This window comes from Zhengella sp., assembly GCF_041397485.1.
Classification (GTDB): Bacteria; Pseudomonadota; Alphaproteobacteria; order Rhizobiales; family Rhizobiaceae; genus Zhengella.
The window spans coordinates 900599-945000 of record NZ_JAWKWO010000001.1 but is presented as its reverse complement, the minus strand read 5'-3'; the positions used below and the strand labels follow the sequence as shown (position 1 = coordinate 945000).

General features: G+C 64.4%; 43 protein-coding genes, 1 tRNA gene and 2 rRNA genes (2 of these 46 running past the window's edge). 32 read left to right on the top strand and 14 right to left on the bottom strand.

From position 1 onward, the window contains the following. The 14 genes from R3D65_RS04490 to R3D65_RS04425 all read left to right on the top strand — a co-directional run. Window positions 1-1806: ribosomal RNA gene (locus tag R3D65_RS04490) — 23S ribosomal RNA — on the top strand; it begins 1111 nt to the left of the window's first position. A 276-nt stretch (window positions 1807-2082) separates the two neighbouring features. Next, window positions 2083-2198: ribosomal RNA gene (gene rrf / locus R3D65_RS04485) — 5S ribosomal RNA — on the top strand. A gap of 43 nt (window positions 2199-2241) precedes the next feature. After that, window positions 2242-2318: transfer RNA gene (locus tag R3D65_RS04480), tRNA-Met, on the top strand. A 304-nt stretch (window positions 2319-2622) separates the two neighbouring features. Beyond that, window positions 2623-3807 (top strand): acyl-CoA dehydrogenase family protein, encoded by a 1185-nt coding sequence (locus R3D65_RS04475; protein ID WP_371274036.1) that lies wholly within the window; start codon window positions 2623-2625, stop codon window positions 3805-3807. 12 nt (window positions 3808-3819) lie between these two features. Then, window positions 3820-4884 (top strand): acyl-CoA dehydrogenase family protein, encoded by a 1065-nt coding sequence (locus tag R3D65_RS04470; RefSeq protein ID WP_371274035.1) that lies wholly within the window; start codon window positions 3820-3822, stop codon window positions 4882-4884. 26 nt (window positions 4885-4910) lie between these two features. Beyond that, window positions 4911-5708, top strand: a complete 798-nt coding sequence (locus R3D65_RS04465; RefSeq protein ID WP_371274034.1) for an enoyl-CoA hydratase/isomerase family protein — start codon at window positions 4911-4913, stop codon at window positions 5706-5708. Window positions 5709-5814: 106 nt separating this feature from the next. Continuing rightward, complete coding sequence (locus tag R3D65_RS04460; protein WP_371274033.1) at window positions 5815-7020, top strand: ABC transporter substrate-binding protein; 1206 nt, start codon at window positions 5815-5817, stop codon at window positions 7018-7020. 64 nt (window positions 7021-7084) lie between these two features. Beyond that, window positions 7085-7969 carry a branched-chain amino acid ABC transporter permease gene (locus R3D65_RS04455; protein WP_371274032.1) on the top strand — a complete coding sequence of 295 codons (885 nt, stop codon included), beginning with the start codon at window positions 7085-7087 and terminating at the stop codon, window positions 7967-7969. Then, window positions 7966-9477: an ATP-binding cassette domain-containing protein gene (locus R3D65_RS04450; RefSeq protein ID WP_371274031.1), complete on the top strand. Its 1512-nt coding sequence runs from the start codon at window positions 7966-7968 to the stop codon at window positions 9475-9477. The genes R3D65_RS04455 and R3D65_RS04450 overlap by 4 nt, the downstream gene beginning before the upstream one ends. Continuing rightward, window positions 9405-9746, top strand: coding sequence for an ATP-binding cassette domain-containing protein (locus R3D65_RS04445; protein WP_371274359.1), 342 nt, complete (start codon window positions 9405-9407; stop codon window positions 9744-9746). The genes R3D65_RS04450 and R3D65_RS04445 overlap by 73 nt, the downstream gene beginning before the upstream one ends. Next, the gene (locus R3D65_RS04440; protein ID WP_371274030.1) at window positions 9733-10452 is read left to right on the top strand and encodes an ABC transporter ATP-binding protein; all 720 of its coding nucleotides are present in this window, start codon (window positions 9733-9735) and stop codon (window positions 10450-10452) included. Before R3D65_RS04445 ends, R3D65_RS04440 begins: the two co-directional genes overlap by 14 nt. After that, window positions 10442-12094, top strand: coding sequence for an AMP-binding protein (locus R3D65_RS04435; RefSeq protein ID WP_371274029.1), 1653 nt, complete (start codon window positions 10442-10444; stop codon window positions 12092-12094). Before R3D65_RS04440 ends, R3D65_RS04435 begins: the two co-directional genes overlap by 11 nt. A 78-nt stretch (window positions 12095-12172) precedes the next feature. After that, window positions 12173-12814 carry a TetR/AcrR family transcriptional regulator gene (locus R3D65_RS04430; protein WP_371274028.1) on the top strand — a complete coding sequence of 214 codons (642 nt, stop codon included), beginning with the start codon at window positions 12173-12175 and terminating at the stop codon, window positions 12812-12814. Between the two features lie 11 nt (window positions 12815-12825). Beyond that, entirely contained in the window at window positions 12826-14412 is a 1587-nt protein-coding gene (locus R3D65_RS04425; protein ID WP_371274026.1) for a class I adenylate-forming enzyme family protein, read from the top strand. Between the two features lie 15 nt (window positions 14413-14427). Here the strand turns inward: R3D65_RS04425 and R3D65_RS04420 are convergent, their stop codons facing one another. The 7 genes from R3D65_RS04420 to R3D65_RS04390 all read right to left on the bottom strand — a co-directional run bounded on the left by R3D65_RS04420 (window position 14428) and on the right by R3D65_RS04390 (window position 21637). Next, window positions 14428-16008, bottom strand: a complete 1581-nt coding sequence (locus tag R3D65_RS04420) for an acyl-CoA synthetase (protein WP_371274025.1) — start codon at window positions 16006-16008, stop codon at window positions 14428-14430. A 55-nt stretch (window positions 16009-16063) separates the two neighbouring features. After that, entirely contained in the window at window positions 16064-17371 is a 1308-nt protein-coding gene (locus R3D65_RS04415) for a TRAP transporter large permease (RefSeq protein WP_371274024.1), read from the bottom strand. Continuing rightward, window positions 17364-17900, bottom strand: a complete 537-nt coding sequence (locus R3D65_RS04410; protein ID WP_371274023.1) for a TRAP transporter small permease — start codon at window positions 17898-17900, stop codon at window positions 17364-17366. Before R3D65_RS04410 ends, R3D65_RS04415 begins: the two co-directional genes overlap by 8 nt. 77 nt (window positions 17901-17977) lie before the next feature. Continuing rightward, window positions 17978-19114 (bottom strand): C4-dicarboxylate TRAP transporter substrate-binding protein, encoded by a 1137-nt coding sequence (locus tag R3D65_RS04405; protein WP_371274022.1) that lies wholly within the window; start codon window positions 19112-19114, stop codon window positions 17978-17980. A gap of 96 nt (window positions 19115-19210) precedes the next feature. Then, window positions 19211-19990: an enoyl-CoA hydratase-related protein gene (locus R3D65_RS04400; protein ID WP_371274021.1), complete on the bottom strand. Its 780-nt coding sequence runs from the start codon at window positions 19988-19990 to the stop codon at window positions 19211-19213. Beyond that, the gene (locus tag R3D65_RS04395; RefSeq protein ID WP_371274020.1) at window positions 19987-20877 is read right to left on the bottom strand and encodes a crotonase/enoyl-CoA hydratase family protein; all 891 of its coding nucleotides are present in this window, start codon (window positions 20875-20877) and stop codon (window positions 19987-19989) included. Before R3D65_RS04395 ends, R3D65_RS04400 begins: the two co-directional genes overlap by 4 nt. Window positions 20878-20896: 19 nt before the next feature. After that, the gene (locus R3D65_RS04390; protein ID WP_371274019.1) at window positions 20897-21637 is read right to left on the bottom strand and encodes a FadR/GntR family transcriptional regulator; all 741 of its coding nucleotides are present in this window, start codon (window positions 21635-21637) and stop codon (window positions 20897-20899) included. Between the two features lie 430 nt (window positions 21638-22067). Between R3D65_RS04390 and R3D65_RS04385 the strand changes: the two genes are divergently transcribed. From R3D65_RS04385 to R3D65_RS04375, 3 genes are read left to right on the top strand one after another with little or no spacing between them, the layout of a single operon-like run. Continuing rightward, window positions 22068-22931, top strand: a complete 864-nt coding sequence (locus tag R3D65_RS04385; RefSeq protein ID WP_371274018.1) for an acyl-CoA dehydrogenase family protein — start codon at window positions 22068-22070, stop codon at window positions 22929-22931. Beyond that, window positions 22892-23353 (top strand): acyl-CoA dehydrogenase family protein, encoded by a 462-nt coding sequence (locus tag R3D65_RS04380; protein ID WP_371274017.1) that lies wholly within the window; start codon window positions 22892-22894, stop codon window positions 23351-23353. The genes R3D65_RS04385 and R3D65_RS04380 overlap by 40 nt, the downstream gene beginning before the upstream one ends. A gap of 57 nt (window positions 23354-23410) precedes the next feature. Next, window positions 23411-25015 (top strand): class I adenylate-forming enzyme family protein, encoded by a 1605-nt coding sequence (locus R3D65_RS04375; protein ID WP_371274016.1) that lies wholly within the window; start codon window positions 23411-23413, stop codon window positions 25013-25015. A 71-nt stretch (window positions 25016-25086) separates the two neighbouring features. On the opposite strand, the gene R3D65_RS04370 is transcribed toward R3D65_RS04375, so the two are convergent. The 3 genes from R3D65_RS04370 to R3D65_RS04360 form a co-directional block, all read right to left on the bottom strand. Then, window positions 25087-26016, bottom strand: a complete 930-nt coding sequence (locus tag R3D65_RS04370) for a calcium/sodium antiporter (protein ID WP_371274015.1) — start codon at window positions 26014-26016, stop codon at window positions 25087-25089. After that, complete coding sequence (locus tag R3D65_RS04365; RefSeq protein WP_371274014.1) at window positions 26006-26368, bottom strand: hypothetical protein; 363 nt, start codon at window positions 26366-26368, stop codon at window positions 26006-26008. The genes R3D65_RS04370 and R3D65_RS04365 overlap by 11 nt, the downstream gene beginning before the upstream one ends. A 148-nt stretch (window positions 26369-26516) precedes the next feature. Continuing rightward, window positions 26517-27476: a LysR family transcriptional regulator gene (locus R3D65_RS04360; RefSeq protein WP_371274013.1), complete on the bottom strand. Its 960-nt coding sequence runs from the start codon at window positions 27474-27476 to the stop codon at window positions 26517-26519. A 148-nt stretch (window positions 27477-27624) separates the two neighbouring features. Between R3D65_RS04360 and R3D65_RS04355 the strand changes: the two genes are divergently transcribed. The 14 genes from R3D65_RS04355 to R3D65_RS04290 all read left to right on the top strand — a co-directional run bounded on the left by R3D65_RS04355 (window position 27625) and on the right by R3D65_RS04290 (window position 41147). Continuing rightward, window positions 27625-28410: a transporter substrate-binding domain-containing protein gene (locus tag R3D65_RS04355; protein WP_371274012.1), complete on the top strand. Its 786-nt coding sequence runs from the start codon at window positions 27625-27627 to the stop codon at window positions 28408-28410. A 64-nt stretch (window positions 28411-28474) separates the two neighbouring features. Further along, a complete protein-coding gene (locus R3D65_RS04350; RefSeq protein WP_371274011.1) occupies window positions 28475-29266 on the top strand; it encodes a creatininase family protein in 792 nt (263 codons plus the stop codon). A 36-nt stretch (window positions 29267-29302) separates the two neighbouring features. After that, window positions 29303-29950 (top strand): amino acid ABC transporter permease, encoded by a 648-nt coding sequence (locus R3D65_RS04345; RefSeq protein ID WP_371274010.1) that lies wholly within the window; start codon window positions 29303-29305, stop codon window positions 29948-29950. A gap of 30 nt (window positions 29951-29980) precedes the next feature. Then, the gene (locus R3D65_RS04340; RefSeq protein WP_371274009.1) at window positions 29981-30637 is read left to right on the top strand and encodes an amino acid ABC transporter permease; all 657 of its coding nucleotides are present in this window, start codon (window positions 29981-29983) and stop codon (window positions 30635-30637) included. Window positions 30638-30649: 12 nt separating this feature from the next. Beyond that, complete coding sequence (locus R3D65_RS04335) at window positions 30650-31423, top strand: amino acid ABC transporter ATP-binding protein (protein WP_371274008.1); 774 nt, start codon at window positions 30650-30652, stop codon at window positions 31421-31423. A 6-nt stretch (window positions 31424-31429) separates the two neighbouring features. After that, window positions 31430-32770, top strand: coding sequence for an aspartate aminotransferase family protein (locus R3D65_RS04330; protein ID WP_371274007.1), 1341 nt, complete (start codon window positions 31430-31432; stop codon window positions 32768-32770). Continuing rightward, on the top strand, window positions 32767-33258 hold the full coding sequence (locus R3D65_RS04325; protein WP_371274006.1) for an N-acetyltransferase family protein: 492 nt from the start codon (window positions 32767-32769) through the stop codon (window positions 33256-33258). Before R3D65_RS04330 ends, R3D65_RS04325 begins: the two co-directional genes overlap by 4 nt. Next, on the top strand, window positions 33255-33953 hold the full coding sequence (locus R3D65_RS04320) for a CoA transferase subunit A (protein ID WP_371274005.1): 699 nt from the start codon (window positions 33255-33257) through the stop codon (window positions 33951-33953). The genes R3D65_RS04325 and R3D65_RS04320 overlap by 4 nt, the downstream gene beginning before the upstream one ends. Continuing rightward, window positions 33928-34587 (top strand): 3-oxoacid CoA-transferase subunit B, encoded by a 660-nt coding sequence (locus tag R3D65_RS04315; RefSeq protein WP_371274004.1) that lies wholly within the window; start codon window positions 33928-33930, stop codon window positions 34585-34587. Before R3D65_RS04320 ends, R3D65_RS04315 begins: the two co-directional genes overlap by 26 nt. Window positions 34588-34601: 14 nt before the next feature. Then, window positions 34602-35894, top strand: a complete 1293-nt coding sequence (locus R3D65_RS04310) for an ArgE/DapE family deacylase (RefSeq protein ID WP_371274003.1) — start codon at window positions 34602-34604, stop codon at window positions 35892-35894. A 493-nt stretch (window positions 35895-36387) separates the two neighbouring features. After that, window positions 36388-37986, top strand: a complete 1599-nt coding sequence (locus R3D65_RS04305) for a glucan biosynthesis protein (RefSeq protein ID WP_371274002.1) — start codon at window positions 36388-36390, stop codon at window positions 37984-37986. Further along, window positions 37970-38140: a hypothetical protein gene (locus tag R3D65_RS04300; protein WP_371274001.1), complete on the top strand. Its 171-nt coding sequence runs from the start codon at window positions 37970-37972 to the stop codon at window positions 38138-38140. Before R3D65_RS04305 ends, R3D65_RS04300 begins: the two co-directional genes overlap by 17 nt. A gap of 2 nt (window positions 38141-38142) precedes the next feature. Beyond that, complete coding sequence (gene mdoH / locus R3D65_RS04295) at window positions 38143-40038, top strand: glucans biosynthesis glucosyltransferase MdoH (RefSeq protein WP_371274000.1); 1896 nt, start codon at window positions 38143-38145, stop codon at window positions 40036-40038. After that, complete coding sequence (locus R3D65_RS04290) at window positions 40038-41147, top strand: OpgC family protein (protein WP_371273999.1); 1110 nt, start codon at window positions 40038-40040, stop codon at window positions 41145-41147. Before mdoH ends, R3D65_RS04290 begins: the two co-directional genes overlap by 1 nt. Before the next feature lie 979 nt (window positions 41148-42126). On the opposite strand, the gene R3D65_RS04285 is transcribed toward R3D65_RS04290, so the two are convergent. The 4 genes from R3D65_RS04285 to R3D65_RS04270 form a co-directional block, all read right to left on the bottom strand. Then, window positions 42127-42483 (bottom strand): hypothetical protein, encoded by a 357-nt coding sequence (locus R3D65_RS04285; RefSeq protein WP_371273998.1) that lies wholly within the window; start codon window positions 42481-42483, stop codon window positions 42127-42129. Window positions 42484-42578: 95 nt separating this feature from the next. Then, entirely contained in the window at window positions 42579-43313 is a 735-nt protein-coding gene (locus R3D65_RS04280) for a Crp/Fnr family transcriptional regulator (RefSeq protein WP_371273997.1), read from the bottom strand. 174 nt (window positions 43314-43487) lie between these two features. Then, window positions 43488-43745 carry a winged helix-turn-helix domain-containing protein gene (locus R3D65_RS04275; RefSeq protein WP_371274358.1) on the bottom strand — a complete coding sequence of 86 codons (258 nt, stop codon included), beginning with the start codon at window positions 43743-43745 and terminating at the stop codon, window positions 43488-43490. 38 nt (window positions 43746-43783) lie between these two features. Beyond that, window positions 43784-44269, bottom strand: a complete 486-nt coding sequence (locus tag R3D65_RS04270; protein WP_371273996.1) for a response regulator transcription factor — start codon at window positions 44267-44269, stop codon at window positions 43784-43786. A 126-nt stretch (window positions 44270-44395) separates the two neighbouring features. Between R3D65_RS04270 and R3D65_RS04265 the strand changes: the two genes are divergently transcribed. Next, window positions 44396-44402 carry the 5' end (the start) of a dienelactone hydrolase family protein gene (locus R3D65_RS04265; RefSeq protein WP_371273995.1) on the top strand. It continues 746 nt past the right edge of the window, so only the first 7 of its 753 coding nucleotides appear in the window; its start codon is at window positions 44396-44398; the stop codon falls past the right edge of the window.

Below are 44402 nucleotides of genomic sequence, written 5' to 3'. Positions count from 1 at the left end.
GGTGCTAACGTCCGTCGTGGAGAGGGAAACAACCCTGACCAACAGCTAAGGTCCCCAAGTCATGGCTAAGTGGGAAAGGATGTGAGGATCCCAAAACAACCAGGATGTTGGCTTAGAAGCAGCCATCATTTAAAGAAAGCGTAACAGCTCACTGGTCTAAACAAGGGTCCTTGCGCCGAAAATGTACCGGGGCTCAAGCCATGCACCGAAGCTTTGGGCTTGCTTTGCAAGCGGTAGCGGAGCGTTGTGTAAGCTGATGAAGCGGGATCCGTGAGGACCCGTGGAGGTATCACAAGTGCGAATGCTGACATGAGTAACGATAAAGGGAGTGAGAGACTCCCTCGCCGAAAGTCCAAGGGTTCCTGCTTAAAGTTAATCTGAGCAGGGTTAGCCGGCCCCTAAGGCGAGGCCGAAAGGCGTAGTCGATGGGAACCACGTGAATATTCGTGGGCCTGGAGGATTGTGACGGATCGCGTGTATCGTATGCCCTTACTGGATTGGGTGTGCGGTGAAGCGGTCCCGGGAAACAGCACCTCCGTACAGACCGTACCCGAAACCGACACAGGTGGACTGGTAGAGCATACCAAGGCGCTTGAGAGAACTGCGTTGAAGGAACTCGGCAAATTGCACGCGTAACTTCGGAATAAGCGTGACCCTTTTGCGGGCAACCGCAGGAGGGTGGCACAGACCAGGGGGTAGCGACTGTTTATCAAAAACACAGGGCTCTGCGAAGTCGCAAGACGACGTATAGGGTCTGACGCCTGCCCGGTGCCGGAAGGTTAAGAGGAGGGGTGCAAGCTCTGAATCGAAGCCCCGGTAAACGGCGGCCGTAACTATAACGGTCCTAAGGTAGCGAAATTCCTTGTCGGGTAAGTTCCGACCTGCACGAATGGCGTAACGACTTCCCCGCTGTCTCCAACGCAGACTCAGTGAAATTGAATTCCCCGTGAAGATGCGGGGTTCCTGCGGTTAGACGGAAAGACCCCGTGCACCTTTACTATAGCTTTACACTGGCATTCGTGTCGGCATGTGTAGGATAGGTGGTAGGCTTTGAAGCGCCGGCGCCAGCTGGCGTGGAGCCATCCTTGAAATACCACCCTTATCGTCATGAATGTCTAACCGCGGCCCGTCATCCGGGTCCGGGACAGTGTATGGTGGGTAGTTTGACTGGGGCGGTCGCCTCCTAAAGCGTAACGGAGGCGCGCGATGGTGGGCTCAGACCGGTCGGAAATCGGTCGTCGAGTGCAATGGCATAAGCCTGCCTGACTGCGAGACTGACAAGTCGAGCAGAGACGAAAGTCGGTCATAGTGATCCGGTGGTCCCGCGTGGAAGGGCCATCGCTCAACGGATAAAAGGTACGCCGGGGATAACAGGCTGATGACCCCCAAGAGTCCATATCGACGGGGTTGTTTGGCACCTCGATGTCGACTCATCGCATCCTGGGGCTGGAGCAGGTCCCAAGGGTATGGCTGTTCGCCATTTAAAGCGGTACGTGAGTTGGGTTCAGAACGTCGTGAGACAGTTCGGTCCCTATCTGCCGTGGGTGTAGGAATATTGACAGGATCTGTCCCTAGTACGAGAGGACCGGGATGGACGTATCTCTGGTGGACCTGTTGTCGCGCCAGCGGCATAGCAGGGTAGCTATATACGGAAGGGATAACCGCTGAAGGCATCTAAGCGGGAAACCGACCTGAAAACGAGTATTCCCTGAGAGTCGTGGAAGACGACCACGTTGATAGGCCGGGTGTGGAAGCGCAGCAATGTGTGAAGCTTACCGGTACTAATAGCTCGATCGGCTTGATCATTCTCATTTGCCAATGACCATCGCTTCTCTTCTGTCCTCACGGACGTACCGCAGGCCCTCGGGCCTGCTGTCCTCCGGACGGGGCGCGCCAAACGTGGCGCGGCGCCCCTCGGGCTTGCGAAAGCTGCTGCTTTCGAACCCGTCATGGCAGAAGGAATAAATGGAGAAAAACCAGGCGCCGCCGCACGCACCTTGCTTCGCAAGGATGCTTACGCGTCCCGTCATTGTCGCCTTCGGCGAAATGACGCACCAGCTTCTCATTCATGCGCTTCGCCGACCTGGTGGTCATGGCGGGGTGGAAAGCACCCGATCCCATTCCGAACTCGGCCGTGAAACGCCCCAGCGCCGATGGTACTTCGTCTCAAGACGCGGGAGAGTAGGTCGCCGCCAGGTCTGCTAAACGCATGGAAATCAGAATCTTCTCGACACGTAATGGCGCGGGGTGGAGCAGCCCGGTAGCTCGTCAGGCTCATAACCTGAAGGTCGCAGGTTCAAATCCTGCCCCCGCAACCAACACAAACGCCGCCGAAAGGCGGCTTTTTTGTTGGTAACGGGTCCAGAATGAAAGCCTCTTCAAGGGACCCGCAAGCCGGCAACGGCCGGCGCTGCGGGACAGACAAGGCAAATCCTGCCCCCGCAACCAAATTACCAAACCCAGCCAAAGCATCGTCGCTGGCGCGAAAGCCATCGCAAATCCGGCTCGTTGCGGTTCCCTTGGGTTATCGCGCAGGCCGGTTTTTCGCCGTAAACGGCATTGACATCGTCCGGGAGATGAATAATGAATCAGTAGTCATTATTTTGCTTTGGGAGGAGCGGTATGGACGCCGGCTGGTCGCCATCCGATATCGCGTTTCGGGAAGAGGTGCGGACGTTCACGCAGGAGAACCTGCCCGCCGACATCCGGGACAAGGTGATGAGCGGCCGTCCGCTGGCGCGTTCCGATCACATGCGCTGGCAGGATATCCTGGCTGCAAGAGGATGGATCGCCGGCTTCTGGCCGCGACGCCATGGCGGCTGCGAATGGACGCCGGCGCAAAGCTACATCTTCCAGGAAGAGACCACCCGTGCCGGCGCGCCCTGGCTGCTGCCCTTTGGCGTCAACTATGTCGGCCCGGTCATTTACACCTACGGCAGCGAGAAGCAGAAGGCGCGCCATCTGCCGGGTATCGTCTCCAACGAGGTCTTCTGGTGCCAGGGCTATTCGGAGCCGAATGCAGGGTCCGATCTCGCCCGCCTGTCCACGCGTGCCGAACGCGACGGTGAGCATTACATCGTCAACGGATCAAAGATCTGGACGTCCATGGCCCATTGGGCCGACTGGATCTTCGCCCTGGTGCGCACCGATCCCCAGGTCAGGCCGCAGGCCGGCATTTCCTTCCTGCTGATTGATCTGCGCTCGCCCGGTGTCTCGGTCCGGCCGATTCGCTCCATCGAGGGCGCGCACCATCTCAACCAGGTCTTTTTCGACAATGTGCGCGTGCCCGTTGAAAACCGGGTTGGCGAGGAGAACAAGGGCTGGACCTACGCCAAGTTCCTGCTCGGCCACGAACGTGTGCTCTCCGCCGAGATAGGCAAGGCCAAGCGCATGCTCGGCCGATTGCGGCGGCTGGCCGAAGAGCGCGGCGCGTCCGGCAGCTACCGCTATCTCGACCGGTTGAACCAGCTCGAGACCGACCTGATCGCCCTGGAATGGACCACGTTGCGCATGCTGGAGGCCGTCATGGACGGCTCCGCGCCCGGCTATGAGGCATCGATCCTGAAATTGCGCGGCTCGACTGTCGTGCAAGCCATTGCGGAGGCGACCGCTGATCTGCTGGGGCCGGAGGCGGTGCCCTACGATCCGGCCTTCCTCGAAGAAGGAAGCAACGATCCGGGCGATGAATTGGCCCGCCACATGGGCATCGTTTCGGAATTCCTGTTCCAGCGCGCGCCAACGATCTGGGGCGGCAGCAATGAAATCCAGCGCAACATCATTTCCAAGCATGCACTTGGTCTCGGGTAATGTGAGGCAGCCGTGAAGATCACGCCAACCGAAGAGCAGGCACTTCTGGCGCAAAGCGTCACACGTTTCCTGGCCGACCGCTACGACAACGAGGCACGGCGCGCCTGCGAGGCGACCCCGCAGGGCTTCGATCGCGCGCTCTGGCAGGACATTGCCGGCCTGGGCTGGCTTGGCGCCGCCGTGGGCGAGGCAGCCGGCGGCTTTGGCGGCCCGCGGGAAGTGGCGATCGTGATGGAGGGCGCCGGGCGTGCCATGTTCGCCGGTCCCTTGTCGGCATCCTGCGTGGCCCTCGCCATTCTCGAAGCTGCCGATCCGGGCAACGGTCAACTGGAACCGCTCATGGCAGGCGAGAAGATCGCCTGCGGGCTGACCGCTGCCATGGGTGAAGGCGTGACCGTGCAGGACGGGAACGGCATTCGCCGCCTGTCAGGCCGCTTCTCGACGGCGCCGGCCGGTGCATCGGCCGATCTCTTCGTGCTGGCCTTGCCCGATCTCGTCTGTGTTCTGGATGCGGCGGGCGAGGGGATGAATGTACGCGGGTTTCGCGGCATGGATGGCCGGCGCTATGCGGAATTGCGCCTTGAAAATGTTCGTATCGACGAGGGCGCCACGCTCTGCGAGGGGGATGGCGCACGCAGCGTTTGCGCGCGTGCCGATGCCATTCTTGCGCTCGCCATCACCGCTGAAGCCGCCGGCCTTGCCGCGCGCCTGTTCGAGGATACGCTCGCCTATGCCGGGCAGCGCCAGCAATTCGGCCAGGAGATCGGCAGGTTCCAGGCCTTGCAGCACCGGCTTGCGGACATGTTCGTGGCGGTCGAGGAGACCCGCTCGCTGGCGCTTGCGGTGACGCGGGCGGCAGAAGATGGCGCCGTGCCCGGCCGCGCGGTTTCGCAAGCCGTCGTCGGCGCCGTGGACCGCGCCCTGCACGTGGCCAAGGAAGCCATTCAACTGCATGGCGGCGTCGGCATGACCGAGGATCTGCCGCTGGGCGCAGGACTGCGCCGCGTCAAGGTTCTGCAACTCATGCCCGGCGGCGCGGAAGACCATCGCAAGCGGCTGACGACGCCCAGCAGATGACGAAAGACAACCGGGAGGAGAATGGAATGGATCGGTTCGCCAATTACAAGACAATGACGTTCAAGCGGGACGGCCGGGTACTGACGGTGACGCTGAACCTGCCCGACACGCTGAACGCGGTGAACGCGGACCTGCATTCGGAACTCTCGCGCGTCTTCATCGACCTGAACGACGACCCCGATTCCGATGTGATCGTGCTGACCGGCGCGGGCAGGGCCTTCTGCGCCGGTGGCGATGTCGACTGGATGCAGGATGCCATCGACGACCCGTCCCGCTTCGAGGTCACCGGTTTCGAGGCCAAGCGGATCATCTTCAGCCAGCTCGATCTGGAAAAGCCGCTGATCTGCCGCATGAACGGCCATGCCATCGGCCTCGGTGCCACGATCGCGCTGACCTGCGACATCGTCATCGCCGCTGAAAATGCAAAGATCGGCGATCCGCATGTTTCCATTGGTCTGGTGGCTGGCGATGGCGGGGCCATCCTCTGGCCGCAGATGATCGGTTACCTGCGCGCCAAGGAATACCTGCTGACGGGCGATCCGATCCCGGCGCCGGAGGCCGCGCGCATGGGGCTCATCAATCGTGCGGTCCCGGCTGACAAGCTGGACGAGGATGTCTATGCGCTGGCCCACCGGATCGCGTCCGGCGCGCGCAAGGCCATCCGCTGGACCAAGATCACGGCCAATATCGGTCTCAAGCAACTGGCCCATTCGATCATGGATACGGGCGTTGCCTATGAATCCATGTCCAACGTTTCCAGGGATCATCGCGAGGCGGTCGCCGCCTTTCGCGAGAAGCGCAAGCCCGTGTTCACGGGTGAGTAGGTCTGGCCGGGAGGCCGGGTGATTTTCAACCGGGAGGAGAATGAAATGGCATACAGGATTAGCAGACGAAACCTTGTGAAGGGGGCGCCGCGGCGCGGGCCTTGCAATGCCCTTCATCAACCTGCGAACCGCGCTGGCGCAGGACGGGCCGATCACCATCGGCGTCGTCACGCCACTGAGCGGCCCGGCGCAGCTCATCGGCAATTTCGTTCGCCATGGCGCCGAGATCGGGGTCAAGCATGTCAATGCGCGCGGCGGGGTCAACGGGCGCGAGCTGGCCGTGGAGTTCCGCGATTCCAAGGCGAACCCGAACGACGCGTCGGTTGCCGCGCGCGAACTGATCGGTGCGGGCGTCAATCTTCAGCTTGGCACGATTTCCAGTGCCGTGGCGCTGGCCATGGGGCCGCTGCTGCAAAGCGAGGGCGGCGTGGTGCTGACCTCCGGTGCGGGCACGGAAAAGCTGAACCATGAGAACTACAACCCGCATGTCTTCCGCGTCGGCGACAGCCCGGTCAGCCGCAATGCCGGCCTTGTCCGCCACATCGTGAAGTCCCGGCCCGAGATCCGCAAATGGGGCGGTATCATTCCCGACCATGAATATGGCCGCACGACCTGGAAGATTTTCGAGGCGACCATGCGCAAGGCCATGCCGGAACTGACCGGCGAGGAAGCCGTGATCGCCGAGCCGATCCTGGTTCCCTACGGTTCGGGCGACTATCGCAACTACATCACGCAGGCCATGCGCCTGGATGTCGAGGGCATCTACACCTCCGTCTATGGCGGCGATGCGGTGACCCTCTACCAGCAGGCCAAGCCGTTCGGCCTGTTCGACAAGATCGACGTGCTGCTCGATTCGGCAAACGAGTTCCTCGTCGCCACGGCGATGAAGGGCGAAATGCCGGCGCTGTGGAGCGGCTTCCACTGGTACTATGAGGCCAACAAGGGCAACCCGCTCTCCGACCAGCTCTATGCCGACTATGTCGAGCGCACCGGCGACAATTACCCGATGGGATGGGCAGCCGAAGCCCATGCCGGAATCATGGCCTATGCCGGCGCCATCGAGAAGGCGGGCAGCACCGAAACCACCGATGTGATCGCCGGGCTGAAGGGGCTGGAATTCGACAGTGCGACCGGCATGCGGCGCATCCGCGCCGAGGACAACCAGGCGGTCAAGAATGCCGAACTGGCTTACATCGAGCCCTCGGATTCCGCACCGGACGGCTTCGCTGTCACCGACTATGTCTCGCTTCCCGGCGAGGAGGTGATCGAGCCGGCCAATCCGGGCAAGCCGCTGGATACCTCGATCCTCTGACGATCCTCCCGAGGCGCCGGGCGGGAAATGGGTCCCGCCCGGCATTCAACCGGAGCACGCACCAATGGTCGATATCGGCTTGACCGTCTTCAACGGGCTTGCCTGGGGCATGGCGACGTTTCTCGTCGCGGCCGGGCTGACGCTCATCTTCGGGATCCTTCACATCCTGAACTTCGCCCATGGCGGCTTCTTCATGATCGGCGCCTACGTCGCCTATTCGGTCATGCTGGCCTTCGGCGGTTCGTTGCCGCTCTGGCTCTACCTGGTGGCGGCAATCGCGGCCGGGCTGGCTGTCGGCCTGATGGGCTGGGGCGTCGACAAGCTGATCCTGCGGCGCCTGCGCGATGTCGAGGACGCCTATTCCCTGATCGCCACCTACGCACTTCTTCTCGTCTGTGTCGGCGCCGTGCAATTGATCTGGGGGCTGAACTACCTCTCCGTCATGCCGCCGCCCGCGCTCAATTCCGTGGTTTTCCTGGGCGACATGTTCATGCCCACCTACACGATCTTCATCATCGTGTGCGGCATTCTCGCCTTCATCGCGCTCGAAATCTTCATTTCGCATACCCAGATGGGCCGCCTGATCCGTGTCGTTGCCGCCGATCCCTGGATGGCGAAACTGCTCGGCCTCAATGTCCGGCGCATCTATCTCATCACCGTCGTGTTCAGTTTCGCGCTGGCCGGGCTTGCCGGCGGCCTGCTGATGGCCAACCAGAGCCTTTCGCCGGAGCTGGGCGGCATCTTCCTGTTACAGGCTTTCGGTGTGGTCATCGTCGGCGGCATGGGCTCGATCCGCGGCGCCTTCATCGCCGCCATCCTCCTCGGCATGATCGAGAGCTTCGGAACCTTCTTCTTCCCGCAATATCCGGGCATCTACTTCCTGATCGCGCTGGCCGTCATCCTGCTGGTCAAGCCGGAAGGCATCATGGGCAAGGAGCAGACGGCATGATCGACTATCGCAGGCGCATGCGGGTCAACCTCGCCATTGCCGCCACGGGCCTGGCCCTGTTCGCCGTCTTTCCGCTTTTCGCCAACAGCGGGCTTGTCTTCCTGGCGGGGCTGGTCGCCATCAACATCGTCTTCGGCCTGTCCTGGAACCTGCTGTTTTCCGGCGTCGGCCTGTTGAGCTTCGGCCATGCCATGTTCTTTGCCGGCGGCGCCTATGCCATGGCGGTGCTGTCGCTGCGCGTGCCCGAATTGCCTTTCGTGCTGGGCCTTTTCCTCGGTGCGCTGACCGGCGGTCTGATCGCGCTGGTTTTCGGCTTCATCGCGCTGCGCCGGGCCAGCGGCGTCTATTTCGCCGTTCTGACGCTGGCCTTTTCCGAACTCATCCACATCTTCATCACCAAGACCACGTTTCTCGGCCGGAACGACGGGCTTGTCGGCATTCCAAGACCGGTGATCGACCTCGGCATTGCCAGCATCGACCTCACCAGCGCGGGCGCATATTACTATTTCATCATTCTCGCCATGGCAGCCGTGGCCTTCGCACTCTGGGCATTCCAGAATTCGCCGGCCGGGCGGCTGATCCGGGCGATCAAGCAGGATCCGGTCGCACGCAGCACAGCCTTTCTGCGGCACCGATATACGCTCATGGCAGCTCACCGCCTTCGTGCTGTCCGGCTCGATCGCGGCATTTTGCGGTTGCCGTCATGGTGCCTTTCGCCCAGATCGCTTCGCCTGAAATCGCCTACTGGACAATCTCGACCGAACCCATCCTGTTCACGCTGCTGGGCGGCGCCGGGCATTTCTGGGGCCCGGCCGTCGAGCCATCCTGTTTGGCGCCATCGATTACGGCACGCGGGCCATGTACGGCCTGTCCGAGATCACTGTCGGTGTGCTGCTGCTGGGCGTGGTCCTGCTGATGCCGGGCGGATTGCTGGGCTTCCTGCACGCCCGCCGCGCCGCTGCCCGCCGGTCGGGCCTTGCTGCAAGCGATGTCTCCATGGACAAGGCGGAGAAAGCGACATGACCCGGTTGATGGTGGCCAAGGGCATTCACAAATCCTATGGGCGCGTACGCGTGCTGGAGGATGTGGACTTCGACCTTGAGGAGGGGGAGGCGCATGTCGTCATCGGTCCCAACGGTGCCGGCAAGACGACGCTCTTCCGTTGCCTGAGCGGTGAATCGCGCATCAATGGCGGCACGATCACGCTGGGCGGCCGGGACATCACCGCGCTGGACGGATGGCAGCGGGTGAAACTCGGCATTGGCCGCTCGTTTCAGGTTGCACGGATCTTCCCCGACATGTCCGCTTTCGAAAACCTCATCGTCGCCATCGAAACGCGCGAACGGGTCGACAAGGGGCTGAAATCGACCTTCGGCCTTGTCGCGCCGCGCCGTGAGGTGCGCGAGGAGGCTGAGCGCCTGGTTGTCGAACTGGGCTGGAGGGCCGCCTCGACGAGCCGGCCAGCACGCTTTCCCATGGCGACAAGAGGCGGCTTGAACTGGCCATGAGCCTGGCCTTGAAGCCGAAACTGCTCATGCTGGACGAGCCGACCGCCGGCATGTCGCCGTCCGACCGCGCGGAGGCTGTGCGGCTCATTTCGCAGGTGCGCGAACGCTACCGCCTGACGCTGCTGCTCACCGAACACGACATGGAAGTGGTTTTCGGTCTGGCAACACGGCTGACCGTCCTTCACCATGGCGCCATCATCGCGTCGGGCGAGCCGCACGCCGTGCGCGCCGAACCTCGCGTCCGGGAGGTCTATCTTGGCCACCACTGAACCATTGCTCTCCGTATCCGGCCTCAACGCCTACTATGGCGGCAGCCATATCATCCAGGATGCGGCCTTTTCCGTCGGCACGGGCGAAAGCGTTGCGCTGCTCGGCCGCAACGGCGCGGGCAAGACGACGCTGATGAAGAGCCTGCTCGATGCCGGCCCGCGCGTGCAGGGCGAAATCGTCTTCGGCGGCACCGACATGGCCGGCATTCCCACCGACGAGCGCAGCCGGCGCGGGCTGATGCTGGTACCCGAAGACCGGCGCATCTATCCCAATATCACGGTTGGCGAGAACATCGAGCTTGGCCGCCATGCGGCCGCCGCGGGCAAGGCGCTTTCGCTCAATGACATCTTTGCCCTGTTCCCGTTGATCGAACCGCTGAAGGACCGCGCCGGCTACCAGTTGAGCGGCGGGCAGCAGCAATTGGTCGCAGTGGCACGCGGCCTTCTCGGCGCGCCGCGCCTGCTGCTCCTCGATGAGCCGGTGGAGGGGCTGGCCCCTGTCGTCGTGCAGGACATGGCCGGGCATATCCGGCGGATCCGGGAGACGCAGGATCTCTCCCTGCTCATTTCCGAACAGAACCTGTCCTTCGCCCGGGCCTGTACCGACCGGGTTGTGCTGATCGATACGGGGCGTATCGTCTACGATGGAACGTGGGAGGATTTCGATGCCGATCCGGGGCTCAAGGAGCGCTACCTTGCCGTCTGAGACAACCGACATGCAGCCGGCGCCCTGGCCGCTGCGCTTCGAGCCGGGTGAACGCGAGGCCCGCAAGGCCGCGGGCGAATGGCTGGGAACGAACCTGGCGAATGCGGCGCGCACCATGGCCCATGAGAAGCCGGAGACGATCGCCATTTCCGACGGGATGCAGGCGCTCGACTATGCGACGCTCTACCGGCGGGCGACCGACCTGGCGCGCGGCCTGCGTGAACTGGGTGTCGAGCCGGGCGATACGGTCAGCTTCCAGCTTCCCAACTGGAGCGAGGCGAGCATTCTCAACCTGGCCTGCGCGCTCGCCGGTTTCGTCATCAATCCGGTCATACCGATCTACCGGCAGGCGGAACTGGCCTTCATCCTGAACGACTGCCGGGCGCGCATCGCCTTCATTCCCGACAGCATCCGTTCCACCGACTACAAGGCCATGTATGGCGAATTGCGCGCGCGTCTTCCGGGCCTGCGGCATGTCGCCACCGTGCGCGGCAGCGGCGATCTGACCTTCGAGGCCATCGAGGCGCGCGGACGCGAAAGCACGCTCGCCCTCGAACCGGCCGACCCCGACAGCGCCAAGCTGATCATCTACACCTCCGGGACGACCGGGCAGCCGAAAGGCGTGATCTACAGCCACAACCAGGCGCGCCGGCCGCTCTGGGCCAGCGTCGAGACATGGGGCCTTCAACCGGGCGACCGGCTGCTCATGCCCAGCCCCGTGACCCACGTCACCGGCTATGCCTACGGCCTCGAAATGCCCTTCCATTTCGGCACCCGGACCATGCTGATGGAGCGCTGGGACGGCGCCGAAGCTGTCCGCCTCGTCGATGAGCACGGCATCAGTTTCATGATCGGGGCCACGCCTTTCCTGTCCGAACTGGTCGCCGGTGCCGAGAAGGCCGGAACGCGGCTGGAATCGCTGCGCATCTTCGCCTGCGGCGGTGCCGCCGTGCCTCCGGCCCTGATCGACCGCGCCAACAGGCATTTCGCCAATTGCCGGTCCTTCCGCGTCTTCGGCAGTTCCGAATGCCCGATGGTCACGCAAGGCTGCATGGAAGACATGACACTGGCGGCGCGCAGCGACGGGCGCGTGACCGACTGGGACGTGCGCGTCGTGGATGACGAGGGCAGGGCGGTTGCGCCTGGCAGCGAGGGCGAGATCCTGGCCAGGGGGCCTTCCCTCTTCCGTGGCTATACCGACCGGCAGGCGACCGACGAGGCGTTCGATCCGCAGGGCTATTTCCATACCGGTGATCTGGGCACTGTCACCGCCGACGGTGTCCTCACCATCACCGGGCGCAAGAAGGACATCATCATTCGTGGCGGCGAGAACCTGAGCGCCAAGGAGATCGAGGACGCCCTGCACACCCATCCCGCCATTCGCGAAGCGGCCGTGGTCTCGATGCCGCATCCGCGCCTGGGCGAGGGTGTCTGCGCCTATCTGATCCCTGCCGCGGGCGACGGGCGGCCGGATGCCGGCGCCCTGACTGCCTTTCTGCTGGAGGCTGGCCTGGCGCGTCAGAAATGCCCCGACCGCATCGAATATGTCGATGATCTGCCGCGCACGGCGTCAGGCAAGGTGCAGAAACACATCCTTCGCGACCGGATCCGTTCGACCATGGCATCAGAGGCGGGGGCTTGATCCCGGCGCCGCAATGTCGGATGCCTGCGCGCGGGGCGCCGGGCCTGTGTCCGGCGCGGTAGCGGCAGGGAGGACGCGATGGCGAAACGAGCGGAAAAGGCGCAGGCCAACCGGCAGGCAATTCTGGATGCCGCCGCCGTCGTGGTCGGCCGGCACGGCTACGGCAAGGCCTCCATCGCGCGCATCGCCGAGGAGGCCGGCGTAGCCCACGGCCTGATCTATCTTTACTTCAAGAACCAGCAGGATCTGTTCGACCAGTTGCTGCCCCATGTCGGCGAGGCCATGCTGCGCTTCATCGCGCAAGCCACGCTGCATGCCCGCACGCTGGCCGACCGCGAGCGCGATGGCCTTGAAGCCAACTTCGCCTATCTGCGCCAGCATCCGGCCCTGCACCGCATCCTCAACGAAGCGGCCTTTTTCGCGCCGGCCGCGCACCAGCAATATCTGCGGCGCATGGCGGGCGGCTATACGCGGTCGCTGCAGCGCGGCTGGTCGGCCGGTGAGGTTGACGGCTATGACGAGAGCGAGCTGGAAGTGCTGGCCTACATGATCATCGGCGCCCGCGAATACCTGCTGGAGCGCTACGCCGTGAGCGGAAGCGAGATCAACGACCTGCCGGACCACGTCAAGAAGACCTATCTGCGCGTCGTCGCGCGCAGCCTTGGCATCGACGAGGAACGAATGATGACGGGCATGCCGGAGGCGCAGCAGACCGGCTGATGGAGGAAGGAATGGCCGCAAGCGCATTGACCCCGCACCGCAGCACGCAGGCGGCCGGTCACTGGTCCGTGGATTTCACTGTTCCGGACCTGCTGCGGCATCAGGCCGAACGGCGCGGCGAGGCGCTGGCCTTGTCCGCCGCCGCACAGGGCGGAAGGCGCGAACGCCTGACCTACGCGCAATTGCACGGGCGCATGGGCTCAAGTGCCGCGACGCTGGCGGCCGCCGGGCTCCGGCGCGGTGACCGCCTTGCGATATATCTGGACAATGACCGCGCGCTGGAATGCTATCTGGCCGCATTGGGTGCGCTGGCGCTGGGCGCGGTAGCGGTCCCGTTGAACACGCGCAGCGCGGATGAGGAACTGCGCCACGCCATCTCGTGGACCGAACCGCGTTTCGTTGTCTGCGATGAAGAGGGGCGCCAACGCCTCGCCGCTGCACTCGCGTCCTCTGCCCCCGCCTTCGTTTCTTCGCAGGCCCTGGCAGAAGCGCAAGCCGGCGCGGGTGATTTCCGGCCCGCGCCGGTCTCGCCCGACGATCTCGGCTGCCTGCTCTTCACCTCGGGCACCACCGCACTGTCCAAGGCCGTGATGCACAGTCACCGCACAATGATCGCCACCGGGTATTGCAGCGGCACCGCGCTTGGCCTTCGCCCCGGCGACATCTACCAGGGCGCGTTTCCCTTCTTCACCAGTTCCGCGCTCAATCTGGCGGGCATGTCATGCTGGGTCGCCGGAGCCGGACTGGTGATCGAGGGGCGGATCGGCAACGAGGAGCGGCTGGACCTGATCCGCGGCGAAGGCACCACCTTCTATCATGGCGTTCCGTCCATCCTGAACTTCATGGCACAAGCCTTCGAGCCTGGGCTCCACGACCTTTCCGGCCTGCGGCGCGTGGCCAATGGAGGCGCGGCCATGCCGCTTGAACTGATTGCCACCATCGGCCGTCTCTGGCCCTGGGTGGATCAGGTGCAGATCTACGGCATGACGGAAAGCGGGCCGGCGGGCACGGTTCTGGACCCGGAGCGGATGGCGGACAAGGCCGGCTCGGTCGGGCGCGCCATGCCCCTCATGGCCGTCGAGATCGTCGGCGATGACGGCAAGGCGCTTGCGGTGGGGCAGGAAGGGGAAATCGCCCTGTCAGGCCCGGCCGTGGCGCTCGGCTATTTCCGCAACGAAGAGGCGACAGCGAAGGCGTTTTCCGGCCGGCGCATCCTCACCGGCGATGTGGGCCGGCTGGACGAGGACGGATTTCTGTTCTTTGGCGACCGCAAGAAGGACATCATCAATCGCGGCGGCCTCAAGATATCCTCCGTCGCGGTGGAAGGCGCGCTCTACCGCCATCCCCTGGTCAGGGAAGCCGCCGTCTTCGCCATTCCCCATGCCGGTCTCGGCGAGGATGTCGCGGCCTGTATCGTGCTGAAACCGGGCGCGGCGCTGGCCGCCGGGGCGCTGGCCGCCCATTGCCGCAGCCATCTGGCCGATTATGAAGTGCCGCGCCGGTTCGCTTTCGTCGATGAATTGCCGAAAAACCCGATGGGCAAGATCCTCAAGAAGCAATTGCGCGACAACCCGCCGCCGCTGCGGCGGGTTCCGTGAGCCAGCCAGGCAGCCTCATGCTCCGGCGAAAACGTCCTGGTAGTGCTGGCGCAGATCCCGCTTGAGGATCTTGCCGCTGGCGTTCTTCGGCAATTGCGCCGCGATCTCGACATGCTTGGGCGCCTTGAAGCCGGACAGCGTATCGCGGCAATAGGCCATCATCGCCTCGGCCGTGAGCGTGGCACCGGCCTTCGGAATGACCACCGCCACCACCGCCTCGATCCACTTGGGATGGGGAACGCCGAAGACGGCCACTTCCGCCACGTCCGGGTGCTGGAAGATCGCTTCCTCCACCTCCCGGCTGGCGACATTCTCGCCACCGGTCTTGATCATGTCCTTCTTGCGGTCGACGACATAGAGATAGCCGTCCTCGTCGAACCGGCCGAGATCCCCGCTGTGGAACCAGCCATTGCGGAAGGCCTCCGCCGTCTTTTCCGGATCGTTGTAATATTCCGAGATGAGGTGAGGGCTGCGATGCACGATCTCGCCCACAACCCCGGCCGGAACGGGCCGGTCGTCATCGTCCACCACGATGGTTTCCACGTTGAGGGAGGGCCGGCCGGCCGAGCCCAGCTTGCGCATCTGGTCCTGCGGCTTCAGGATCGTGGCGACCGGCGCCATCTCGGTCTGGCCGTAGAAGTTGAACAGGCGCATCTGCGGCAGCCGGCGCGACAGTTCCTCGATGACCGCGGTCGGCATGATCGAGGCGCCGTAATAGCCGGCCTGAAGGCTGCTGAGGTCGCGCGTGTCGAAATCGGGATGGCGGAGCAGCGCGATCCAGATCGTCGGCGGACAGAAAAGTTTGGTCACCCCGTGGGCTTCGACCGCCGCCAGCATCTCCGCCGGATCGGCCTTGTCATGCAGGATGGAGGAAACGCCGAGATAGAGATCGGGGCTCAGGAAACAGTCCAGCTGCGCGCAGTGGAACAGCGGCAGGCAATGCAGCGAGACGGCGTCCGCCGTCATCTCGCCGTCCACGATGCAACTGACATATTGGGCATAGAGGGCGGCGGAGGTAAGCAGCGCGCCCTTGGGCCGCGATTCCGTGCCGCTGGTATACATCATCTGGATCGGATCGTCGGCGCCGACATCCCGCCAGACCTCCGTATCGTCGGTGTGGTCGAGCAGGGTGGAAACCGGCTCCCAGCCCTCTGGCGCTTCCACGCCGCCATGCGGGATGACGAAACGCGGCATGTCCGTGCCGGCTTCATTGAGCGCCGCATCGGCCACCGCGCACAAACCGTCCTCCGCGATCATCATGCGCGCGCCGGAATGGTTCAGGATATAGGCCACGTCATGCGCATTGAGCATGAAATTGATCGGCGTGGTGATGGCGCCGAGGCGCGCCAGAGCGAAACGCAGCACCACGAATGCGCGGTTGTTATGGGTGAACAGAGCCACCCGGTCGCCCTTGGCGATGCCGCGTTCCTCCAGCGCATGGGCCGCGCGGTTGACCGCCGCGTCCAGTTCGCGGAACGTGTCCGTGTGATCCCGGAAGACGAGCGCTGTCTTGTCCGGATAGCGGGCGGCCGACCGGCGCAAAAGGTCGCCGAGTTGCTGGCTGCGCGCGCGTTTCAGATGATTGTCGGTCTGCATCGTGTACCTCTTGTCGTTTCTTGGGCACTGCCAGCCGGGCGGCGCGGATCGTTTCTCATCCGAGCAGTTCCGGCAGCGTGAGCACGAGTTCGGGGAAGGCGCAAAGAATGGCCACCAGCACGAGGTCCATCACGATGAACCATGTCACGCCCCTGAAGATGGCTGATGTCGTCACCAGGTCGCCCACCACGCTCTTGATGACGAACACGTTCATGCCGATGGGCGGGGTGATCATGCCGATTTCGAGCAGCTTCGTGAGCACGACACCGAACCACAGCAAGCTCCAGCCGGAGGCATCGACCACCGGCAGGATGATGGGCAGCGTCAGCAGCATGGCGCCGATCGGTTCCAGGAACATGCCCATCAGCAGGTAGACGCAGACGATGCCGACCATCAGCAGGACCGGACTGGAGGCGATCGAGAGAATGCCCGACGAGAGAAAGTCGCCCGCACCCGACAGGGCCAGGAACCGTGTCAGGAGGCTTGCGCCGATGGCGATGATCAGCAGCGCCGCCGTCGTCATCAGCGTCTCGCGTGCAGCCAGGAAAAACCGGTCGAGCGTCATCTGTCCGCTGACGATGGCAACGAGGCAGGCCAGTGATGCGCCAACCGCGCCGGCCTCTGTCGGGGTGAATACGCCGCCGAACAACCCGCCGAAAATGCCGAGCATGATCAGGAGGATCGGCCATGTCTCGCGCAGCGCCAGCAGCTTTTCGCGCATCGTCACGCTGGGGTCGCGCTCCGGCGCGAGATCCGGGTTCAGCCAGACCCGGACCAGAACGACGATGATGTAGCCCAGCGCCGTGAGCAGCCCCGCCACCACGCCGCCCAGGAACAGGGCGGAAATGGAGATCTGCGCGATCACGCCATAGAGGATGAGAATGATGGATGGCGGTATAAGCGCGCCGATCGTGCCCGCGACCGCCACGGTGCCGGTGGCCAGCTCGGCATGGTACTTGTGCTTCATCATCTCCGGTATGGCGATGCGCCCCATGGCTGCCGAGCAGGCAATGGACGAACCCGACACGGCGGCGAAACCGGCGGAGCCGAAGATGGACGCGATCGCCAATCCGCCGGGCAGGCTCGCCAGCCAGATGCGCGCGGCGTTGAACATGCCCCGCGTCAATTGCGTGTGATAGCTGATGAAGCCCAGGAACAGGAACATCGGTATGGAACTGAGAATCCAGCTCGATGTGAACTTGTAGGGGATGATGCTCATCGCTCCCCATGCGACGCGTGGGCCCATGAGGACCCAGAGCCCGCCGAAGGAGACGCCGATGAGCGCAATGCCGATGGGCACGCGCACAGCGATCAGGGCGACAAGGATGGCAAGGCCGGCAAGGCCGATTTCAACATCAGTCATTGATGAACTTCGCGTCGATGTCGGTTTCTTTCAGGCCGTTGCGCCAGCCGGTGACGGTCGTGATCACGCGATAGGCCGCGATCAGCGCCATGAGCCCGGCGCCCAGGGGAATGAGCCAGTAGCTTTGCCAGATCTCGATCATTTGCGAGCCCTGTTCCATCGAGGCGCCTGCCTTTGTCTTCTTGAGCGCCTCCGACCATCCGCCCATCATCACCGCCGCGATCACCGCCACCGTCAGAATGCCGGAAAATATCGAGAAGCCGTTGCGCACCCGCGCCGGCATCATGTCCGTGAGGAATTCCACGGAGATATGCGCGCGCTTCTCCTCCGCCACGCCAAGGGCGATGAACACCACGATGATCATGTAGTAGTTTGCAACAACCACCGTCGTTCCGGGCAGCGGCGCGTTGAACAGGTACCGCCCGGCGACATCGGCGGTGACGTGCAGCATCATCAGGGCCACGCAGATCGCCCCGATCATGGATGATGATTTGGCGAGGAAGGACAGCGCCCTGCCGATCATGAACATGAAAAGCCTCCATTCGACACGGGAGCCGGGCGCCGCCAGTCATGCGGCACCCGGCCTGATGTCATGCCCGAAAGACGTTACTTGCCGTAGCTGGCGACGTCGATCTTCGAGTGGATCTCGTTCCAGTAGAGTTCGGCCAGTTGCTCGGGGCTGGAGATGTCCTTGGTCAGGGCGCTCCACTTGCCAAGCAGTTCGGACAGCGCATCGGCCGCCGCGCCACCCGTCTCGATTCCGAATCGCTCCTTGTAGATGGCCGCGATGGCTTCCTTGTCCTTGGCGATGAAGGCGCGGTTCATCGCCACCAGTTCATCGGCTGCCGCCCCGTATTCGATGCCGAGGCCCGGCGCGCGCTCGCGTCCGGCGCGGGCTTCCTCGATATAGACCCAGGCAATGTCGGCGATGAGCTTGGCATTGGCGCGCAGCATCGCCGTCTTGGAATCGTCGGAAAGATCGTTCCAGCTATCCCGGTTCATCGTGATCGGCACGTTGAACTGCGCACCCGGCAGGCCGAGATAGACGTATTTCACCACGTCGATGAAGCCGAAGTTGACGAAGTCGGCAGTATTGGAAGCCGTGCAGTCAACAACGCCCTGGTTGAGGCCCTCAAGGGTTTCGTTGATCGACATGGAGACCGGAACGGCACCCACCGATTCCGCCCAGCGCGCCCAGTAGGCGCCGGCTGCGCGGATGCGCTTGCCCTTGAGATCGTCGGTCGAATTGAGCGGCACCACGCATTGCAGCACATAGGACGTCGTCGAGGCCGAGCCCAGATAGACCTGGTTCTGCGCCTCGATCTCCTTCTCGCAGGCCGGGCAATCGTTCATCACGTATTCGGTGATCGCGCCGGTGAAGGCGATGCTGCTCAGTTCGCTGGAAAATTCCTCCAGTTCCACCAGTTCGGAGAATTCTGCCAGCATGTTGAAATTGGAGTATTCCGCCGGGAAATAGGCCATCAGGTTGGCTGTCATGTCGGCAATGCCGTCGCGCACGCCCGCATTGGCTTCCGCGAAGCTGAGAAGCGAAAGCGGGTACACCTTCACCGTCACGTCGCCGCCGCTGTATTCCTCTACCGCCTTGGCGAAGTCCTCCAGCTTGGCAGTGGGCGCCGAATTGGGCGGCCAGCCGCCGGCAAAGCTCAGTTCCGCGGCCTGCGCGGCGCCTGCCGCTGCCAGCATGGACGCACCCGCAAGAAGGGCTTTCACTGTCTTTCTCATGGTCGTTTTCCTCCCGTGAACCATGTCGTTGCGTTCAATCCCTGCCAGGAATGACAGGGCATGCGTCTCCCCTCCGGCCTTCAGGCGCCGGATGGATCATTTGCGAAACCGTGCGGGACGCTTCTCATGAAACGCCGCCAGGCCTTCCGCGAAATCGGGTGTCTCTCCGGCCTGCTTCTGCAATTGCCGTTCGGTCGCCAGTGCCGTTGCGAAGTCGCTGTCGGCCGCGCTCCACGCAGCCTTGCGGATCAGGGCATGGCTGTGGCCCGGCCCTTCGGCCAGCTTCTGCGCCATGGCTTGTGCCGTTTCCTCCACCGCGCCATCGTCAACCAGCCGCGTCACCAGGCCCCAGTCAAAGGCCTGCGGCGCGGGGATCTTCTCGGCCAGCAGCATCATTTCCATGGCCCGTACCCGGCCTACGGCGCGGGTGAGCAGCCAGGTCGCGCCACCGTCGGGCACCAGGCCGATGCGTGCGAACGCTTCCAGGAAATAGGCGCCGCGGCCCGCCACGATGATGTCGCAGGCCAGGGCCAGCGAAGCGCCCACGCCGGCCGTGGCGCCGCGCACCGCCGAGATCAGCGGCACCGGCAGATCGCGGATGGTCAGCATCAGCGGATTGTAGTCCTGCTCCAGCGTCTCGCCGACGTCGAATCCCGCCGGGTCCGGGGGCATCGCGGCCTTCAGGTTGGCGCCGGTGGAAAACGCCCGTTCGCTGCCGGCAAGGATGATGGCGCGCGCGCCCCGCGCCGTCTCGGCCTTCAGCGCGGCGTGCAGATCCTGCGCCATCTGCGCCGTCATGGCGTTCATCGTGGCCGGATCGTTCAGGCGCAATGTCGTGACCGCGCCGTTGCGCTCGGTCAGGATGTGGTCGCTCATCTCTCTCCTCCTTCGTGCCAGCCCGGCTCGTTCCACCAGGGAAAGAAACCCGGCATGCCGGTCGATACCCGGTCGGGAAAGACCGGCCGGCGCTTTTCAAGAAAACTGGAAACGCCCTCCGCGGCATCGCCCGACGAACTGCGCGCCACGATGGCGCGGCTGTCGATGCGGTGGGCCTGCATCGGATGATCCGCCCCGGCCATCCGCCACATCATCTGACGTGTCAGGGCAATCGAGACGGGCGCCGTGTTGTCGGCAATCTCGCGGGCAAGCGCATGGGCGGCGCCGAGCAGGTCGTCCGGCGCGTGAACCGAACGCACGAGCCCGCCGGCCTTTGCCTCCTGCGCGTCGAAGACCCTGCCGGTATAGCTCCATTCCAGCGCCTGCGACATGCCCACAAGGCGCGGAAGAAACCAGGACGAGGCCGCTTCCGGCACGATGCCGCGCCGCGCGAAGACAAAGCCGAAGCGCGCGTTCTGCGAGGCGAGGCGGATGTCCATCGGCAATTGCATCGTCGCACCGATGCCGACCGCCGGGCCGTTCACCGCCGCGATCAGCGGCTTCAGGCAGTTGAACAGGCGCAGCGCCAGAACACCGCCCATGTCGCGTATGGCCGGATCGTCCCAGACATCGCTTGCGGTCGATGCCGGATCGACACGCGCCGCGGTGAAGGCGTCTGGATCCTCCAGATCGACGCCGGCACAGAAGCCGCGGCCGGCACCCGTCACGATCACGGCGCGCACCCCGTCGTCGCCGTCAATCTCGTCCAGGACCGACAGCATTTCCTCCAGCATCGTGCTGGTGAACGCGTTCAGGCGGTCCGGCCGGTTCAGCGTCACGGTCATGACGCCATCGGCAATGTCGGTCGAGATCGTTGTGTGGGGCATCGTGTTTCCTCGTTCGGCCTCAGGACAGCGCGCGCGGGTTCAGCGCGATCGCGTCTTCCAGTCCGGCGATCTGTGCGCCACGCCAGAAATCCTCGATATGCATGCGCGCCCATTTCTCCGCCCGCGCGGAGTCACGGTCGCGCATGGCGGCGATGATGTTCGAATGGGCCTCGATCTGCCGCTTGTAGAATTTCGGCGCGAAGGGCGCGATCTGCGCAAAGCCGCGAAAAAGCAGGAGCGCGATGGGTTCGCGCGCCAGCCCGAGCACGCGGTTGCGGCCCATGTCGGCGATGCGGGTATGAAACTGCTCGTCCAGTTCGATCGTCCGTCCCATCTGGCCTTCGGCGGCCACCAGTTCGGCATGCAATTGCTGCAACATCTCGATCTCGTCTGCCGTGGCGCGCTCGGCCGCCATGCGCGCCGCCAGCGGCTCGGTGACCATGGTCACTTCCGTCAGTTCGCGGAACGTCACCTTCATCAGCGCCATGGCGCGGCCCGCCCGCGTGGTCAGCTGGTCTGCCTGTGGAACCGTGACTTCAAGCCGGCGCGGCGAGGGCCGGTGGACAAGGCCGTCGCTCTCAAGCTGCCGCAAGCCCTCCCGCACCGTGGAGCGGGTGACGCCGAACATGGCGCCCAGTTCGCTCTCGCCGGGCAACTGGTCTCCGGGCTTGAGTTCGCCACGCAGGATCCGCGCCTCGATCTCCTCGGCGATCTGCTGGTAGGCATAGCTTGCATGGACGGGTTTCGGCGTCTGGCTCATGCGGTGTCATCACGGGCCGGGCCACGGGAGGGCCGGCGGCAGGAAAGGTTGATCTTTCTGTCTGTGCATTGGCGCGATTGCACGGCAAATCTTCGCTTTATGGTCGGACATTGGACGAGATGAGACCAATTTTTCGGGCCTGTCAACGCCGTATATCGGACGCTGCGGTGCAGCATGACACGTCATTTCCCGCGACAGTCCGGGCATTGGCGTGAAAGCGGCCGGCAAGGAAATCGGTGCAGGCCTCGGAAGAATCTGTCGAACAAGGTGTTAATTTTGCGGTGTAATGTGGAAGTTTGTGGCGCCGGTGCGCGGTGGGTGAAGCCAAGGCTATTGACCGCATGCGGGCGGCTCATTATCGGTTAGTGTCGGACAATAAGGACGTGGTATGGCTCGCGCCCGCAGCCGGGCCGGCGCGCCGTGACCGTCCGTGAAGCTGGACGCCCTGAAGGAGGCGGTGATGGATTTCGAATATTCCGCGAAAAGCAAGCAGATGCTGGCCGAGCTGAAGGCCTTCATGGAGGACCATGTCCTGCCCGCCAACCGGCGCTACCACGAGATCGCCCATGGCGGCGCCTACCCCACCGAGGTGATCGAGCCGCTGAAGGCCAAGGCTTTCGAGGCCGGCTTGTGGAACATGTTTTCACCGGAACTGGAAGACCATCATCCCGGTACCCGCCTGACCAACCTGGACTATGCGCCACTGGCCGAGGAAATGGGACGCGTGCCCTGGAGCCCGGAGGTCTTCAACTGCAACGCGCCCGACACCGGCAACATGGAAATCCTGATGCAGTTCGGCACGCCGGCGCAAAAGGAGAAGTATCTCGATCCGCTGCTGCGCGGCGAATTGCGCTCGGTCGTCGGGCTGACCGAGCCGGACACGGCGTCGTCCGACCTGACGAACCTGTCCACCACGATCCGCCGCGAGGGCGATGAATACGTCATCAACGGCCGCAAGTGGTTCTCGACCGGGGCAAAGCATCCCAATGCCAACCTCGCCATCGTTTTCGGCGTGTCCGATCCCTCGCCCGAAGCCGACCGTCACCGCAAGCATTCCTTCATTCTGGTGCCGATGGACACGCCCGGCTTCAAGGTCGTGCGCGATGTCCCGATCATGCATCACCATGCGCCCGAAGGGCATTGCGAGATCGTGATGCGCGACGTGCGGTGCCGGTCGACGCGATCCTCGCCAATGAGGGCGACGGCTTCATGCTGGCCCAGGCGCGGCTCGGCCCGGGGCGTATCCATCATTGCATGCGCACCATCGGGCAGTGCGAACTGGCGCTGGAACTGATGTGCGAGCGCGGGCTGGAGCGTCGCACCTTCGGCAAGGCGCTGGCCGACAATGCCAATATCCAGGACTGGATCGCCCAGTCGCGCATCGAGATCGATGCCGCGCGCCTGCTGATGCTCCAGACCGCATGGAAGATGGACCGCGATGGCGCGCGGGCCGCACGGGTGGACGTCTCTGCCATCAAGGTCATGGCTGCGCGCCTGCAGACCCAGGTGGTGGACCGCGCCATACAGGTTTTCGGCGCTGCCGGCATCACGCCCGACACGCCGCTGAGCTATCTGTGGACCTGGGGACGCGCCATGCGCTTCCTCGACGGTCCGGACGAGGTTCATCTCAAGGTGATCGCGCGCGAGGAACTGAAGCGGGCCAAGGCGGAACTGGGCAAGAACCTTGCGCATTTCGTACCTCCCTATCGCGATTGACAGCCGGTCGCGACAGGCGCTTCTGTCAGGGGCACGCGGCGAGGAAGGATGAAGGAAATGACGAGCGATCCCGGCCTGCGCAGGGAGAGGCACTATGCGGACCGTGTGGTTTCCTGCTATCCTGACCGGCCTGCCAACCTGGATGCGATGCTGGCCAGGTCGGTGGCGCTGAACCCGGACGGTCTGGCGCTTGCCGATGGCAGCCACCGGTTCACCTATCGTGCGCTCGACGACGAGGTCGGCCGCATCGCCGCCGGGCTGGCGGCACGCGGTGTGGGCGCGGGCGACCGTGTCGCGCTGTTGATGGGCAATGGCGCCCCTTTCGTCGTGCTGACCTTCGCGGTGGCGCGCCTTGGGGCGGTTACCGTGCCGCTGAGCATACGCGAACAGATGCCGGGTATCCGTTTCGCCCTGGTCAATTCGCAGGCCCGCCTTCTGGTCACCGAGGCGCAATGGGCGGACATCGTGCCGCCGGTCTCCGACACGCCGGATCTCTCCTGCCGCGTCTCGGTCGGCGCCGCCGCCGGTTTCGAGGCCTATGATGCGCTGCGCGCGGCTGCGCCCCATGCCGGCCCGTCGCCGGCCGGCGAGGACGATCTGGCCACCATCCTTTACACGTCGGGGACAACGGGTGTGCCGAAAGGGGCGATGCTGACGGGCCTCGGTATCGTGCATTCGGCCACCAGCTACATGCGCGAAATGCGGCTCGGCCCGCACGACAGCACCATCGTCACCGTGCCGATGAGCCATGTGACCGGGCTGGTCGCCTGCATTCATGCCATGATCCGTGCGGGCGGCACGGTCATCTCCATGCGCGCGTTCAAGGCAACGCGCGTTCTCGAACTGGCCGCGCGCGAACGCATGACCTTCTCGGTCATGGTGCCGGCCATGTATAACCTGTGCCTGCACCAGGCCGACCTGTCGGACTATGATCTCTCTGCCTGGCGCATTGGCGGGTTCGGAGGCGCGCCCATGCCCGCTGCCACCATCGAGCGGTTGGCGGAGGCCTTGCCGGGGCTCGGCCTGATGAACATCTATGGCGCGACCGAGACCACATCGCCGGCCACGATGATGCCATCGGACGGGATTGCGGCGCGGCGGTTGTCCGTCGGCCTGCCGGCGCCCGGTGTCGAAATCTGTGTCATGGACGACGATGGCCGCGAAGTCCCGCCCGGTGAGGCCGGCGAATTGTGGATCCGGGGGGCCATGGTCGTGCCGGGCTATTGGCAGAATCCGCAAGCCGATGCGCGTGAATTCGTCGCCGGATTCTGGAAATCGGGCGATATCGGTTCCGTCGATGCCGAAGGCTATGTCAGCGTCTTCGACCGCAAGAAGGACATGATCAATCGCGGCGGCTACAAGATCTACACCGCACAGGTGGAAAGCGCGCTGGCGGCCGTGCCCGGTGTTGTCGAGGCCGCTGTCGTGCCCAAGCCATGCCCGATCCTGGGCGAACGCGTCCATGCGGTCGTTTCGATCCGGCCGGACAGCGTGACGGAGGAGGCGTTGCGGGCCCATTGCGCCGGGCAATTGTCGGACTATCAATGCCCCGAAAGCTACACGCTGACGACAGATCCGCTGCCGCGCAACGCCAATGGAAAGATCGTCAAGCGGGACTTGAAGGCCAGGGCGGCTGAAATCCCCGCCATTGTCTCACGGTGACAGGGCGCTGAACGCGCTCCCTGCCGGAATATGCGCGGGAGGCCGCCGCAGCGCGCCTCCCGCACCTGCCTTCATCTGGCGAACAGCATGGCGGTATAGGCGCCATAACCGGCCAGCATGGCAAGGCCGCCCAGCCGCGGAATCCGTGTTGCAAACCGCAGGATGACCAGCAGCAGCAGCGATGCCGCCACCATCACCGGAATGTCGAACCGCTGCATCATTCCGGAAACGGGAACGGGTGTGACGAGGGCCGTGATGCCAAGGATTCCGAAGATGTTGAAGATGTTGGAGCCGACGATATTGCCGAGAGACACGGCGGAATTGCCCCGGATCGCGGCCACCAGCGAGGTGGCCAGTTCCGGCAGGCTGGTGCCCACCGCCACGATGGTCAGGCCGATCACCGCCTGTGAAACGCCGAGCGCCGTGGCGATCGCCGTCGCGCCATCGACGAGCAGGCGTGCGCCGCCGAAAAGGGCCGCCAGTCCGCAGAGCGTGATGAGCAGCAGCAAGGCGACGGAGCGCGATTCGGGCTGATGGTCACCGGCGCTGCCCTGGCCGCCGGAAGAGCGGAAGGCGGCGAACAGAAACGCAGCGAGCAGCGCCAGCATCACAAGGCCCGTCATGGCGGACACCACGCCCGTGAAGCCGACGGCCAGCATCACCAGGGCCGCGCCGGCCATCACCATGGCTTCACGCCGCACCGCCTTGTCCCAGGCAGCGATCGGGGCGACCAGCGTCGAATGGCCGACAATCAGCAGGACGTTGGCCGTGTTGGAACCGATGACATTGCCAAGCGCGATGTCGCTCTCGCCGCCCAGCGCTGCGTCAAGCGAAACCAGCAGTTCCGGCATCGAGGTGCCGAAGCCGACAATGGTCAGGCCGATCACCAGTTCCGAAACGCCGAAGCGGCGCGACAGGCCGACCGCGCCACGCACCAGTGCTTCGCCACCGGCAAACAGCAGCACCAGGCCTGCGCCCACGAAAAACCATTCAGTCAGCATGATGTGAGTCCTTGCTCGCGTCGAATCCGGCTGTCGCCGGTTGAACGTGCCCGGCCGGAAGATTGTTCACCGGGTCGGTTTCCGCTGCCCAGGCCAGCATGGCCACTTTCGCCGTGGTGGCAAACGCACCCGGCAAGGCGAGGGCGTAAAGGGTGAGCGTCAGCGCCGGCGCAAGATGCATCAGGCCGCTCAGCGCCCAGACCATGGCGAAGGCCCCGGCCACCGCCTCCGTGGCGAAGAACAGGGTGACCGCAACAGCCCCGAAATGGTGACGGGATTGACGATGCGGATGGGAAGGGCCGGATTTTGGAGGGTGTCCGGCAAAACCGCTTGATGCGACGGCATGCGCCACAGGGCCTTTGAAAAGCCGCTACCGGAAACGGAGCGGAGCCGCGGTCAGGATATGGGTGCCGGTATGCCGGCACAAGCCCTGAAGGCGGCAACCCGCAAAATATAGTCTGGCCCTCTGACCTGACGGCGACCGCACCTTGCCGCCAGCGTCACCCGCGATAGGTGCGCGCTGCCAGGGGTTCCTGCTCCAGAAGCGCCTCGAACATGGAAAGCATCATCGATTCCGGCGGCGCGAACTTGCGCCTCGGATTGGTGATGAGGTGGATGTCGACCGATGGCAGCGACGAATGCGGCGGCAATTGCCTGAGCAGGCCGGCGCGCACGTCCCGCTCCGCCACATGGGTGGGCAGCGCGCCAATGCCGATATTGGCGATGATCATCCGGCGCACTTCAGTGAGATTGGAGGAAACGCCGCGCAGGCCCGGCGCCAGGTTGGCCCGCTCACGCAGCCGTGCAACCGAATCCAGCGGGCCGCCCTCGATCTCGGTCTGGAAGGACACGGACGCTTCGCCGCGCAGCTCGTCAAGCGCAATGTCCCGCTTGTCGAACAAGCGGTGGTGCGGCCCGCAATAGAGGCCGAAATACTCCCGGAAAAGCACCCGCGCCTCGATGCCCTTGGGCACCGCGTTCATCAGGCAGATGCCGAAACTGGCCCTGTTCTGGCGAATGCGGGCCACCACCTCCGCGCTCTCTGCAACCACCATGGAGAAGGTCACCTTGGCATGGCGCCGGGCAAAGCGCTCCAGCAGGTCGTCCAGGTGCCAGGATACCACGTGGCTTGCCATCACGATGCTCACATGGCCGGTCAGTTCCTCTTCCCCGGCATTCAGAAGCGCGGGAAGCTGAGATACCGCCCCGAAGATGGAGGCGGCCTCCGAATAGAGAAGCTGCCCGGCGCGGGTCACGCGGAAGCGGTTGGGCTTGCGCTCCACGAGCCGGTGTCCGGTCGTCTCCTCCAGCCGCTTGAGCGCGCTGGAAATGGTCGGCTGCTTCAATCCGAGGAAATCGGCCGCCCGCGAAATGCTCTCCTGCTCCACCACCACCATGAAGGTGCGAAGCAGGTTCCAGTCCAGATTCCACGGAAAGCGCTGTTCGTAGGGCTTGAGCATTGCCTCAATCTATAATCACAATTCTGTATATCTATTTGCATGATGATCTTCCCCATGCAAGCGTTTGCGTCGGCGCGCGGCTGCGGCTGTCCAGGGAACCGGACTGCCGGCACGGCTACGCTGAAGAGCCAGACAGGGAGAGCATGACATGACCACACGCAGAACATTCGTAAAGACGGCCGCTGCCGCGGGTTTCGCCGCTGCGGCCCTGTTCGCCACCCAGGGCGCCGGTTTCGCCGACGAGCTGGAAGCCCTCAAGGAAAAGGGCACGATCCGCATTGCCATGAGCGGCGCCTACCCGCCCTTCAACTTCGTCAATGAGCAGAATGAAGTGGTCGGCTTCGACCCGGCCATCGGGACCGAAATCGCCAGGCGAATGGGCCTTGAGACGGAAATCGTCACCACGGCCTGGGACGGCATCATCGGCGGTCTTCTCGCCAACAAGTACGACGCCATCGTCGGCTCCATGTCGATCACGGAAGAGCGCGCCAAGGTCGTCGATTTCGTCGGTCCGTATTACACGACCAAGCGCGCGGTCTTCACCAAGCCCGATTCCGGCATCACCAGCGTTTCGCAGCTCGGCGACGTGACCGTGGGCGTTACACTGGGTGAAACCCACGAGGAATGGGCGCGCAACCAGGGCTACACGGTGCGCACCTACAAGGGCCTGCCGGAACTGCTTCTGGAGCTTCAGAACGGCCGCGTCGACGTGATCGTCAACGATTCCATCGCCGCCATCCTGGCCATGAAGAAGAACGGCTACGAATTCAGGATGCTCGATGACCTGGAGACCGACGTCATCGGCGCCGGCATCGCCATCCGCCAGGGCAATCCGGAACTCAAGGAAGCCATGCAGAAGGCGCTCGATTCCATGATGGAAGACGGCACCTATCTCGAAATCGCCGAGGAATGGGTCGGCGGCGATATCCGCTGAACCCGCCAGACGCGCCTGCCGGCTTTTGCCGGCGGGCGTTCCGTTTCCTGACGAAGGGCCGTTCATGAAAACCGCATACGGAAAGCTGACCTGGGAAGAGGTTCGCGACGCTGACAAGGATCGCGTCGTCATCCTCAATGTGTCGGCGACGGAGGACCATGGGCCGCACATGCCGCTCGACACCGACACGGTGCTGGGCATGGCCGTGGCCAACGGGGTGGCGGAAGCCGCGCCGGAAGACGTCTTCGTCATGCCGCCGATCGCGTACGGTTTCAACGAACACCACAAGGATTTTCCCGGCGTCATCTGGATCCAGCCGGAGACGCTCATTGCCTTCGTTACCGATGTGACGAAATCGCTGGCCCATCACGGCTTCCGGCGCATCCTGCTTCTCAATTCGCACGGCTCGAACCATCCCGTGCTGGATCTGGCCGCCCGCAAGACGGTGATCGAGACCGGAATCATCTGCGTCTCGGCCTCCTACTGGAACCTCTGCGCCGACCGGATCAACGAACATCGCAAGTCCGCCATCGGCGGCATCGCCCATGCCGGCGAGTTCGAGGCGGCCATGTACATGCACCTGCACCCCGATGACGTCTATCCGCAGAAGGCGGCGGAGCAGAATCTGCACAATCCGCACAGCCGCTTCTTCAATCTCGATCTCGCCAAGGGCGGCGGCAAGGCCATGCTGATGCGCTGGTGGTCGGAAGTTTCGCCCGATGGCACGATGGGCGATCCCACGGTTGCCGATGCCGAAACGGGCGGAAAGTTCCTGGCCGCGGCCATCGAGGAAACCACGGCGCTGGTGCGCGAGATCCGGGCCCTGCCGATCCTGGAACGCAAGGATCACCACTGAACGGGCCGGTGGGCAAAACGGGGAGGGCGAGGCTTCATGGATACCGAATTGATGCTCAAGGTCTATCCGTTCTTTCTCAAGGCGGCGTGGATCACCATTGAACTGTCGGTTCTGACCACGATCCTCGGGCTGGCCTGTGGCGCGCTGGGCGCAGCCGCGCGGCTGTCACGCCTGGCCTTCTTCCGCTTCCTGGGTGCCGCCTATGTCAGCCTCATTCGCGGCACCCCGGCGCTGATCCAGCTCTTCCTGCTCTATTTCGGCGGCCCGCAGATCGGCATCCAGCTCGATGCCTTCGAGGCCGGGGTCATCGGCCTTGGCGTCAATATCGGCGCCTACATGACCGAGACCATTCGCGGCGCCATCATCGCCATCGACCGCGGCCAGACGGAAGCCGCCCGCACCCTGGGCATGAGCCGGTACCAGACCATGACGCGGGTGATCCTGCCGCAGGCCGCCCGCCTGATGATCCGGCCGCTTGGTGTCAACATCAACGCGCTCATCAAGGGCACGGCACTGGTGGCCGCCATTTCCGTGGTGGAACTGACCTATACCGCGCAACGCTATATCGGCTCCACCTACAAGCCGTTCGAGATGTTCATGCTGTCGGGCGCCCTCTACATGGTCATCATCTATGCGACCGGCCGCGCCGTCGCCTGGGCCGACCGGAAAGCGAGGATCGCATGACGCGCGCAGCCAGTATCGGGGGAGGGCGGCATGGGGCTTGATTTCTCGGTTGTTCCCCGCTTCATGGACGTCATCCTTCTGGGCGGGCTTTGGACAGTGGCCATCACGGTCTGCGCAGCACTGCTCAGCTTCTTCGGCGGCATTTTCTTCGCCGTCATCGCCCTCTACGCCCCGGTCGCCATACGCTTGCCGTTCCGCGCCTTCGAATGGGTGTTCATGGGCACCCCGCTGCTGCTCCAGCTCTTCCTCATCTATTTCGGCCTTGTGCAGATCGGCATCGACCTGCCGGCCTTCGTGGCCGGGGTGATCGGCCTTGGCCTGCATTTCGCCGTCTACAATTCCGAACTGATCCAGACCGCCATCGTGGCCGTCGACAAGGGGCAGATGGAGGCCGCGCGCACATTGGGGCTGAGCCACGGGCAGGCGCTGCGCAAGGTGGTGATTCCGCAGGCCGTGCGCGACGTGATCCCGCCCATCGGCAACAACATGATCGCGCTTCTGAAGGATTCCGCGCTGGTCTCGGTCATCGGCGTCTCCGAACTGACGCTGTCGGCGCAATTGGCCATCGGCCGCACCTACCGCCCGTTCGAGTTCTACCTCGTGGCGGCGGTCGTCTACTACATCATCAATCTGGGCATGGAATACGTGCTGCGGAAGATCGAGCGGCGCATCGCGTTGTCGCGGTAAGGGAGGCCAGGCATGAACGAACAACAATCCTTCCTTGAGGTCCGCCACGCCCGCAAGAGCTATGGCACGCTGGAGGTCATCAAGGATATCAGCCTCAAGGTGGACCGTGGCGAGATCGTCGCCATCATCGGGCCGTCGGGTTCGGGCAAGAGCACCTTCCTGCGCGCCATCAACGACCTCGACCCGCTGACCGGCGGCGAGGTCTGGCTGGAGGGAACCCAGGTCAACAAGAAGCTGCCGCACCGCCAGTATGAAAAGCACATCAATCAGGTGCGCCAGGACATCGGCATGGTGTTCCAGCATTTCAACCTGTTTCCCCACCTCTCCGTGCGTGGCAACATCACGCTGGCGCCGAAGCTGCTCAAGGGTCTCTCGGAGGCTGAGGCCAACAAGCTGGCCGAGGAACAGCTCGACCGCGTCGGCATGTTCGACCGCATCGACTTCATGCCGTCGCAACTGTCCGGCGGCCAGAAGCAGCGCGTCGCCATCGCCCGCGCGCTGGCCATGAAGCCCAAGGTCATGCTGTTCGACGAGGCCACCTCGGCGCTCGACCCGGAACTGGTCGAAGAGGTCAACCTGGTCATGAAGAAGCTTGCCAGCGAGCACATGACCATGATCATCGTCACCCATGAAATGGGTTTTGCCGAATCCGTCTGCGACCGCGTCCTCTTCATGGATCAGGGCGTGGTGGTGGAGGAGGGGCCGCCAAGCGTCATCTTCCGCAATCCGGAAAGCGAGCGGACCCGGAATTTCTTGCGTAAACATCTAGAGGGCGTCAGGAGCTGACAGGCGATGTCCAACCTTTTCTACCAGTCGCGCCAGCCGCGGCCATTCCTCGACCGTGGCGAGGGCATCTATCTCTATGACGAGCATGGCAAGCGCTATATCGACGGGTCGTCGGGCGCCATGGTCTCCAATATCGGCCATTCCAACCGCCGTGTGCTGGAAGCCATGAAGGCGCAGATGGACAAGGCGACCTTCGGCTACCGTCTGCACTTCCGCACCGAGGCTTCGGAGAAACTGGCCACGAAGACCGCCTCCCTCATGCCCGAAGGCATGGACCGCGTCTTCTTCGTTTCCGGCGGATCGGAGGCGGTGGAAAGCTGCGTCAAGCTGGCCCGCCAATATGCGCTCACGAAAGGCGAGGCCAGCCGATGGAAGGTGATCTCGCGCTTTCCCTCCTATCACGGCTGCACGCTGGGCGCGCTGGCGCTCACCGGCTACGATCCGCTGGCCCTGCCATTCGCGCCCATGATGCAGGCCATGCCGAAGATTGCCGCGCCGACCTGCTATCTCGACCGCGACAACCTCACCGACGAGGCGCGCGGCCTGAAATATGCCGACATGCTGCGCGAGGAAATCATCGCGCAGGGGCCCGAAACCGTGCTTGCCTTCATCATGGAGCCGGTTGGTGGCGCATCGACGGGCGCGCTGGTGGCCCCCGACAGCTATTATGCGCGCATCCGCGAGATCTGCGATGAATTCGGCATCCTGCTGATCTATGACGAGGTGATGACCGGCGCCGGGCGCACCGGCAGGTTCATCGCCGCCGAACACTGGGGCATCAAGCCGGATATCGTGGCGCTGTCGAAGGGCTTTGCCGCCGGCTATGCGCCGCTCGGGGCCATGGTGGCGCGCACTGACATCGTCGAGGACATTCTCGATGCCGGCGGCTTCCTGCACGGCTTCACCTATGCCGGCAATCCGCTGGCCTGCGCGGCGGGGCTGGCCGTGCTCGACGAGATCGAGCGCGAGGGCCTGGTGGACAACGCGGCCCGCATGGGCGACCTGCTCAAGGGACGTTTGCAAGGTCTGATGGACCGCTTCCCCTTCATCGGCGATGTGCGCGGCAAGGGGCTGCTGCTGGCCTTTGAACTGGTCAGCGACCGCGAAACCATGACACCGCTGCCCGCCGGGCTGAACGCCTATAACCGGCTGGTCGAGATCGCCTATGAAAACGGCCTCATCATCTATTCGCGCCGCACGCGCGGCGGTGTCGAGGGCGATCACTTTCTCGTCTGCCCGCCGCTCATCATCACGGCGGAGCAGATCGACGAGTTGATGGCGCTGCTTGTCGCCTCGCTCGAACGCTTCGCCGAAGAGGCCGGCCTGGAATGGGACCGCGCGGCATGACGGACGGCCTGCATATTCGCCCCGGCGCACCGGGCGATGCAGAGGCGATTGCGGGCATGCTTGCCGCGCTGGCTGACGAACTGGGCGAGAGCGGGCGGTGTTTCTCGACGCCGCAGACCGTCCGGCGCGACGGTTTCGGCCCGGACGCGGCGTTCACTTGCCTGCTCGCGGTGCGTGAAGCCGAACCCCTCGGCCTTGCCCTGTTCCTGCGTTACTACTCCACCCACCGGGCCGCTGCCGGCGTCTATGTCCAGGATCTCTGGGTCGCGCCGGCGGAACGATCCCGGCGCCTCGGTGAACGCCTCCTGCACGCCGCCGCCAGCTTTGGCGCTGCGCAATGGGGCGCGGCCTTCCTGCAACTGACCGTGCATGACAGCAACAGTGCGGCCATGCGCTTCTACGAGCGGCTGGGTTTTGCCCTGCACGGCGACAGGCCGATGTCCGTCACTGGCGAAGCCTTCAAGGCCATGGCCGGGAGGCACGCATGAGCCTTCCCGACAAGACCACGGCCATCACCGATGCCGTCGCCGCCATTTCGGACGGGGCGACCGTCATGGTCGGCGGCTTCGGCGTGCCGGGCACGCCCTTCACGCTGATCCGCGAGCTTGTCCGCCAGGGCACGCGCGATCTCACCATCATCAAGAACGATGCCAATGAAAAGCATCTGGGTGTCGATCATCTTCTCGCCAACGGGCAGGTGCGCAAGCTGATAACCTCGCATATCGGGCTCAATCCGCGCGCCATCGCCATGATGAATGCCGGTGAACTGGAGGTGGAATTCTGTCCGCAAGGCATCCTGGCCGAGCGCATCCGCGCCGGCGGGGCGGGGCTGAAGGGCTTCCTCACCGATATCGGCATCGACACCGAACTGGCGCGCGGCAAGCGGGCGCTGGAACTGGAGGGCGAAACGGTTCTGCTGGAAACCGCGCTGCGCGCCGATGTGGCACTCGTTCATGCCGCCCGCGCCGACACCTTCGGCAATCTCGAATATGCCGCCACGGCGCGCAATTTCAGCCCGGTCATGGCCATGGCCGCCGATCTGGTGATTGCCGAAACCGAGGCTGTCGTGGCGTTGGGCAGCATTGCGCCGGATGACGTCCACACGCCCGGACCCTTCGTCGACCGTCTTGTCGTCCTTGAAACGCTGAGCATGGAGTATGACGTTGTCCGACGCCAGGGTTAGAATGCTGGCCCGTGCGGCGCGGGAAGTGGCGCCGGGCATGGTCGTCAATCTCGGCATCGGCCTGCCGACGAAGGTGGTCGATCATCTGCCGGGCAGTTTTCCCTATTGCCTTCACACCGAAAACGGCCTGTCGGGCATCGGTCCGGCGCTGGGCCCCGACAAGGCGGACCGCAACCTGATCGACGCCGGCGGCGCCTATGTCTCCACCGTGCCGGGCAGCGCCTTTTTCGACAGTGCGGTATCCTTCGCCCTGGTGCGCAGCGGCCGGCTGGACCTGACCATGTTGGGCGCCTTTCAGGTGTCGCAGACCGGCGATCTGGCCAACTGGAAAATCCCCGGCCAGTTCTCGCCCGGCGTTGGCGGCGGCATCGAGCTGGCACAGAAGGCGCGCCGCGTCGTCGTGCTGACCACCCATTCCGACCGTGCCGGAAACCCGAAGCTCGTCGAACGCTGCACGCTGCCGCTGACGGCGAGCGCTTGCGTGAACCGCATCTTCACCGAACTGGCCGTCATCGACGTCACGCCGGACGGTTTCGTGTTGCGCGAACTGGCGCGCGAAACCGATATCCCGGCGGTGCGCGCGGCCACCGGCGCGCCGCTGACCGTCCCCGACGGCGAAATTCCGCGATTCTAGGAGAGGAAGCGGCCATGGATGAGAGGCAGAAGAGGGCGATACTGGATGCAGTGGATGCGCGCTTTGGTGCGCAGGTCGATTTTCTGGCCGATCTGACGCGCTTTCCCTCCACCCGCGGCCGCGAGCAGGGCGCGCAGGACTTCATGGCCGACCAACTGGCCGAACGGGGCCTGTCGGTGGACCGCTGGACCATCGACGTGAACGACATTCGCCATCTGCCGGGCTTTTCGCCGGTGATCGGCAATTACGAGGATGCGGTGAATGTCGTCGCCACCCATCGCGCGGCGACGGGCCGTGGCCGGTCGCTGATCCTCAACGGCCATGTCGACGTCGTTCCCGAAGGCCCGCTCGACATGTGGGAGACCCCGCCCTACGAACCGCGCGTCGAGGACGGCTGGATGGTTGGCCGCGGCGCGGGCGACATGAAGGCGGGCCTCGCCTCCAACCTGTTCGCCCTCGATGCACTGAAGGCCTGCGGCCTGGCGCCGGCGGGCGATGTCTTCTACCAGTCGGTGGTCGAGGAAGAATGCACGGGCAATGGCGCGCTGGCCTGCCTACAGCGCGGCTACCGGGCCGATGCGGCGCTGATCCCCGAACCCTTCAGCGAAAAGCTCGTGACCGCGCAGGTCGGCGTCATCTGGTTTCAGGTCCATCTCAAGGGCCTGCCCGCCCATGTCGCCTATGCGGGCAGCGGGGCCAATGCCATCGAGGCCGCGGTGCCGCTGATCGGCGCGCTGCATCGCTTGCAGGACCGCTGGAACATGGGCAACCACCGCCACGCGGCCTATGAGCACGTCCACCATCCGCTCAATCTGAACGTTGGCCGCATCGAGGGCGGCGACTGGGCTAGTTCCGTGCCCGCCTGGTGCGTGTTCGATGTGCGCATCGGCCTGTTTCCGGGCCAGGACATCGCCACGGCGAAGGAGGAGATCGAGGCCACGCTGAACGAGGCGGCCGGCGAAAACGCCTTCCTGCGCAAGAACCTGCCGCAGGTCGTTTATCACGGCTTCCATGCGGAAGGGTATGCGCTGGGCGACGACCGCCGCGACACGACGAAGGCTGTCATCGGCGCGCTGGAATCGGCCCATGCCACCGTCACGGGTGAGGCTCTCGACCGTGCGGCGATCACGGCCACCACCGACGCCCGTTTCTTCGGCCTCTATGCCGATACTCCGGCGCTCGTCTATGGCCCGCATGCCGAGGCGATCCACGGTTTCAACGAACGGGTGGACCTGGAAAGCATGCGCCGCGTCACGAAGGCCACGGCACTGTTCATCGCCGATTGGTGCGGCCTGGAATCGGCCTGACGGGTCTTTCGCACCCGCCGGCCGTCACCGCCGGCAAGCTGCGTCTTCCTGCCTCGAACAGCACTGCATTGCTCCGGCAGGGGCCGTCTGCTGCGCCGTCGCCGGCAGAATCATGGCGATTGTCACGGCCCTTGCCGCACGAGGGGGGTGTCCTCCATGTGCGCGCTCCGATTGCACGATGAAACAAAAGTTCATGGCGGGTTTCACCCGGACATCCCGGCGTGACCAAACCGCCGATGGTCGCGCCGGGTGCCCCTTGCCACGGCCGGCGGCTGTGTTTCGGGGCCCGCGATCGGGACGCGGAACCCTTCGCGCCGAAAAGCATTGAAGGGCGAACGGAATCCGTTGATTGCGGCCGCGCGCTCTCATATTGGAAGCCGCCGCACGGGCGCGCCACGACTGCCATAAATTCTCCGCAAAGTGGCCTGCTTGTTTGCGGTGCAGCATCGAGACCGGGACAGCCGGCCAATCTCGACAATCTGAGGATACAGGAATGCAGCGTCGCCAATTCAATTTCGCGATGGCACTCGGCATGCTGGCAGCCACGGCCCTGGGCCGGACGGCAGCGGCACAGCCTTCCAACCCTGCTGGCGGTCCCGCACAGGGCGCTGGCACGATACCTTTCAACTTCGACATCCTGACGGAAACGGCGCGCGCCAATGCCGGAAAGGACTATGCGGCCCCGGCCGAAGACCTGCCGGAGGCGCTGGCCGGGCTGGACTATGACGCCTACCGCCGCATTGCCTACGATCCCGACCGCTCTGTCTGGGCCGGCAACGAGTCCTTCGCCCTTCAGGCTTTCCACATGGGCTGGCTGTTCCGCACGCCGGTCAATGTGCATGAGGTTTCAGATGGCCGGGCACGGCCCGTCGGTTTCTCGGCCGAAGATTTCATCTACCGCGAACCGCTCGACCAGCAGAAGCTGAAACAGCTCGACATGCCGGGCGTCGCCGGTTTCCGTGTGCTCTACAACCTCAATTCGAAGACGGTGCTCGACGAACTCGTCGCCTTCCAGGGCGCCAGCTACTTTCGTGCCCTCGGGCGCGGCTCGCGCTATGGCCTGTCCGCCCGCGGTCTGGCGGTCGATACCGCGACCGCGACCGGCGAGGAATTTCCCCGCTTCACCGATTTCTATATCGAGAAACCCGCCAGGGGCGACGGGGTGCTGACGGTCCATGCCCTCATGGACAGTCCCGGCGTCACCGGGGCCTACCGTTTCGTCATCACGCCGGGCGCCACCACGCAGATGGAGGTGACGGCGCGCATCTTTCTGCGCCGGGACATCGAGCGGCTCGGCATCGCGCCGCTGACCTCGATGTTCCTGTTCAACGGTCTCAACCGGCATGCGTTCGACGACTATCGCGAAGGCGTCCATGACAGCGAGGGCCTGAAGGTCGTGCGCGCCAATGGCGACGAGATGTGGCGCAGCCTCAACAATCCAAAACGGCTGGCCAGCTCCTTCTTTGCCGAACAGGACCCGCGCGGATTCGGGCTCATCCAGCGCACGCGCACCTTCGCCGACTACCAGGACGCCGGCGCCCACTACGAGATGCGGCCGTCGCTCTACGTGGAGCCTCTGGGCGACTGGGGGCGGGGCACGATCGCGCTGATCGAGATCCCGACCGAACTGGAGGTGAATGACAACATCGTGCTGTTCTGGGTGCCGGAAGGCGAGGCAAGGGCCGGGCAGGCGCGGGAATACCGCTACCGGTTGACCTGGGGTTCCATTGCCGAGGACGTGGCGCGCCTGGCACGCGTTGCCGCGGTCTCGGCCGGGGCGGGTGGCGTTTCGGGTGTCGCCGGTTCCGAAAAACCGGAGGCCCGCAAGTTCGTTGTCGATTTCGAGGGCGGCTTGCTGGGGAACCTGCCGGCCGATGCAGACGTTACGGCTGCGGTTGAAGTCTCTGCCGGTACGGTCCTGCATGTCGCGGTGTCGCCGGTGGAAACGACGGCGCGATGGCGCCTGGTGCTGGATCTTGAACTGCCCGGGGACAGTCCGGTGGAGATCAGCGCCCACCTTGCCCAGCGTGAGAACCGGATTTCCGAAACCTGGTTGTTCCAGTGGAGAAAAGGCGATGAGCAGCGGTCCTGACATGAAGATGATCGTGAACGACAGCCTCGACATGAGCCCCCCGCCGGCACCGCTGGCAATGCCGGAGCAGGTGGTCGAGCGCTCGCGCCGTCCGGCCCGCCTTTCCGGGCTGTTCTCCTTTCTCCCGTTTGCCATGAAGCGATTGGCAAACTGACGTTGAGCCCTGCCTTGGTCCAGTCCAGACGTTTCGTCTCCTTCCTCTTTGCCTTTACATTCGCGGCCCTGGCCGCGCGTCTGGCAGCCGATGTGTTCCTGTCGGACGGTTTCGACCCGCTGGATGTCCTGCGCGTCCTGCTGCTTGGCGCGACGACAGGCTGGATTGCATGGGGCGCCTCGCTGGCGCTCCACGGTGTCTTCGCGCCACTGCCTGAAGCGCCCCGTGGGAGCCATCCGGGCAAACCGGTGCGCACCGGCCGGATCGCCGTGCTTGTGCCGGTCTACAATGAGGATCCGTCCGCCGTCTGCGCCCGCATTCATGCCATGGCATGGTCGCTGGAGGCGGCCGGCGAGGCGGCGCGGTTCGATTTCGTCGTGCTTTCCGATACGCGCGACGAGGCTGTGGCGGCGCAGGAAAGGCGCTGGATGCAGCAATTGCGCGTCGCCATGCCACCGGTCATGCAGGTTTTCTACCGCCGCCGCGAAATGAACACCGGCAAGAAGGCCGGCAATGTCGCCGAATTCCTGCGCGCATCCGGGGGGCGTTACGAATTTCTCGTCATTCTCGATGCCGACAGCCTGATGGAAGGCGAAACCATGGTCGAGATGGCGCGGCGCATGGAGGCCGAGCCGCAACTCGGCCTGCTTCAGACCCTGCCGAAAATCATCCACGCCCGTTCCTGGTTCGGCCGCGCCATCCAGTTTTCGGCCTCTTTCCATTCGCCCTGTTTCGCGCGCGGCCTGGCCCTTTTGCAGGGGCGCACCGGTCCCTTCTGGGGGCACAACGCCATCGTGCGAACCCGCGCCTTTGCCGAAAGCTGCGGCCTGCCCGTCCTGTCTGGAAAGCCGCCCTTCGGCGGCCACATCCTCAGCCACGACTATGTCGAGGCGGCCATGCTGGCACGCCACGGCTGGATCGTGCGGGTCGACCCCGATCTGGAAGGCTCATACGAGGAAGGGCCGGACAATGTCATCGACTTCGCCAAGCGCGACCGGCGCTGGTGCCAGGGCAATCTTCAGCACGGCAGGCTTGTCCGCGCGCCTGGCCTGATGCCCTGGAGCCGGTTCGTCTTCGTGCAGGGCATCATGGCCTATCTCGCATCGCCGCTCTGGCTGCTCTTTCTGGTGACATCGCTGCTTGCACCCGTTCTGGCGCCCGAACCCGATTATTTCCCGGTGCCGCGCATGCCTGCCATCTTTCCGAAGCCGGAGACGGCGCAGGCCGTGACCCTCCTCGTCGGCATTTTCGGCCTGCTGATCGGTCCGAAGCTGCTTGTCGCACTGCATGCGGCGGGCAGCGGAACCACACGCCTGTTCGGTGGAACGCGCAAGGTCCTGTGCTCCACCGCCGCGGAAATCCTGTGGTCGAGCATCCTGGCGCCCGTCACGCTGATGTTCCAGAGCCGTGCCGTTTTCCAGGTCCTGATGGGACGGGACGGCGGATGGCCGGCCACGAACCGCGATGCCGGCGAGATCCCCATGGCAGAGTCATGGGCGGCATCCTGGTGGATCGTGCTCGCCGGACTGGTCATGCTGGTGGCGTCGTCCCTGCTCGGGGCCAGCCTGTTCTACTGGTTCCTTCCCGTGGCCCTGCCGATGGTGTGCGCCCCGGCCATCATCAGCTGGTCATCGACCCGCCAGAGCGGCGATGCGGCCGCGCGCCGGAAACTGTTTCTCACGCCGGCCGAATGCGCTGCCTCCCCCGTCATCCGCGCCTGTGAGGCAAGCCGCGCCCGCTGGCGGGAAACGGACGATCCGGCCGCGTCGCTCACCGGGGCTGGCGCCGGCCAGCCCGCAGCCTCCGGCACTGCGGCGCGTGACGCCATGAACACCGCATTCGTACCGGCAGGAAAGCCCAGGACGTTCGCCTCGATGTTGTCCGGGGCCTGGCCCTGATGACGATTTTCATCAATCACGTTCCGGGCAATCCGCTGGAGCAGTTTACGTCGCGCAACTTCGGCTTTTCCGATGCGGCGGAAGCCTTCGTGCTGATGTCCGGCATGGCGGTGGCACTGGCCTATTCGAAAGGTTTCTTCCGTGGCGAGTGGCGCAAGACGGCCGGGCGCATGCTCGCCCGCGCCCGCACGCTCTATGTCGTCCACGTGGTCACCATGTCGCTGGCGCTGGTCATCGTCGGCACCGGGCTTCTTCTCTGTGGTACCGCACAGGTGGCCGGGCAGGTCAACTTCACCCGTCTCCAGATCGATGGCCTGAAGGCTGTCCTGGGAATCCCGCTTCTGGGCTACCAGATCGGCTACTTCAACATATTGCCGCTCTATGTGGTGCTGCTTGTCTCCGCCATCGCCTTCCTGGCAATCGGGGTGCGCCATGTCGGGGCCATGCTGGCGCTTTCCGCAAGTCTGTGGGTGCTGGCGCATCTGACCGGCATCAACCTGCCCAACTGGCCCGGTGACTGGGGCTGGTTTCTCAATCCGTTCGGCTGGCAGCTTGTTTTCGTTGCCGGTATCGCTATCGGGCTGGGTGTCGTCACCGGCAGGCCGCCGGTGCGCCGTCATCCCGGGCTTCTGGCTTTCGCCTGGGCCTTTGTCATTTTCTCGGCGGTCTGGGTCAGGCTTGGCATGGGCGCGGTTCCGGGCCTGGCCGCCCTGCCGGCCCTGTTCGCCGACACGGACAAGGGCGCGCTCGCCTTCCTGCGTCTCGTCCATGTTCTGGCGCTGGCCTATGTTGTCATCCATACCGGCTGGATCGGCAAGGCGCTCTCAGGCGCGGCTCTCCGGCCGGTCGCGACCATCGGCCGCAACGGCCTTGCGGTCTTCGCCGCCGGATCGCTTCTGGCCATCGTGCTCCAGGTGCTGTTCGAGGCCCGGCCGGCCGGCCCATGGCAGCGATCGGTCTTGATCGCCATGGGCCTTGGCGCACATTACCTCGTGGCGCTCCTGTTCGATCGCCGGAAGGCCCCGCGAGGGCAGGGCGCGCGTTCGCCCGCCTTGCCGCTTGCCGCCGGAAAGCCCGCCGAACCCGCCCGCCCGCCGGTTCCGGGCTGAGCGCGCTCAATCGCCGGTACACGCGCCATAGTCCACGACAGGCACGCTGACATGGCGCAGCGCGACGGCTTTGCCGGCCCGCATGCGCAAGGCTGTCCAGCCGGTCCGCGACCTGCAGGTCAGTGCTGTTCCCGCAATCACGGCACCGCAGGGCGGCACGTTTTCAATGATCGTGGGTAACTTCGGTCCAGAAGAACACGACGGAAGTGACCACCGGCTTGAGGCGGTGCCCGTGGCAGATACTGCAAGTGGCCGCTGTTCCCGCCGTAGCCGCATCCTTTCCTCCGCTTGTCGTCATGCCTGGACGATCCATGGCCGGTCTCCTTGAAAAAAAGACCGGCGGACCATGTCCCTCGACATGTTGCGGCCCGCCGGCTCAAGTACCGCCCGGAATACTGGGGCCGTTGATCCCGGGGCGGAAACCCAGCCGGATGCGCTCCGGTGGTGCGCCAGTGCCGCGCGATGCAATTCCAACGGACACGGATACACGGCATGCAGACCGTGAACCGGTTCCGCCGGGCGCGGCCCTGACGGCCCCATATTCGTGGCACGCCGCCCGGCGGCATTGACGGCTGTCAACGGCATGGCGGAACCCGGCCACGGTTGCCCGATACGCCGCTTTGCCGGCATGATGGGCGTCAATGCCGGCACATGCAGGCGATCTATGGTTGGTTGGCGATGGTCAGATGCCGGACCGGGACGCAGGGGAGGACACGATGGCTTTTGTGTTCGAAGATCGCGCCGAAGCGGGTCGTAAGCTGGTTGCGGCGCTTGACGGCAGGGACTGGGGCGGGGCTGTCGTCTATCCCTTGCCGCGCAGCGGCGTTCCGGCCGCCGAAATCGCCAGGGCTTTCGGCCTGCCGCTCGACCTGCTCCTCGTCCGCAAGATCGGGGCGCCCGGACACCCCGAACTGGCCCTCGGTGCCGTGGTGGATGGCGCAGCGCCCGACATTGCCATCAATGAGGATGTTGCCGCCTCCTACGGCTTCGACGAGGCCGATGTGCCGAGATGGCCAAGGCCCACCTTGCCGAGATCGAGCGGCGCCGCCTGTATCTGGAAGGCCGGCCACCAATCCCGGCGACGGAGCAGGACGGCCATCGTCGTGGATGACGGGATTGCCACGGGCGCCAGCCTGATGGCCGCGCTGCACGCCCTGGCGCGCCGCCAGCTGCCCGCATCGTTCTTGCCATTCCCGTGGCACCGCCCGAAACGCTGGCACGGTTGCGCCCCCTGGCCGATGAGGTCGTCTGCCTGGAAGCGCCGGCGCACTTCGCCGTCGGCGCTCACTACCGGTCGTTCGCCCAGGTGGATGACGACGAGGTCATCTCGCTTCACGTGCCTTGCGTTGATCCGCGGCGCTCGGGCGCGTGCAACGGCGCAGCCAGATTGCCCGCAAGCGGCCATCCGCGACGCCGCCAGATGGCCATGCCTCAGGATTGCAATTCCTCGCCGATGGATGCCGCCATGGCGACGAACCGCTTCCTGTCGACGATGATGACCTTCTGGCCGTCCACGACGGTCAGGATCTGCTTGCGCGCCAGTTGCTGCATGTTGCGAGACAGCGTTTCGGTCGTCGTCCCGAGATAGGCGGCGAGATCCTTGCGCGAAACGGGTATTTCAAGCGCCAGCGGTTCGCTCGCCGGCCTGGCGCCCTGCCGCCTTGCGCTCAGCGCGAAGAGATAGCCGGCAAGCCGTTGCAGGGTTGTCCTGCAATTGAACAGCGTCAGCCATTCCTGGATTTCCTCTGCCTGGCGCTGTGCCGTTTCCAGCACCGCGCAGGAAAAGTCCGTGCATTGCTGCGTCAGCTTGATGAAGGCCGCGCGCGGGATGAGGCAGATGGACGAGACGGTGGCGCTTTCATAGGCAAAACGCGACGTCTTCTCGAACGCATTGCCGATCAGCCGGCCATCTTCGATGAGACCGATGACCATGTGCCGCCCATCCGCCGTGGTGTTTGAAATCTTGACGGTGCCGTGGCGCACGATACCCAGATGATGCACGCTCTCGCCTTGCGCGATGATGGTTGCCCCTGGCGCATAGCTGGCGGTTGACGACACGCCTGCAATGGACTGAAGGACGGATTGCTGGATACCCTTGCATGGCCCGTGCAAACGCGACGGACATGACGAACACCGATTGCCGGCAAGAACATGCGGCCCCTGCATTGCCACTGCCTCCCCTGTTGTTTGCCCGCACACGGCCGGATATCGTTCGGTGCATCCGGTTGGTCCATGTGACTGCTACCTCTCAGGTAACAATAAAATCCTATTTTCTGGATTAATTGATCTGCAACAAATCTTTTGTTGAGAATTGTTGAGCGGGTTCTTGCGCTTGCTTTGTCACTCGGGGTCGCCTTCGTCCTCGGGCATCCGGATTGCCGGCCGCACATCGCCGACGAAGACATAGCCCACGCCCCGGACGCTCTTGATCAGCGTCTCGTTTTCCGTCGCCTTGCCGTGCTCGATCTTGTCGCGCAGATGGGCAATGTGTCCGTCCAGCGTCCGGTCCAGCGGATCGCGTTTGCGTCCGCGCAGTTTCTGCCAGATCTCGTCACGCGACAGGATCCTGCCCGGATTTTCCAGGAACAGCGCCAGCAGGTTGAGACTCCGTTTCCGTCAGGTGGATTTCGTGCCTGTCATTTGACCGTACGAGCCGGCGCACCCGTTGAAGACCGTATGGTCGAAGGAAGCTCCGTCTCCTCCTCCATCCGCTGATGCGGCAGCCGTCCGTAGCGTTCGAGCACGGTCTGCACCCTTATTTCCACTTCCCATGGATGAAAGGGCTTGGTGATGTAGTCGTCGGCGCCACTTTCAAGGCCGGCGACCCGGTCCCCGGGCTCCGAGCGCGCTGTGATGATGATGACGGGTATGTTCTTCTCGGCGCGCAACGCGCGGGCCAGATCAAGGCCGTCTTCGCCCCCCAGCACGATGTCGAGCGTCACCAGATCGAACGGGCCCTCGCGCAGGCGCTGGAACAGGTCGTCCCGGCTGCCGGCCTCGGCAGTCGCATGCCCGGCCTGTGTCAGGGCCTCGACAAGCATCGCACGCAATGCGGGATCGTCGTCGGCGACGAGTATCCTGCACTTCGTGTGTTCTCTGCCGCCCTCGGTTTCGCCCTGCATGTATCCTCCCGTCCGTCCGGCTAATAATTAGATAATTTGAATATATCAGAAATAAGCGACGAACATCCACGCTTCTTCGTCGTTTCGCATTCGCCGGTCTTCCACCGCCGGCGATGATGCCCGTCAATGGAAC

What these genes read in the sequence shown, in the direction of transcription:
- R3D65_RS04475 (WP_371274036.1), top strand. Translation starts at nt 2,623, where the DNA reads ATGGACGCCGGCTGGTCGCCATCCGATATCGCGTTTCGGGAAGAGGTG.
- R3D65_RS04465 (WP_371274034.1), top strand. Translation starts at nt 4,911, where the DNA reads ATGGATCGGTTCGCCAATTACAAGACAATGACGTTCAAGCGGGACGGC.
- R3D65_RS04460 (WP_371274033.1), top strand. Translation starts at nt 5,815, where the DNA reads ATGCCCTTCATCAACCTGCGAACCGCGCTGGCGCAGGACGGGCCGATC.
- R3D65_RS04455 (WP_371274032.1), top strand. Translation starts at nt 7,085, where the DNA reads ATGGTCGATATCGGCTTGACCGTCTTCAACGGGCTTGCCTGGGGCATG.
- R3D65_RS04450 (WP_371274031.1), top strand. Translation starts at nt 7,966, where the DNA reads ATGATCGACTATCGCAGGCGCATGCGGGTCAACCTCGCCATTGCCGCC.
- R3D65_RS04430 (WP_371274028.1), top strand. Translation starts at nt 12,173, where the DNA reads ATGGCGAAACGAGCGGAAAAGGCGCAGGCCAACCGGCAGGCAATTCTG.
- R3D65_RS04425 (WP_371274026.1), top strand. Translation starts at nt 12,826, where the DNA reads ATGGCCGCAAGCGCATTGACCCCGCACCGCAGCACGCAGGCGGCCGGT.
- R3D65_RS04420 (WP_371274025.1), bottom strand. Translation starts at nt 16,008, where the DNA reads ATGCAGACCGACAATCATCTGAAACGCGCGCGCAGCCAGCAACTCGGC.
- R3D65_RS04415 (WP_371274024.1), bottom strand. Translation starts at nt 17,371, where the DNA reads ATGACTGATGTTGAAATCGGCCTTGCCGGCCTTGCCATCCTTGTCGCC.
- R3D65_RS04410 (WP_371274023.1), bottom strand. Translation starts at nt 17,900, where the DNA reads ATGTTCATGATCGGCAGGGCGCTGTCCTTCCTCGCCAAATCATCATCC.
- R3D65_RS04405 (WP_371274022.1), bottom strand. Translation starts at nt 19,114, where the DNA reads ATGAGAAAGACAGTGAAAGCCCTTCTTGCGGGTGCGTCCATGCTGGCA.
- R3D65_RS04400 (WP_371274021.1), bottom strand. Translation starts at nt 19,990, where the DNA reads ATGAGCGACCACATCCTGACCGAGCGCAACGGCGCGGTCACGACATTG.
- R3D65_RS04395 (WP_371274020.1), bottom strand. Translation starts at nt 20,877, where the DNA reads ATGCCCCACACAACGATCTCGACCGACATTGCCGATGGCGTCATGACC.
- R3D65_RS04390 (WP_371274019.1), bottom strand. Translation starts at nt 21,637, where the DNA reads ATGAGCCAGACGCCGAAACCCGTCCATGCAAGCTATGCCTACCAGCAG.
- R3D65_RS04380 (WP_371274017.1), top strand. Translation starts at nt 22,892, where the DNA reads ATGCGCACCATCGGGCAGTGCGAACTGGCGCTGGAACTGATGTGCGAG.
- R3D65_RS04375 (WP_371274016.1), top strand. Translation starts at nt 23,411, where the DNA reads ATGACGAGCGATCCCGGCCTGCGCAGGGAGAGGCACTATGCGGACCGT.
- R3D65_RS04370 (WP_371274015.1), bottom strand. Translation starts at nt 26,016, where the DNA reads ATGCTGACTGAATGGTTTTTCGTGGGCGCAGGCCTGGTGCTGCTGTTT.
- R3D65_RS04360 (WP_371274013.1), bottom strand. Translation starts at nt 27,476, where the DNA reads ATGCTCAAGCCCTACGAACAGCGCTTTCCGTGGAATCTGGACTGGAAC.
- R3D65_RS04355 (WP_371274012.1), top strand. Translation starts at nt 27,625, where the DNA reads ATGACCACACGCAGAACATTCGTAAAGACGGCCGCTGCCGCGGGTTTC.
- R3D65_RS04350 (WP_371274011.1), top strand. Translation starts at nt 28,475, where the DNA reads ATGAAAACCGCATACGGAAAGCTGACCTGGGAAGAGGTTCGCGACGCT.
- R3D65_RS04345 (WP_371274010.1), top strand. Translation starts at nt 29,303, where the DNA reads ATGGATACCGAATTGATGCTCAAGGTCTATCCGTTCTTTCTCAAGGCG.
- R3D65_RS04340 (WP_371274009.1), top strand. Translation starts at nt 29,981, where the DNA reads ATGGGGCTTGATTTCTCGGTTGTTCCCCGCTTCATGGACGTCATCCTT.
- R3D65_RS04335 (WP_371274008.1), top strand. Translation starts at nt 30,650, where the DNA reads ATGAACGAACAACAATCCTTCCTTGAGGTCCGCCACGCCCGCAAGAGC.
- R3D65_RS04330 (WP_371274007.1), top strand. Translation starts at nt 31,430, where the DNA reads ATGTCCAACCTTTTCTACCAGTCGCGCCAGCCGCGGCCATTCCTCGAC.
- R3D65_RS04325 (WP_371274006.1), top strand. Translation starts at nt 32,767, where the DNA reads ATGACGGACGGCCTGCATATTCGCCCCGGCGCACCGGGCGATGCAGAG.
- R3D65_RS04320 (WP_371274005.1), top strand. Translation starts at nt 33,255, where the DNA reads ATGAGCCTTCCCGACAAGACCACGGCCATCACCGATGCCGTCGCCGCC.
- R3D65_RS04315 (WP_371274004.1), top strand. Translation starts at nt 33,928, where the DNA reads ATGACGTTGTCCGACGCCAGGGTTAGAATGCTGGCCCGTGCGGCGCGG.
- R3D65_RS04310 (WP_371274003.1), top strand. Translation starts at nt 34,602, where the DNA reads ATGGATGAGAGGCAGAAGAGGGCGATACTGGATGCAGTGGATGCGCGC.
- R3D65_RS04305 (WP_371274002.1), top strand. Translation starts at nt 36,388, where the DNA reads ATGCAGCGTCGCCAATTCAATTTCGCGATGGCACTCGGCATGCTGGCA.
- R3D65_RS04300 (WP_371274001.1), top strand. Translation starts at nt 37,970, where the DNA reads ATGAGCAGCGGTCCTGACATGAAGATGATCGTGAACGACAGCCTCGAC.
- R3D65_RS04290 (WP_371273999.1), top strand. Translation starts at nt 40,038, where the DNA reads ATGACGATTTTCATCAATCACGTTCCGGGCAATCCGCTGGAGCAGTTT.
- R3D65_RS04280 (WP_371273997.1), bottom strand. Translation starts at nt 43,313, where the DNA reads ATGCAGGGGCCGCATGTTCTTGCCGGCAATCGGTGTTCGTCATGTCCG.
- R3D65_RS04270 (WP_371273996.1), bottom strand. Translation starts at nt 44,269, where the DNA reads ATGCAGGGCGAAACCGAGGGCGGCAGAGAACACACGAAGTGCAGGATA.